The organism is Opitutia bacterium ISCC 52, from assembly GCA_014529675.2.
Lineage (GTDB): Bacteria > Verrucomicrobiota > Verrucomicrobiia > Opitutales > UBA2995 > UBA2995.
In genome coordinates this window covers 807,403-865,073 of sequence record CP076040.1, presented here as the reverse complement: position 1 = coordinate 865,073, position 57,671 = coordinate 807,403, and the positions used below count along the sequence as shown (strand labels likewise).

The 57,671-nt window shown below is 49.1% G+C and carries 57 protein-coding genes (2 of these 57 only partly in view); 30 read left to right on the top strand and 27 right to left on the bottom strand.

Translation table 11 applies throughout. The features are described from left to right. On the bottom strand, positions 1-511 hold the beginning of the coding sequence (locus GA003_03785) for a PQQ-binding-like beta-propeller repeat protein (protein QXD29106.1). Its footprint begins 1,742 nt before the window's first position; only the first 511 of its 2,253 coding nucleotides appear in the window; the start codon lies at positions 509-511; its stop codon lies off the left edge, out of view. Between the two features lie 134 nt (positions 512-645). Further along, the gene (locus GA003_03780; protein ID QXD29105.1) at positions 646-2,742 is read right to left on the bottom strand and encodes a TonB-dependent receptor; all 2,097 of its coding nucleotides are present in this window, start codon (positions 2,740-2,742) and stop codon (positions 646-648) included. A gap of 193 nt (positions 2,743-2,935) precedes the next feature. On the opposite strand from GA003_03780, the gene GA003_03775 reads away from it, so the two are divergent. The 4 genes from GA003_03775 to GA003_03760 all read left to right on the top strand — a co-directional run bounded on the left by GA003_03775 (position 2,936) and on the right by GA003_03760 (position 8,311). Beyond that, on the top strand, positions 2,936-4,210 hold the full coding sequence (locus tag GA003_03775) for a PQQ-binding-like beta-propeller repeat protein (GenBank protein QXD29104.1): 1,275 nt from the start codon (positions 2,936-2,938) through the stop codon (positions 4,208-4,210). A 22-nt stretch (positions 4,211-4,232) separates the two neighbouring features. Beyond that, positions 4,233-5,498 carry a PQQ-like beta-propeller repeat protein gene (locus tag GA003_03770; protein QXD29103.1) on the top strand — a complete coding sequence of 422 codons (1,266 nt, stop codon included), beginning with the start codon at positions 4,233-4,235 and terminating at the stop codon, positions 5,496-5,498. Between the two features lie 60 nt (positions 5,499-5,558). Further along, positions 5,559-6,362: a DUF1080 domain-containing protein gene (locus GA003_03765; protein QXD29102.1), complete on the top strand. Its 804-nt coding sequence runs from the start codon at positions 5,559-5,561 to the stop codon at positions 6,360-6,362. Between the two features lie 245 nt (positions 6,363-6,607). Continuing rightward, on the top strand, positions 6,608-8,311 hold the full coding sequence (locus GA003_03760; GenBank protein QXD29101.1) for a solute:sodium symporter family transporter: 1,704 nt from the start codon (positions 6,608-6,610) through the stop codon (positions 8,309-8,311). Here the strand turns inward: GA003_03760 and GA003_03755 are convergent. Then, the gene (locus tag GA003_03755; GenBank protein QXD29100.1) at positions 8,304-9,008 is read right to left on the bottom strand and encodes a hypothetical protein; all 705 of its coding nucleotides are present in this window, start codon (positions 9,006-9,008) and stop codon (positions 8,304-8,306) included. The two genes, GA003_03760 and GA003_03755, sit on opposite strands and share 8 nt — an antisense overlap. Positions 9,009-9,147: 139 nt before the next feature. On the opposite strand from GA003_03755, the gene GA003_03750 reads away from it, so the two are divergent. The 7 genes from GA003_03750 (at position 9,148) to GA003_03720 (ending at position 12,860) form a co-directional block, all read left to right on the top strand. Beyond that, positions 9,148-9,333 (top strand): hypothetical protein, encoded by a 186-nt coding sequence (locus GA003_03750; GenBank protein QXD29099.1) that lies wholly within the window; start codon positions 9,148-9,150, stop codon positions 9,331-9,333. Then, complete coding sequence (locus GA003_03745) at positions 9,318-9,617, top strand: type II toxin-antitoxin system RelE/ParE family toxin (GenBank protein QXD29098.1); 300 nt, start codon at positions 9,318-9,320, stop codon at positions 9,615-9,617. The genes GA003_03750 and GA003_03745 overlap by 16 nt, the downstream gene beginning before the upstream one ends. A gap of 187 nt (positions 9,618-9,804) precedes the next feature. Further along, positions 9,805-10,071 carry a hypothetical protein gene (locus GA003_03740; protein QXD29097.1) on the top strand — a complete coding sequence of 89 codons (267 nt, stop codon included), beginning with the start codon at positions 9,805-9,807 and terminating at the stop codon, positions 10,069-10,071. A gap of 21 nt (positions 10,072-10,092) precedes the next feature. After that, complete coding sequence (locus tag GA003_03735; protein QXD29096.1) at positions 10,093-10,506, top strand: SMI1/KNR4 family protein; 414 nt, start codon at positions 10,093-10,095, stop codon at positions 10,504-10,506. A gap of 313 nt (positions 10,507-10,819) precedes the next feature. Further along, entirely contained in the window at positions 10,820-11,998 is a 1,179-nt protein-coding gene (locus GA003_03730) for a nitric oxide synthase oxygenase (protein ID QXD29095.1), read from the top strand. Positions 11,999-12,036: 38 nt separating this feature from the next. Continuing rightward, entirely contained in the window at positions 12,037-12,645 is a 609-nt protein-coding gene (locus GA003_03725; GenBank protein QXD29094.1) for an FAD-dependent oxidoreductase, read from the top strand. Continuing rightward, positions 12,621-12,860: a type II toxin-antitoxin system YoeB family toxin gene (locus GA003_03720; GenBank protein QXD29093.1), complete on the top strand. Its 240-nt coding sequence runs from the start codon at positions 12,621-12,623 to the stop codon at positions 12,858-12,860. Before GA003_03725 ends, GA003_03720 begins: the two co-directional genes overlap by 25 nt. A 60-nt stretch (positions 12,861-12,920) precedes the next feature. Here the strand turns inward: GA003_03720 and GA003_03715 are convergent, their stop codons facing one another. Further along, positions 12,921-13,439, bottom strand: a complete 519-nt coding sequence (locus GA003_03715) for an ureidoglycolate lyase (GenBank protein QXD29092.1) — start codon at positions 13,437-13,439, stop codon at positions 12,921-12,923. A 2-nt stretch (positions 13,440-13,441) separates the two neighbouring features. Continuing rightward, positions 13,442-14,434, bottom strand: a complete 993-nt coding sequence (gene alc, locus GA003_03710) for an allantoicase (GenBank protein ID QXD29091.1) — start codon at positions 14,432-14,434, stop codon at positions 13,442-13,444. 289 nt (positions 14,435-14,723) lie between these two features. Between alc and GA003_03705 the strand changes: the two genes are divergently transcribed. Beyond that, a complete protein-coding gene (locus GA003_03705) occupies positions 14,724-16,181 on the top strand; it encodes a PQQ-like beta-propeller repeat protein (protein ID QXD29090.1) in 1,458 nt (485 codons plus the stop codon). A gap of 278 nt (positions 16,182-16,459) precedes the next feature. After that, entirely contained in the window at positions 16,460-17,338 is an 879-nt protein-coding gene (locus GA003_03700) for a sialate O-acetylesterase (GenBank protein QXD30333.1), read from the top strand. A gap of 91 nt (positions 17,339-17,429) precedes the next feature. On the opposite strand, the gene GA003_03695 is transcribed toward GA003_03700, so the two are convergent. Together GA003_03695 and GA003_03690 are read right to left on the bottom strand one after the other, a co-directional pair. Beyond that, the gene (locus GA003_03695; protein ID QXD29089.1) at positions 17,430-18,731 is read right to left on the bottom strand and encodes a hypothetical protein; all 1,302 of its coding nucleotides are present in this window, start codon (positions 18,729-18,731) and stop codon (positions 17,430-17,432) included. Continuing rightward, entirely contained in the window at positions 18,724-20,298 is a 1,575-nt protein-coding gene (locus tag GA003_03690; protein ID QXD29088.1) for a glycosyltransferase family 39 protein, read from the bottom strand. Before GA003_03690 ends, GA003_03695 begins: the two co-directional genes overlap by 8 nt. A 383-nt stretch (positions 20,299-20,681) precedes the next feature. On the opposite strand from GA003_03690, the gene GA003_03685 reads away from it, so the two are divergent. Beyond that, the gene (locus GA003_03685; protein ID QXD29087.1) at positions 20,682-21,119 is read left to right on the top strand and encodes an acyltransferase domain-containing protein; all 438 of its coding nucleotides are present in this window, start codon (positions 20,682-20,684) and stop codon (positions 21,117-21,119) included. Here GA003_03685 and GA003_03680 read toward each other — a convergent pair. From GA003_03680 to GA003_03655, 6 genes are all read right to left on the bottom strand, one after another. Continuing rightward, positions 21,103-22,704, bottom strand: a complete 1,602-nt coding sequence (locus GA003_03680; protein QXD29086.1) for a sulfatase — start codon at positions 22,702-22,704, stop codon at positions 21,103-21,105. The genes GA003_03685 and GA003_03680 overlap by 17 nt on opposite strands. 74 nt (positions 22,705-22,778) lie before the next feature. Continuing rightward, entirely contained in the window at positions 22,779-24,431 is a 1,653-nt protein-coding gene (locus tag GA003_03675) for an alpha/beta hydrolase fold domain-containing protein (GenBank protein ID QXD29085.1), read from the bottom strand. A 162-nt stretch (positions 24,432-24,593) separates the two neighbouring features. Then, complete coding sequence (locus GA003_03670) at positions 24,594-25,172, bottom strand: hypothetical protein (protein ID QXD29084.1); 579 nt, start codon at positions 25,170-25,172, stop codon at positions 24,594-24,596. Positions 25,173-25,226: 54 nt separating this feature from the next. Beyond that, the gene (locus GA003_03665; GenBank protein QXD29083.1) at positions 25,227-26,144 is read right to left on the bottom strand and encodes a hypothetical protein; all 918 of its coding nucleotides are present in this window, start codon (positions 26,142-26,144) and stop codon (positions 25,227-25,229) included. A 606-nt stretch (positions 26,145-26,750) separates the two neighbouring features. Next, positions 26,751-27,242, bottom strand: a complete 492-nt coding sequence (locus GA003_03660) for an FKBP-type peptidyl-prolyl cis-trans isomerase (protein QXD29082.1) — start codon at positions 27,240-27,242, stop codon at positions 26,751-26,753. Between the two features lie 75 nt (positions 27,243-27,317). Then, a complete protein-coding gene (locus GA003_03655; GenBank protein ID QXD29081.1) occupies positions 27,318-28,895 on the bottom strand; it encodes an alkaline phosphatase D family protein in 1,578 nt (525 codons plus the stop codon). 136 nt (positions 28,896-29,031) lie between these two features. On the opposite strand from GA003_03655, the gene pepF reads away from it, so the two are divergent. Next, positions 29,032-30,915: an oligoendopeptidase F gene (gene pepF / locus GA003_03650; GenBank protein ID QXD30332.1), complete on the top strand. Its 1,884-nt coding sequence runs from the start codon at positions 29,032-29,034 to the stop codon at positions 30,913-30,915. Positions 30,916-31,194: 279 nt separating this feature from the next. On the opposite strand, the gene GA003_03645 is transcribed toward pepF, so the two are convergent. After that, positions 31,195-31,632 carry a hypothetical protein gene (locus tag GA003_03645; GenBank protein ID QXD29080.1) on the bottom strand — a complete coding sequence of 146 codons (438 nt, stop codon included), beginning with the start codon at positions 31,630-31,632 and terminating at the stop codon, positions 31,195-31,197. Positions 31,633-31,666: 34 nt separating this feature from the next. Here GA003_03645 and GA003_03640 point away from each other — a divergent pair, with 34 nt between their 5' ends. Further along, a complete protein-coding gene (locus GA003_03640) occupies positions 31,667-31,822 on the top strand; it encodes a DUF2959 domain-containing protein (GenBank protein QXD30331.1) in 156 nt (51 codons plus the stop codon). Positions 31,823-31,962: 140 nt separating this feature from the next. Here GA003_03640 and GA003_03635 read toward each other — a convergent pair whose 3' ends face one another. The 3 genes from GA003_03635 to GA003_03625 all read right to left on the bottom strand — a co-directional run bounded on the left by GA003_03635 (position 31,963) and on the right by GA003_03625 (position 35,884). Beyond that, positions 31,963-33,231 (bottom strand): ABC transporter permease, encoded by a 1,269-nt coding sequence (locus GA003_03635; GenBank protein QXD29079.1) that lies wholly within the window; start codon positions 33,229-33,231, stop codon positions 31,963-31,965. Positions 33,232-33,367: 136 nt separating this feature from the next. Continuing rightward, positions 33,368-34,855 (bottom strand): lysine--tRNA ligase, encoded by a 1,488-nt coding sequence (lysS, locus tag GA003_03630; protein QXD29078.1) that lies wholly within the window; start codon positions 34,853-34,855, stop codon positions 33,368-33,370. 75 nt (positions 34,856-34,930) lie between these two features. Further along, complete coding sequence (locus tag GA003_03625; GenBank protein QXD29077.1) at positions 34,931-35,884, bottom strand: DUF975 family protein; 954 nt, start codon at positions 35,882-35,884, stop codon at positions 34,931-34,933. A gap of 288 nt (positions 35,885-36,172) precedes the next feature. On the opposite strand from GA003_03625, the gene GA003_03620 reads away from it, so the two are divergent. The 11 genes from GA003_03620 (at position 36,173) to lipB (ending at position 44,949) form a co-directional block, all read left to right on the top strand. Next, on the top strand, positions 36,173-36,667 hold the full coding sequence (locus GA003_03620; GenBank protein ID QXD29076.1) for a Na+/H+ antiporter subunit E: 495 nt from the start codon (positions 36,173-36,175) through the stop codon (positions 36,665-36,667). Between the two features lie 2 nt (positions 36,668-36,669). Beyond that, complete coding sequence (locus GA003_03615) at positions 36,670-36,975, top strand: pH regulation protein F (protein ID QXD29075.1); 306 nt, start codon at positions 36,670-36,672, stop codon at positions 36,973-36,975. Further along, complete coding sequence (gene mnhG / locus GA003_03610; GenBank protein ID QXD29074.1) at positions 36,972-37,310, top strand: monovalent cation/H(+) antiporter subunit G; 339 nt, start codon at positions 36,972-36,974, stop codon at positions 37,308-37,310. The genes GA003_03615 and mnhG overlap by 4 nt, the downstream gene beginning before the upstream one ends. Then, positions 37,307-37,552, top strand: coding sequence for a DUF4040 domain-containing protein (locus GA003_03605; GenBank protein QXD29073.1), 246 nt, complete (start codon positions 37,307-37,309; stop codon positions 37,550-37,552). Before mnhG ends, GA003_03605 begins: the two co-directional genes overlap by 4 nt. Further along, positions 37,549-38,304, top strand: a complete 756-nt coding sequence (locus GA003_03600; GenBank protein ID QXD29072.1) for a Na(+)/H(+) antiporter subunit B — start codon at positions 37,549-37,551, stop codon at positions 38,302-38,304. The genes GA003_03605 and GA003_03600 overlap by 4 nt, the downstream gene beginning before the upstream one ends. A gap of 267 nt (positions 38,305-38,571) precedes the next feature. Then, positions 38,572-39,138, top strand: a complete 567-nt coding sequence (locus GA003_03595; GenBank protein QXD29071.1) for a cation:proton antiporter subunit C — start codon at positions 38,572-38,574, stop codon at positions 39,136-39,138. Continuing rightward, positions 39,135-40,652 (top strand): monovalent cation/H+ antiporter subunit D family protein, encoded by a 1,518-nt coding sequence (locus GA003_03590; protein QXD29070.1) that lies wholly within the window; start codon positions 39,135-39,137, stop codon positions 40,650-40,652. The genes GA003_03595 and GA003_03590 overlap by 4 nt, the downstream gene beginning before the upstream one ends. A gap of 1 nt (position 40,653) precedes the next feature. Continuing rightward, positions 40,654-42,147: a monovalent cation/H+ antiporter subunit D family protein gene (locus GA003_03585; GenBank protein QXD29069.1), complete on the top strand. Its 1,494-nt coding sequence runs from the start codon at positions 40,654-40,656 to the stop codon at positions 42,145-42,147. An 8-nt stretch (positions 42,148-42,155) separates the two neighbouring features. Then, positions 42,156-42,455 (top strand): hypothetical protein, encoded by a 300-nt coding sequence (locus GA003_03580; protein ID QXD29068.1) that lies wholly within the window; start codon positions 42,156-42,158, stop codon positions 42,453-42,455. Continuing rightward, positions 42,439-44,217 carry a Na(+)/H(+) antiporter subunit D gene (locus GA003_03575; protein ID QXD29067.1) on the top strand — a complete coding sequence of 593 codons (1,779 nt, stop codon included), beginning with the start codon at positions 42,439-42,441 and terminating at the stop codon, positions 44,215-44,217. Before GA003_03580 ends, GA003_03575 begins: the two co-directional genes overlap by 17 nt. A gap of 60 nt (positions 44,218-44,277) precedes the next feature. Then, complete coding sequence (gene lipB, locus GA003_03570; GenBank protein ID QXD29066.1) at positions 44,278-44,949, top strand: lipoyl(octanoyl) transferase LipB; 672 nt, start codon at positions 44,278-44,280, stop codon at positions 44,947-44,949. Positions 44,950-44,979: 30 nt separating this feature from the next. On the opposite strand, the gene GA003_03565 is transcribed toward lipB, so the two are convergent. Further along, positions 44,980-45,831: a hypothetical protein gene (locus tag GA003_03565; protein QXD29065.1), complete on the bottom strand. Its 852-nt coding sequence runs from the start codon at positions 45,829-45,831 to the stop codon at positions 44,980-44,982. A 358-nt stretch (positions 45,832-46,189) separates the two neighbouring features. Between GA003_03565 and lipA the strand changes: the two genes are divergently transcribed. Further along, complete coding sequence (gene lipA / locus GA003_03560) at positions 46,190-47,065, top strand: lipoyl synthase (GenBank protein ID QXD29064.1); 876 nt, start codon at positions 46,190-46,192, stop codon at positions 47,063-47,065. A 51-nt stretch (positions 47,066-47,116) separates the two neighbouring features. After that, on the top strand, positions 47,117-47,887 hold the full coding sequence (locus GA003_03555) for an AMP nucleosidase (protein ID QXD29063.1): 771 nt from the start codon (positions 47,117-47,119) through the stop codon (positions 47,885-47,887). A gap of 5 nt (positions 47,888-47,892) precedes the next feature. Here the strand turns inward: GA003_03555 and GA003_03550 are convergent, their stop codons facing one another. The 3 genes from GA003_03550 to GA003_03540 all read right to left on the bottom strand — a co-directional run bounded on the left by GA003_03550 (position 47,893) and on the right by GA003_03540 (position 53,047). Next, positions 47,893-49,947 carry a hypothetical protein gene (locus GA003_03550; GenBank protein QXD29062.1) on the bottom strand — a complete coding sequence of 685 codons (2,055 nt, stop codon included), beginning with the start codon at positions 49,945-49,947 and terminating at the stop codon, positions 47,893-47,895. An 18-nt stretch (positions 49,948-49,965) separates the two neighbouring features. Then, positions 49,966-50,346 (bottom strand): diacylglycerol kinase, encoded by a 381-nt coding sequence (locus GA003_03545; protein ID QXD29061.1) that lies wholly within the window; start codon positions 50,344-50,346, stop codon positions 49,966-49,968. Between the two features lie 106 nt (positions 50,347-50,452). Then, positions 50,453-53,047 carry a response regulator gene (locus GA003_03540; GenBank protein QXD29060.1) on the bottom strand — a complete coding sequence of 865 codons (2,595 nt, stop codon included), beginning with the start codon at positions 53,045-53,047 and terminating at the stop codon, positions 50,453-50,455. Between the two features lie 390 nt (positions 53,048-53,437). Here GA003_03540 and GA003_03535 point away from each other — a divergent pair, with 390 nt between their 5' ends. Next, positions 53,438-54,655, top strand: a complete 1,218-nt coding sequence (locus GA003_03535; GenBank protein ID QXD29059.1) for a DUF1015 family protein — start codon at positions 53,438-53,440, stop codon at positions 54,653-54,655. 253 nt (positions 54,656-54,908) lie between these two features. Here GA003_03535 and GA003_03530 read toward each other — a convergent pair whose 3' ends face one another. From GA003_03530 to GA003_03505, 6 genes are all read right to left on the bottom strand, one after another. Beyond that, positions 54,909-55,157, bottom strand: a complete 249-nt coding sequence (locus GA003_03530) for a type B 50S ribosomal protein L31 (GenBank protein QXD29058.1) — start codon at positions 55,155-55,157, stop codon at positions 54,909-54,911. Positions 55,158-55,177: 20 nt separating this feature from the next. Next, complete coding sequence (ykgO, locus tag GA003_03525; GenBank protein QXD29057.1) at positions 55,178-55,303, bottom strand: type B 50S ribosomal protein L36; 126 nt, start codon at positions 55,301-55,303, stop codon at positions 55,178-55,180. Positions 55,304-55,410: 107 nt separating this feature from the next. Then, positions 55,411-55,971, bottom strand: a complete 561-nt coding sequence (locus tag GA003_03520; protein QXD29056.1) for a YqgE/AlgH family protein — start codon at positions 55,969-55,971, stop codon at positions 55,411-55,413. 2 nt (positions 55,972-55,973) lie between these two features. Then, positions 55,974-56,444, bottom strand: a complete 471-nt coding sequence (locus GA003_03515; GenBank protein QXD30330.1) for a cytidine/deoxycytidylate deaminase family protein — start codon at positions 56,442-56,444, stop codon at positions 55,974-55,976. Positions 56,445-56,504: 60 nt separating this feature from the next. Next, complete coding sequence (locus tag GA003_03510) at positions 56,505-57,335, bottom strand: PEGA domain-containing protein (GenBank protein QXD29055.1); 831 nt, start codon at positions 57,333-57,335, stop codon at positions 56,505-56,507. A gap of 82 nt (positions 57,336-57,417) precedes the next feature. Next, positions 57,418-57,671, bottom strand: the 3' portion of a protein-coding gene (locus GA003_03505; GenBank protein ID QXD29054.1) for a hypothetical protein. Its footprint extends 1,162 nt past the window's final position; the window shows 254 of its 1,416 coding nt (coding positions 1,163-1,416); its start codon lies off the right edge, out of view; it ends in the stop codon at positions 57,418-57,420.

Genomic DNA, 57,671 nt, shown 5'->3' with positions numbered 1-57,671 from the left:
CGGTTCTTCCATTCGGAAAGGTTAAGCGTCCGTACTCTTCCATCATGGAGTGCTCCCAGAGCATGTCTCCATCCTTGTTGAAAGCCATGACGTGTCCGTTGGTGGACTCGACGTAGACATTGCCCGTCTCCGGATCGACTGCAGGAGCCCCTACCGCATAACGGTTATATACAATATCAGAAATGTAATCGGCAAAACGATGCTCCCAGATCTTCTCGCCGGTTTCGGCATCTAGGCAGAGTAACGTTTCCTCCACTAAGCCGGTTTCGCCATAAAAGCCAAAGGCGTAGATGCGTCCATCGGCCGCAACCGGTGTTCCAGCTCCGCGCACCGGATAAGTCCAGCGGTGCTCGCTACCTTCAAGATTCAAAGAATCAGGAAGCGAAACTTTGGCAGGGGAATTCCCATTTTGGTCGGGACCACGCCAGTTGAGCCAGCCACTGGCAGCCGATAACTCAGCTACACTAAAGAGGACTGCCAGAAGAAGTGAAAGGGATCGGATCGATTTCATAACTTGGGGATGTGTAACAGAGTTACACAGGCAATTTAAGATTCGTGAAGGATAATAACAGACAGCACCTTACCGCCTCCTTACCAGAAGGGTATAACTGGCAGGACTCTGTCCGCTTACCGCTGTTTAAAGAACTAATAGATAAAGTCGATGCGCAAGCCAAATCTCTCAGGCGCGCCAGGGCTTCCAGCCTGAATTTCAGGGTTGATGAATTGATAGAAAGACTCGTCTGTCAGATTACGCCCGAAGACCGAGATGGTAAAATTATTCTTCCGGAATCCGAGTTGTAAGTCCCAAACACCAAACGCCGATTGGGCAAAGGTGACATCATTTTGCTCATTGTAATAGGTTTTTCCAAAGGCCGTGTAGGAGGTGCTACCGAAGAATCCACTGCCTGATTCGTAGCGAATCCCGGAACGGAGTGTGTATTCAGGGATAAATGGCACGTGATTGCCAGAAACGTCCATGCCGAGGGAGTCGCGGTGTCTGTCGAATTCGGCATTGGAGAATCCACCTTGGAAGTCAAAAAATAGCCCTTCAACAGGGTTGAAAACCAATTTGCCTTCAAGTCCAGTAGCTGAGACCTCGTCCGCATTGACGACGACAAAGTCTGTGGAAAAGGGAACCGTGCGCTCAAACTGGTAATCGTCGGTATCATTGGCAAAAGCAACCAAGGAGCCGCTCACAAGGCCATCGGATGACTCAAAGTTGATTCCAGCCTCCAAGGAGGTCATGTGCTCGGACTCGAAACTGAGGAAATTGGGATTGGCCGTATATCCGCTGTAGCCTTCTGGCTTGGTGGAAATTGAACCGCGGGCAATCAAATCGACATTCTCGTTTACTTCGACGGTGAAGCCGGCCGTGGCAGACCATTCGGTTTCTGACTGGTCCTCATTGACCATCGGTTCTGGTGGGCTTGGGAATCCAAAGTTGTTGGACGCTTCTTTGATTCGGTAGATCGAAGAGTCATTGCTGTCGATACGTGCACCCATATTGAAAACGACAGTCTCGGAAATGGGCATGTCGCCATTCAGGTAGCCAGCAATGTTGGTGTGTTCGGTTTCGAACTGCGTCCGCTCAGTCTGGACGAATCCGGGAGGCACAAAGTCGCCGGGTGGAACGGGAAACTCACGGGTGGCATCTCCATTGGTTGTTGAATCGAGGAAAAAGAGTCCGGTGGTCCAAACAACACCATTGGCGACTGGCTCGGACTCGAAGCGAATCTCCTGGGTCCAAAGCTCTTCATCTTGAATCACTTTTGAAAATCCAAAATCCAATACACTTAGATCAAGATCCGTCAAAGAGGGATCCAAATCCCAGTCCTGGTAGGAGGTGGTTGCAATCAGCAAGCCGGTCTCCATGAGCTTTTTCAGCTGAAAGTTGAGTTGGCGACGGTCGAGCTTTGTCACACCTTCTATGTTAGAAGAGACTTCAAACGGATCTGGGCTCCACAAAGAGCTCAGGCGAGTAGACCCATCATTGACCGACTCCGCAAATACACCGAAACGAATCTGGGTATCCTCGCTTGGATTCATGTAGAAGTTTACTCTTCCTTGGAATGACTCGCGGTCATCCTCGGTTTTTCCAGAGACAATATTATCAATATAACCGTCACGGGCAGAATATCCAAAACTGGCGCTGTAAGCAGCACCATTGCTCATAGGACCATCGAAGAGGACTCGGGCAATTCTTGAATCAAACGAACCATACTCCAATTGCACAGCTCCTCGCTGCTCATCGCCGGGAACACGCGTATGGATATTAATGATGCCCGCCGTAGCATTCCGTCCAAAGCTGGTCGACTGCGGGCCGGACAAGATGCTCACGTAGCCAATATTGAGCAGTTCCCCAGGATAAGATGCCACAGAGCCTTGCGGCACATCATCGACGTAGAGTGCAACCGAAGGAGGGCTGAAAAACAGCGAGTTGGCGCTACCACGCATGCTGATCACATCCCCAAACCCACGGGTGTCACTGTGACTGGTGAAAAGGTTGGGAGCCAGACCTGATAGGTCCTGTAGCTGATTCGAACCGTAAATGCCCAACAGATTCTCGTTTAAGTCTGACCGTGAAAGCTCCACTTCCAGGTCGTTAAATTGGTATTCTGACTTAATCTCCATGAGATCCAGATCGACAATCTCCGAGCTATCGAAGGAGTCCTGGCCCATCAGGAGACCTGTGGACAGTGAGAATGATAGGATGGTCCCTAAGTGAAGGTTCTTTGGTATCATAGTTTATTGGCGTAGATTTAAGTAACGTCTTGTTAGGCCAAAAGGTAACGAGCATCTAGTTTATCAGTGTTATTTTCAGGGTAGTTAAAAAATGAAGGATACACATAAAGTAGGAATTTGTCGGCACTCCAAGATTGAAATCACACAAAATGCACAATAATTCCCTGATGATACAAAATCATATTTATCCATCATGACCCTAAGACACACCCTGATTCTTCTTTGTTTCGCTCTATCTCCACTCTCGGCTGAGTGGAACAACTGGCGAGGCCCCAACTTCAACCTGACGTCGGGAAATCAAAATTTCCCCAACGCATTTTCGGATAGCCAGAATGTCCTGTGGTCCGCAGAGCTCCCCGGTGAGGGAGCCTCCACCCCGGCTATTTGGAAAAACAGCTTATATATCACCAGCATGGACAGAGGCACGAATATGCTCTTCGCCTACAATCTGTCTGGGGAAAAGAAGTGGGAAGTCCAGGTGGGCAAAGGTGAAGGTGGCAGCCACCGCCAAGGCACGGGTGCCAACCCTAGCCCCGTCGTGGACGATAGCGGCGTCTATGTTTATTTCAAATCCGCCATTCTGGCTAAGTTCAGTCATGCGGGCAAAGAGCTCTGGCGAAAAGACCTGCAAAAGGAATACAGCATCACCAGCCAATGGTGGGACCTCGGCACTTCACCCGTAGTGGCCAATGGTAAGGTATTCGTAGCGGTTATGCAGCAGCTCTCACGCCGCAGCGGGGAAAAGGCAGAGACCTACGTCCTCGCATTGGACAAAGATTCCGGGAAAGAGGTCTGGAAGGTCGATCGTAATACTGGCGCCAACACAGAATCGAACGATGCCTACACAACCCCCCTCATCGCTACAGTGGATGGCCAACAGCAATTGATCGTCTGGGGAGCAGATCAACTCAGCGGCCACTCTTTAAAAACCGGGAAAGCCATTTGGACCTGTGGAGATTTTAACCCCACCGATCACAAAAACTGGAGAACCATTGCCTCCCACACCATCGTGGGTGACACCGCGATCGTGCCCTATGGTCGTGGCTATGCCGTTGCTGCCATCAAAATGTCAGGCAAGGGAGATATCACCAGCAAATCCCGCATGTGGGAACATCAACGCATCGGTCCGGACGTCCCAACACCCACCATCTATGGCGACTCGACCATCGTACTTACCGACCGCGGCGTCATTAATGCCATCGATATTGATTCCGGTAAGATCATCTGGGAAAGCGCCCTACCCCGGACTAAAGACAAATATTTCGCCTCCCCTATCATCGCTGGAGATCGCCTGATCTGCTGCCGGGATGATGGGACCGTGTTTGTCTGCGCGCTGGGCAAAGACGGCATCGATGTCCTTTCCGAGAATCACATGGGCGAACCTGTGATCGCCACTCCGGTTCCCTATGGAGACAAACTCTACGTTCGCACGGCAATTACGCTCTACTGCATCGGAAACAAGAGCTAACATCCCTGAACACAGCGGCCCCATGAACCTCGGAACCTTGTGCCTGATTGGCCTACTCATTTTTTCTTTCAGAGGCGTGCACGCAGGCGACTGGCCACAGGTTAACGGCCCTAACCACGATCGTATATCGACTGAGAGCATAGAGATCGGCGAAGACGCGTGGAAACCAAGCACGAACTGGCAAGTAAAGTGCAATGGTGGCTTAAGTTCTTTCGTAGTGGGAGAAGGGAAAGCTGTCACCGTGCTACTTAATAAAATCGAGGGAGAGCTCCGTGAAATCGTAGTAGCACTCGACTCATCTACTGGAAAGCTACTCTGGAACACAGGACTGGGAAAAGCTAGCTACGACCCGGGAGGCGATCGAGGCACCCCCACAAACAAGGGTGGAGACGGCCCCAGAGCAACCGCGGTTGTCAGCAACGGACGCGTCTTTGTCTACGGAAGCCAGTTCGACCTTTACTGCCTGGATAGCAGCAACGGAAAACTCCTATGGAAACAAGACATCCTAAACGACTTCGGCGGCAAAATGATTCGTTGGCAAAATGCGATGTCCCCTCTGGTACACAGAGATCGGGTGTTCGTTTCAGGCGGAGGCGAGGGACAAGCCATACTGGCATTTAGCGTAAGCGATGGATCACTCCTCTGGCAAACAGCTAGCGATGGGGTCAGTCACGCGACTCCAGTTCTGGCTACCATTGATGGCATCGAACAAGCTCTCTTCGTCCTGAAAAAGGAAGTGATATCCGTGGACCCCGAGACGGGCAAAGAGCTTTGGACCTATCCATTTAAGATTGGCGGGTCGATAGCGGCTTCACCAGTTGTATCCGGAAACCTGATTCATGTCACCGCTGGTTATGGCACGGGAGCGGCCGTGATAGAAGTAACCCAAAAAGATAAAGCCTGGGACGCCAAAGAACACTGGCGCATAAGAGGTAATAGCTCGGTCGCAAGCCATTGGAGCACGCCCGTAGCTCACGAAGGACATTTGTATGGCTTGTATAGCTACAAGGAGTTTGGGGATGGCGAATTGAAATGCATCGACATGGTGACCGGAAAGATTGAGTGGGAGAAAAAAGGGTTTGGACAGGGTCAGCTGATCATGGCCGACAAAAAGCTCTTTGTATTAAGTGACTTTGGTCGAATGAGCGTCGTAGAACCCACTCCCGTTAAGTATAAAGAGTTAGCGGAGGCCGACGTCATCGAAGGGAAGTGTTGGGGCACCCCTGTTATCAGTGACGGCCATATGTTTATCCGAAGCACGACCTCAGGAATCTCCTTGGAGCTTTGATTTGCCTTCCAGTACAACCCGCTTCACCGTTCATTCTAGAAAGTTTCTAGCACATCCATCATGACTCCCATTCGTATACTGCTCATTCTATCATCCATACTTCTTGCCGCTTGCTCTCAGTCAGAAAAGTCGGAGCTCTCATCCTCGACTGATTCCAGCAGCCACATCGGTGTTGGTGCAGCCCCCGTCGATGGCGCTGCAGTCCTGCTCGATGGCACCCGTGCGTCACTGGACGCCAACTGGGAATACTGGGAAGGACCCAGATTCAGTTCCGAGATGCCCATCAAGTGGCTCGATACTGAAGATCCGGTTGACGGAGGGCCAGCCATTAGCGCCAACGATGCAGCAGCCGCAGGCGGAAAATATGGAGCGGCCGATATTACCACGAAAAAGAAATACGGCGACAAACGCGTGCACGTAGAGTTTCTCATTACCACCGAAGGTGGAAACAGCGGAGTGTATTTGCAAAATAGGTACGAGATTCAAATCCTCGATGGCGATAAGACCAAGCACGGCATGGCGGCCGTCATCAACGAGTCTGAGTCTCCCTACCATGCCTACAATGGCATCGGGAAGTGGAACGCCTACGACATTCAGTTTCGCGCAGCTCGTTTCAAAGATGGTGTGCTAATTGAAAAACCCCTCGTAACCGTCTACTTCAATGGTGAAAAAGTTCACACCAATGTTCAGATCAACAAAGTATGGGGCGGCCCCAACTCAGGGCTAGACGGTGGCAATGACAACGGCTTCGGTATCACCGACCGCCCAGGAGGGTTGAAACTGCAAGCGGAAGGTCACGACGTCCGTTACCGCAAGGTATGGATTAAAGAAATGAACTTCGAAGAAGCGGATACGGATTTTTAAAGTTCATTCTTCCTCCTACTCGTCCCCTTACTCTTCCTCTTACTCCTACTCTTCCTCCTACTTTAAGCTCGACGCGCTCGGCGATCACGCCCTACCAGTCTTTCTCTGAGACGCCGAAACACAAAATACCTGGGCATCTCTACTTTGGATAAGATTGGCAGCACGCTACATTCACCCGCCAGGCAACAGTTCCATTACTTTTCCCTTTCCCCTGCAGGATTAGCCATCCATCCTCTTCCTTTTCTATGGGTACGCTTCTTTCCTTTCTCTTCTTCACCAGTCTTGTAGGCCTCATCACCTACCTCCGCACGCACAACGACAACCTGCATTCGACTAAAGGTTACTTTCTCGCCGGCAACAGCCTGAATGGCTGGGTCATCGCCGGTTCGCTCATGCTGACGAACCTGAGTGCGGCCAACTTCACCGGGATGACGGCCAATGTCTATAAGGGCAACCTCTCCCCCATTGCCTGGACGGTCACGGTGATTCCGGTGCTGATCTATTTTAGCGCAATCCTGCTGCCCACTTTCCTTAAAGGCGGGTTCACCACGATTCCGGAGTTTCTGGAAAACCGGTTTGGCAAATCGACCCGCAGGCTGGTGGCGGTCATGTTTTTGTTTTCCTATATCATCAGTGCGATGCCCGTGGCCCTGTATGGAGGATCGATCGCACTGAACGAACTCTTCGAAGTCAGCAAGGCGTTCAACCTCGAGCAGCAAACCGTGATCTGGATACTCGTATGGTCCCTTGGAACCATCGGAAGTATTTATGCTTTGTTTGGCGGGCTGAAGGGAGTTGCGATTTCCGACACGCTCAACGGCGTGGGACTGCTCATCGGTGGAGCCATGGTTTTCTTTATCGGAGTCTATAAAGTCGGTCAGGACAATCTGGTGGATGGGTTTCAAACCATCCTGACCAAGAACACCCAAATCCTGGATGCAGTGGGCGATGTCACGGACGGCATTCCCTTCTCTGTGCTCTTTACCGGGATGCTCATTCACAACCTGTTCTTCTGGAGCACCAACCAGTTTATTGTGCAGCGTACCCTAGGTGCCAAGAGCCTCAAAGAAGGACAGAAGGGTGTCATGCTCGCCGCCTTCTTTAAGATCCTGAACGTTTGCTACATCGCCTTCCCGGGCGTGATCGCTTATCACCTCTACGGTCCCAACAACTTTGCCAATCCAGATTGGGTCTACCCCACCCTGATCCGCGATATCATGCCACAAGTCTTTGTTGGCTTTTTCGCGGCCGTTCTTTTCGGCGCCGTATTGAGTACATTCAACTCAGTACTTAACAGCTCGGTTACCATCTTCGCTTTGGACATTTATAAACCCTTGTTCGGTCCTGGCCTCAGCGACAACGAAATCATTAAACGAAGTAAACGATTCGGAGTTGGCATGGCCGTGCTTACGATGATCATCGCTCCCTTCATCATGCACTTCCCGGAGGGCATTTTCACCTTCATGGTCAAAGTCGATAGCTTGTTCGGCGCCCCCATTTTGATGACGATGATCCTGGCCTATTTCTCAAAGACCGTTTCGGCCAAAGTGGCCAACAGCTGTGTCATATTATTCCTGGTCGTCTACGCCACACTCATGTTGGTCATCCAACCAGAGCTTCACTACCTCCACTACATGGCCATTCTCTTTACCTGCTTCCTGGGACTGGCTTTGATCATAGGCAAACTATCTGGTCACCAGAAGGAAGAGATCAAAGAGCGAGACATCGAAGGCGTCGACACGACCCCATGGAAACATTTTAAACCCGTCGCTATTCTCGCAACGGTAGCCATGGTTGTCACCTACGTCGTTCTCTCACCCTGGGGGCTCGTAGAATCCACACGAGAGAAGACCCTCGAACTGGGTATCATCATTGCGGGTGTAATCATGGCATTTGTTCTCTTCGGAGTGCCTTTGCTCAACAAAAAGAAGAACGAAAAAGCTACCTAGCCAACTCTACCCGAATGCGGTAGAACCCGGCCTCCGAACGGGCAAAGGAAATAGCCGTACCTGCTTCACCGATACTCACTGATCGGGAGTCCACAATTTTCCACGGCTGAGCAACCCCGAGATCGGGCGACCACTCCAAGATATAGACACGGCCTCCTATCACATCTGCAGACGAGACTGAGACGCGAGCACTCGAAGCATCCGCTTCTACGCCCGGAAGAAAAACGACGGAGGCTACATCGGGACGCGACCCAAACAGAAACTCCACGCCATTCGCTAACCCATCCTTATCCAAATCACCCGCCGCATCGTTCGAGTCATTGGCATTGAGACCGAAATCGTTTTCAAACGAATCGGGCATCCCATCCAAGTCTGAATCGACCTCTTGTGCTAAGCGAACGAGAGCGAGGTCACTCACCAGATAAACATCGTTGCGATTCTCGTTATCGTCCGTCGCGTCCTGAAACAGCACCCCATTGTCGTCGTGATGAAAAAAGACGCCCAAGTAATTGGAGGAATTGACACCGGCCGCAGCCAACTCCCCAATCGACACCTCGATTTCGAAAATTCCTGTCTGGTCCACGACAGGCGTACTTAGTTCACCAAATACTCCCTCTTTGATTCGCTGCACCAATTGACCGGATTCAGGATCAAACTCCCCGATGCCGGCTATGAACCCCAAAGATCTATTCAGCACGCTCTTGATTCGCCAACTGCCATGATCCTTCAATCATCAATCCAGAAGTCGGAGCGCGCCCTCGGTCAGGCGTAGGATGACTTGGGCGTTCGGCGAAAGAATTGATTGCCTGAATTGGAAGATGTTACATCTTTAAAATATGAGCACAAAAGAATTAGCTTTGGAGACGATTCGAAAGCTCCCCGAAAATGTTTCCTGGGAAGAGATTGAAGAGAGAATCCAGTTCCTCGCCGCGGTAGAACGCGGTCGACAGGATGTCCGAAAAGGAAAAGTCGTTCCACATCAGGAAGTGAAAGAAAACCTGAAGGAATGGATTACCAAGTAGTTTGGACCGAATCAGCGCAGGAAGATCTGAAGCAAATTGTGAACTTCATAGCTACGGACGATCCAGTTGCGGCAGAACGATTTGGTCTTGGACTTGTAGATCATTTCGAGCAGGCGTCCCTACAGCCTTGGAGCGGAAGAAAAGTTCCTGAAGCGAATATCGAGGAACTTCGAGAACTCATCTATTCTCCGTACCGGATCATTTACGAAATTATGGACGGACAGAAATTAGTTTATGTTATCCGTGTTTGGCATGCGGCCCGAGGAGAGCCGAAAATCGACTAGCCGAACAAGGCCCGTCACGAAATCACGGCAAGCGTGATTCGTGCGATTAGCGTTAGGCTAATAAAATTATATGGATAAAAATGATATACAAAATGATCCAAGCTTTAAGGATGAAGTTGAAGACTACATAAGAGAAAAGCTTGCAGAAGGTAATAGTCTAGAACTTTTAATGCCTGGTTGATGAGGGATGGCGAACACAACAGCTATTCTTTATTCAGACGAAAAGAGCATTTCAGAAGAGCTTTACTTAGAGATCAAAAGTTGGTTGACGGGATTACCATTAACTGGGCAAGTTCAACTTGGTGACAGAGAAAACGCAGACAAGATAGACATCATGAGAGAAATCACAGAGTTTACTTTGGATATTGATCAAGCTACAGATGAATCGAAAGAAAAAGCTAAACTTTTCTGGGAAAAGATAAAAAGAAAAAAGCCTAACCTGAGGGCGGACTGAATTCAGGTTAGGCTAATTAAAATGATTGAAGAAAAATTAGAAAAAATTGATTCTCTGTTTAAAGAAAAAAGGCCTGAGTATTATAGCTACTTACAAGATGAAGTAAGTGACGATAAAATTGTAGAACTTGAAAAGATATTACCTGGAAAGTTGCCTCCTGAATTTATCGAACTGTATAAGTGGAAAAACACTCAAGATCCAAGAAAGTTTCATTCTTTTTATGAAAATAGAATGTTCATGCCTATTGAAGAAATCATTGAAATCAAAGAACTAATGGATGGAATGATCGGTTATGACTTTGAAGATCCTAAATATTGGCGAAAAGGTTGGGTTCCATTCTTAAGTAATGGAGGTGGTAGCCACTTATGCTTAAATTTTGTTGCAGAAGACGGAGGAACGAAAAATCAACTTATTGGTTTTGTGGAAAGCAGATGAAGATAGAGATGTTGAGTTCTCAAATATCTCTGATATGGTTGGATGAAGTTATTGATGAACTTGTCAACGATTTATATGATGATGAATAGAAAGCCTAACCAGAAGATTGACTCGAATGAGAACCACTCACTCCGTTCGTTTGATTCTCATTCTCATCGGTCATCTAAGACGTTCGGCGGAGAAACAGCCCGATGGAAACGAAATCTGAACCCCTTTCAACCCCGGGTCGCCGGTGAAGCGATGGCCGCAGGATTCAAAGCAATCTCCTAACAGTACATTCCTTCGCTTATCGCCGGCCCATCCCTGAAGATTCATGTATCCGATCTCCTATAAAGAACCGACCGGCGAAGCGACATCTGGCGGTGCATGCCCTTATGCCGCGAGTGTTTTCGACCATGCGCGTCGCTGGCGGGCTGACGAGGCTTGGAAGCTAGTTCAAGCCTTGTCGGACGGCTCCGGCGAGATGACGCTGGGCGATGCCGCTCGCCTGGCGTGGCGCGAATCAGTGCGTTGCATCGGACGTCTGCATTGGCGCTCTCTGCAGGTCGTCGACGCCCGCTCGCTGGATGATGCCGACGAGGTTTTCGAGGCCTGTGTCGAGCACCTGCGCGTAGCCACCAGCGGTGGTCGCATCATTCCAACGCAGACGGTTTTCGCCCAGTGGCGGGAAGGGCATCCGAGCATTCGGATCTGGAACCACCAGCTGATCCGCTACGCCGGATACCGCCACCCAGACGGCTCGGTGTTGGGCGACCCCATGAACGTGGCCTTCACCGAGCGGGTCCGCTCGCTCGGCTGGGCGCCATCGGCCGAACCCGGACGCTTCGATTTGCTGCCTTTGGTCATTGAGGTGGACGGACGGGTTATCGTCCGCGAATTGCCGCGCGAGGTCGTGCTGGAGGTCGAGCTCGAGCACCCTGAGTATCCTTGGTTCGCGAAACTCGGGCTGCGGTGGCACGCCGTGCCGGCGATCGCAGACATGATACTGGTCACCCTAGACGATGTCTTTCCCTGCGCCCCCTTCAACGGTTGGTACATGGGAACCGAAATCGGTGCCCGCAACCTCGGCGACGCCAACCGCTACAACCTCCTGCCAGAAGTGGCAGAGCGGCTCGGATTGCAGCGTGACAGCGACCTGTGGAAGGACCGTGCCCTGCTCGTGCTCAACGAAGCCGTATTGCATTCCTTCGCCCGTGAAGGTGTGCGCATGGTGGACCACCACCAAGCTTCGCGCGAATTCCTCGCCCACTGTGAGCGCGAGCAATCCCAAGGCCACGAAGTACAGGCCGAGTGGTCATGGATCGTGCCGCCCATTTCTGGCTCGTCCACAGGTGTTTTCCATCGCCTTTATCCGTTGCAACCGCGATTGCCAAACTTGCTGCCCCAAGTGGAGGCATGGAAAGATCACAAAGGGACAGCTCAAACTGCACCCTTAAGCACCCCTGAGAATAAAAACAAGAATGCCGAACAAGGCGGCGCTTCCAACGGCTAACGCCGTGGCAGACCTTCGACGTTGGCAAAGGAAGACATATGAGAAATCGAATACTTTTACTGTTAGTTGGACTGATTAACCTCAGCTTATGCGCCGTGACGCACGCTGGCGGCCCTCATTATTATCGGCCGGTGGAGGCTGGGAAACCCAGAATAATCGCGTGCGATGTCCTCGTCTACGGCGGAACGCCTGCCGGGGTGGCAGCAGCAATTCAAGCCGGAAGCATGGGGAAGAAAGTCGTCATCCTGAGCTTTGACAAGCATGCTGGAGGGGTGACCTCGGGTGGGCTAACAGCCACCGATGTGGGTGAGAATGAGTCCATCGGTGGCTTGGCTCGGGAGTTCTATGACCGGATCGGACGCATCCGCAACTTTTCTCCATCTGCGGCGGAGGCGCTCTATCTCAAAATGCTGGAGGAAGCAGGCGTAAAAGTGCGTTTGCGGCGCTGTCTGGTCTCGGTCGAGCGCGAAGGCACGCGCATTGTATCCGCTAAAATGGATACAGGGGAGACGGTCAAGGCGAAGATCTTTGTTGATGCTACCTACGAGGGAGATCTCCTTGCGGCCGCCGAGGTGGCTTATTGGGAGAGGGTTACCTGTATTGGAAGAAACATGACAAGAGAATGGTCACGCGCTTCCATCTGCTGATAAAGGACATCCTGAGGTCAACACATGAAGGAATTGGAAAGCTGAAGCCACTCAGACATAACCTCAGCGGGAACTGGTCCCAAAGAATCAGCGAAGAACACAGAATCGCCTACAAGCCGTTCTATTCAGGACCTACTTTTGTCCAAATCCGCGACCACTACAAAGGATGCATTCCTGGCCACCAAGGACCAAAGACAAGCAGACCCTTCAGGTAAAAAGGAGTAGATCACTCGCTTTGAGAGTTCGCGGGAAGCGTTGCTCGTGGCTTCCTGGACCTACTCAGCATTTAGTCCAGACGGATCTATAACTGGCTGATCCTCCTCGGCATACCAGTGCTCAACGCAATTACTTCCGGGGTCACTGCGATCGACAACGATAAAGCTGACATCGTCGAACGGTGTAAGGATCACATGGTGCCAGGTATTGCGATGATAGTTGATACCTTGCTGGCCGTTGCTCACGAAGGCTTTGAGTGTTGATTCGTCGATCTCTTCACCGGGTTCGGCAACCACCACCATAAAGCGAACATCGGTAGTAGGAATGAATGCCTGACTGCCATGAGGATGTCGTTCAAGGAAGGTGACGGTTTGTGGCAGGTCGTATTGACGAGCTTCAACCAAACTAAGCTGGGGAAGTTGGTCCTGACCTTCGCAATCCACTACCCCTAAGGCATCGTAGCGATCTGCGCGTCCCTCATTGATAGGAAAACTGGAACGCCCTTCGGTCTCGACGACATCTCCATAAGGCGCAAAGGCGGTCGCGGTCAGGGGTTCGATCTGGATGTTAAGAGGCATGTCTAAGCTTTGATAAACTTCCCAAAGAGTCTTAAGCGACTGATTCCACCATCCGGAAATATATTTAGTCGCACATGAGAAATTTTCCCAACAGCTTCCACTTCCTTGCTAAACTCGTGAATAGCATGTGCACTCAACTTCGACTCCGGCATGAGGACGGCCCAATCCACACTCTCATCGACCACCTGAGCATCAGGTGCGTCGGGCACATAAGCTGCCTGAATAGAACAGCGGTCGGGGTAATTCCCTTTAAAGTGAGCGGTATCGACAACAATGCGGTCAATGATCCCTGGATGGCCCAGCTGTAACACGCACCAGTCATTTCCTGGTTCTCTTCGACGTGCTGTTTCCCAGCCGTCACCCATGTTCACTCCACGCCCTTGACCAAGCATATTAACGGGGTGACCAAAATGGGCGTCATTCCAATCCACGGGTCGGCCACCGTTGGCCAAAGATAGCAGGTCGTACTCAGCATTAGGATCGAGCGTGTCCCAAAGGCAGTGAACCGTTCCAAACACATGGAAACGAGCAATACCACCATCTGGAAAGATATTTAAACGAACGTGCGTATATATATGGTCGTCCGGCACTTCATAGCGCAACTCGGAGTTTCCTTTCAGCCCCGTCTTGGCCAAGACTTTGGTCCATTCAGTGGCTTCATCGGGATCTCCTTCCGGACAGGTGCAGGCATCCACTGAAGCTTCCGGAGGGAAATTACCTGAGAAATGGGCCGTATTGATTAAGAAACCGTCTATATTTCCCGGGAAGGCCAGCCTGACGATGCAGTAGTCATATCCCGGACCACGCTTGCGGCGGGACTCCCAGCCGTCCATCCATTTTCCGTTTTCATCGTATTTATCTTCAATAAAAACGGGTTTGCTGTCCAAGAGCATACGCGACTTGTCGGCAAAGAAATCGTCCGTGGCGTAAATGGCTTCGGCCCCAAATTTGGCGGAGGCCAGGTTGACTCGATTCGATAAAAAGTGGTTTTGCATACTGCCTGAATGAAGTCGTTTCGCTCAAAAGGACCACTCCCCGAGGCAAGCCACGGGGTATTTCAAGGTCCTTTCGCCCCACCCTTCCAACTCCGCCTTTCAGGCTTCGGTGGACACATCGGGCGGGATCGCACAACGACTGATGAAAGTTATTTTTAGAACCCCGAAGCAAGCAACGGGGAAAGTCTAAAGGATTCTATGTCGCAGATTCTTTGCGCAATGAGAGTCTGTCAATGTTTCAACTAAAAAGGCTAGCATCACTGAAAATGGCCAATATAGTAGATCCAGAATGCAAGTTTATCGCCTTACTATTATTTCTCTGCTTGCAGCCTGCATGCCTTTGATGGGGTTTGAGGACCCTGCCCCACCCACTCCACACAAGCTGGAAGCCATCATTCCCCCGACTCCGGAAACTCAAAAAGAGCTAACCTTTTATAAATCGCCGAAGCCACTTTCACCCCAGGCGGTTACCAGTGACTGGCGCGATTTCCTGGGACCCACCCACAATGGTTATTCGCCAGAAACTCACCTGATCACTTCATTTGGCGAGACAGGACCTGCAAAGGTCTGGGAGGTATCGCGTGGCGAAGGTTATGCGGCGGCCGCTGCCATCGACGATAAGGTCGTCATCTTTCACCGCAGTGGTGACCGTGAAGTCATCGAATGCCTGGAATCAGAAACCGGGAAACGCATCTGGATGCATGCCTACCGCTCCAATTACAAGGACCGCTATGGGTTTGGAAATGGTCCGCGATGCCGCCCCATATCAGATGGTGAATACGTCTATACTCTGGGTGTTGAAGCGCAGCTACATTGCCTGGAACTTAGCACCGGCCGGGTGCTCTGGGAACGTGACTTAAAGTCGGAGTTTGATCTGACACTCGATTTCTTTGGGGTCGGAGGCGCCCCGCTGATAGAGGGAGAAAATGTGATCGTCAATGTTGGCGCTCCCGAAGGTCCCTGCGTAGCCGCATTCGATAAACGAACGGGCAAGATGGTCTGGGGAGCAGGCAATGAATGGGGACCGAGTTACTCCTCCCCTGTCCCGGCCAACACACACGCTGGCCGAAAGCTGTTTGTATTTGCCGGAGGAGAAAGCCGACCAGCTACGGGTGGCCTGCTTGTAATCGATCCTGAGAACGGAGAGGTCAACAGCAGTTTTCCCTGGCGAGGTGGTCGCTATGAATCGGTGAACGCTTCTTCTCCTGTAGTCGTCGACAACATGGTATACATTTCTGAATGCTATGGTGCAGGAGGTGTCTGTCTTATGATCCAGGAAGACGGAAGCTGCAAAGAACTGTGGCGTAACGCAATTCTCAATACGCACTTCATGACCGCCATTCACAAAGACGGTTATCTCTATGGCGTAGATGGCCACGGTCCCAGAAACGCGCCCATCGTTTGCATAAAGATGGAAACCGGTGAGCTGATGTGGAAACACGAACCCGAATGGATGGCATCCACGGAATCGCCCAACGGGCCTCAAAGCTATAACCTCATGCCTGCCTTGGCTTCCTTCATCGAAGTCGACGGACGCACCCTGGTGCTTGGACAATATGGTCATCTCGCCTGGCTCGACCTGAATCCTGAAGGTTATAAGGAGCTAGAGCTTACCCACCTCTTTCTGGCCCGCCAAACCTGGGCCATGCCGGCACTCAGCAAAGGACTCTTGTTTGTGGGACAAAACGATGAAGGGCTGGACGGCAGCTCGACGCGTTTCATCTGTTACGATCTCAGGAAACAATAGAGCGTTTGTTCTTATCCAGTGATGGCATTCTGTGCGTGGTAGCAAGAGAACGATTCACTAGAAGCCTCAACTCACCCCCTCATGAAGAACACCCTTCTCTCGCTTGGCATGCTATTCCTGATCACCCTCACAGGATGTAAACACCGGCCCATTTCCAGACTCGCTATGAGGGATGAGGCAACTCTTCCAATCATTTTCCTATCTACCGGGTAGCCGCATTGAAATTTTTCGTCAGTAACCCCTTCACATTCGAAATCCATCTGTGTTAAAAGCAAATGATGAACAACCGACCCCATTTACTTGGCACACTGGTAATCGCATTGATGTCCCTATCGACCTGCCTGAATGCCCAAAGCAGTCCAGTAGAGCTACCCTCCAAAAAGAACTTTCATCTATTCATCCTGGCCGGACAATCCAACATGGCGGGTCGCGGCCATATTGAAGAACAGGATAAAGTAGCCCACCCTCGTATCCTGGCATTGTCTGCAGATCGTGAATGGATTCCGGCTGTTGCGCCCATCCACTTCGACAAGAAGCAAGCCGGGGTTGGTCTAGCCAAGTCCTTCGCCCTTGAAATGGTCGAGGCGGACCCAGAGATTACGATCGGCCTCATACCGGCCGCCTGCGGAGGTTCTCCGATTGAGAGTTGGCAACCGGGAGGCTACCATATCCAGACGCACAGCCCTCCCTATGACGATGCGATCAGCCGGACAAGGACTGCGTTAAAGGACGGCGTCCTGAAAGGCATCCTTTGGCACCAAGGTGAATCCGACAGTCGTAAAGATCGAGCAAGGCACTATGAGAAAAGACTACGGGCATTAGTAAAACGCTTTCGCGGAGAATTTAATAATCCCGAATTGCCCATGGTGATTGGCCAACTGGGCCAGTTTCCGGAAAAGCCATGGGACGAACACCGTAAGCGGGTCGATCGTGCACAGCAGGCAGTCGTTCAGTATTTCCCGCAAATGGACTTCGTGAGCTCTAACGGCCTCACGCCGATGGAGGACAATACTCACTTCGATTCCAAGTCGCTTCGAATATTCGGCCAACGCTATGCAGATGCCTTTCTAGATGCTTCGGTCGTCACCAAGAAGTTCAAAAGTACCGCCCGTCGGACCAGTGGCAGAAGTGCCAAGGGAAGAAAAATTGAAGATTAGAACACAACTTAAGTTTACTCATTTTCTCTGGCAACTCGGTTTGCCTGAGGACCAAAGAGGATATCCGAGCCATTCGATAAGAAGCTCCGGTTTATTTCTTTGCTATAAACCGAATTTGGAGAAGCGCGAACACCAAGACCATCACCACAGCTATCCATTTGACCGGAAGTTCGTTATCTTCGGCATTTACTTCCGGCACGGCTATATAGCGAAAGAGCACCAAGTGCTGCGGCACTCTCTCACCATTTACGATCGCTTGCGGTTCAGCCTCACCTGGCTCGAACCAAATAGTCGGAGAATTCGATCCCTTTCCATTTACGCCGGAGATGCTCAAAGTCGCTTCACCTAAATCGAAGGGAGAAAAGACAAAGATCCGCTCCGTTCCATCGACAATGGATTCGCTGTTAAAAACGACTCGATCGCTTTTGTCTCCCTGCGTAACTTCCAACTCGATCTTTGCTTTATTCTCTCGAAGAAAGGTTCCAAACATGAGCCCAAGACCAAGATCGCTACCGGCCATTTCAGATGTGATTTCGAAAGTCTGCTCTACAACGACTCCCTTACTCAGGGGAGCGATCGGAACACGGTCTTCAGAATACTCATCGTTAAGGGGGAGGAAATTCATCGGAACATCGGCCAGCAGAAATGAAAATAAAACGATTAAACCACCTGCGAGAAGGCTGACTGGCACAGAGATCAACAATCGTCTGTTATTATTGGACGCAAGTAGCGAAGATACTACCGGATTCAGCAGACTGAAGGATTCCTGCTCCACCAATCCTCGATAAATCACAGTCATCAAAACGGCAAAGAATACCAGAGACAGAAAAATTAAGCCTCCCACTCCAACCCGATTTAAAACCTCTTCCCGGTTAATGGTTCTGTTGGCGAACCAGACATCGACCCGACGATCACTCAGTTCACCATCCAAGAGCATGGCAGGCAGCTCAGAACTGTAACGACACCACACGGTTGCACTGTTGTGTTTAGGACCGAACTGACCTTCTATGGTTAAGCGTGCTTTGCCCGGTCGAAGATAGGGAAAGGAAACGTAGACTATCTCATTATCACGCAACTGACCGGAAAGAAGGGTATGTTCACCAACGAATTCCCCCTGCTCCATTTGAATGCGGATTTGGCCCAGATTCTTCCTTGAGTAAGTTGCAAACTGAAAGCCCAGGTGCAAAGAGTCATCCCCTGCATTTCCCGGAACATCAATCACTTGTTCAATCGTCACTCCATCAGACAACGGGCCAGCAACCACTGCGCTACCTTCCTCTACCTGCTTCCCAAGCGCATCTAGTTTAGACCCAATAAAGAGAAGCCCCAGGCATACCACCAAAAGTGTAAATGCCAGGAGAGCAGCGGGAAACAATTTCTTTGTATCAAACATCTCGATTCAAGAAGGGAACTATTTCATCCAACATGAGCCAGAATTCGGCAAGCACCATTAAGGTAGCGATTAAAATGAGAGCGTAATTTCGGTGGCGAAACTGTTGAAGCGCTGGAAGCACCCAGGCCATTAACAGAATGCCTATGGCAGCAAAATAGTATCTCCCATGCGTACCTCGAAGCGCACCCCCTTCGTTGCTGTAGGCGTGCATTTGGCGTATGACCATCATTAGAAAAAAGGCAGCTACCAGAATCGACTCCATTTGAATGCGATGGCGGTCACTTACAATGGGGTGTCGAGTCAACCAAAGACCAGGCACGCCTAAGACGAGGATATAGACCAACGAGAATACGGTTATGTACAACAGCCAGGTGACATAAAATGCCTCGTGAGGAAATAGAGACCCGAAATAAACACAGACCGTAACAAAAGAGGCTGCGATCAATGCCTGAGGCGCCCAATCCATTTTCTCCTTTCGAAAATGAGCATATAGTAAATGCAGGCTCAGTATGGCCAATCCCGCAAGTAGGGCTGCATACAAAAATTGATGCGAGGTTGGTAAATGCAAAGTCGCTAAAATCAAATCCTGCCCAGAACCATGCCAACCCCATATCCCCCAGAACGACCGAAAGCTATGAGTAAAAAATGGATACACACGAAAAAACTCTACCAGGCTGTAGTTGGTCGACAACTCAAACACTAAGTGATCCAAAGCTGTAGGCATTGGCTTGCCGGACAGAGTGATATTCCTGACGATCCAAATGCCCAAGGGCAGCCACCCAAGGGCTACGAATCCAAGGATCGGCTTCAACTGGAATCCTCGCTCTTGAACAAACCGCCAAAGCACCAAGGCCGAGACGGGAGCCATGATAAGCAGCAAGGTATATTTGGTGATTCCACAGAGCCCAATGGCTGCACCTGCCAAAAGAAGATTCTTGGCACTGGTTGTTTCGCTAAAGCACAACCATCGAATGGCGAGGGCCACGGATACCAATACAATCAAGGTATCATTATTGGCCCCGGCCGCGGTTTGGCTGATCAAGGGAATCGAACCCGCCATAACAGTTAGACAAAAGGCGAGGAGATCATTTTCCAGGAATCGTCGGGCCAATTGATTAACCAATACCAGAGCCACCACCATCAGTAGAGCATTACACACGCGAACCGCATACAAAGGGCCCTCAAAGCTATCGCCAAACAGAGACCCCACCCAGTAAGCCGGGACCATGAGTGTGTAGTAGAGAGGTGGGTGCTGGGCGATCCAGTTGAAATCCGCAGGCGGACCTGTTTCCCCCACCATAGAGCGCCACATTTCCTCATCCATTCTCGTCTCCTGAAAGAGTGGCAACCCTTCCCCGGACGCGATGTGCTTCACATAACCAAGATGCCCTATCTCGTCAGAAATATCCCAAGGCAAGGTTACGAATACAGCCAGGTACACCACTTTGAGAAAAAAGAGGATTAAGAAGGCAGGCAGGCACCAGACCACCCACTTATTCTGCTTGGACGAAGACAAGATCCCCCACGCTGTAAGCAAAGCCACGAAACGAAAAGGATTTTTCTTCATCCTTAGCTTCAAAATGCATTTCCCCCTTGGCCCAAGGTGACCCGTTAACTACTCAAACATGTGTAAATTAAGCGCGAGAAAATGACCTAGGAATTGCACTTGAAGTGATCTTCATTGTTTTGTGGATCCTTTCAGATAGGTTATTGAATCCCTTCTGACGAAAACATGTAGCACTAGCACCATGTCCCGACCTCCTATACAGTATTTATTTCCAGGCCATGGGTCAGAACGACCTTATATGGCTCGCGAGCTCTATGAAGGCATAGAGAGTTTTCAAAATGATATGGATCAGTGCTTTGATTGGGTGAAAACTTTCTCGGGTCTCGAGCTAAAACCTCATTTATTTTCCAGAAGGCCTTGAAGAAGCTTAGGCCCGCCACCAATTGTCTCAGACCATCGTGGCACAACCAGCTTTGTTCTCGGTTGAATATGCATTATCACGACTTCTGGCATCAATGGATATAAATCCAACTGCGATGCTCGGACACAGTGTAAGCGAATACGTAGCGGCATGTCTATCAGGCGTCTTTTCTCCAGAAGCTGCCATGCGAACCATCTGTAAACGAGGACAATTGGTTCAAAGCGTTCCTGAAGGATCGATGCTGGCCATCCGTCTTTCAGAGAACGATCTCCAAGCTTACCTGGATAACCAATTGGATCTCGGTTCTACGCTGGCCACGGAACATAGCGTCGCTTCCGGCGAACCTGAGGGCATTGCTCAACTCGAAACCCGGCTGAGGAAAAACGGCGCCGTTACCCAATTGAGCAACGGCGCATTAAATACTGAACAAGTAACTGCAACGTTTATCCGCGGTCCCTGACCTTATACTGCCACTCTTTGGGTTTTACCGAGATATCACTATCGTCCTCGTAATGCTGTTGGAGATCTTTCAGCTGCTTTTTATACGACTTCACACGAGAGGCGTATTCAGGATCATTGTATAAATTGACAAGTTCATCCTCGTCTTCCTTGAGGTCGTAGAACTCCCACTCATCGAACTCATAGAAGTGCATGAGCTTATAACGACCGGTTCGGATACCATAGTGGCGCGGCACCATATGCACACTTGGGTATTCGTAGTAGTGGTAATATATACTCTTCCGCCAATCGGCAGGTTTTTCACCATTGAGCAGTGGAACAATCGATACACCTTGAATATCATCAGGGATAGCTGCTCCAGCCACATCCAGGAAGGTGGGAGCGTAATCAATGTTTTGGATCATTTGGTGACTGCGTGAACCAGGTTTGATCTTTCCAGGCCACTTAATAATAAATGGCATCTTGAGTGATTCCTCATACATCCAACGCTTATCGAACCACCCGTGATCACCGATGTAGAAGCCTTGGTCAGATGAATAAATCACGATGGTGTTATCATCCAGGTCCAAGTCAGCAAGTGTCTGCTGCACACGAGCCACACTCTCATCGACTCCCGCCAGAGAGCGAAGATAGTTCTTGGCATACCGTTGATACTTCCAGCGAACAAGGTCCTTCCCTTTTAAGTTGGCTGCGTGCAAAGCGGCGTCACGAGGAGCATAAGCTGCACGCCAAACTTTCATTTGCTCAGGCGTCATCCGTTGCATGTTTCTCCAGGCAGACCTGTCAGCCGGTTGATTGGGAGTGGGATCTTCAAAGTCAGGAGTCAGGTCAACAAAGAGGTCAAAATTGAGATGCATATGACGATCGATTTCCAGCTCCTGATTGCGAGCAGCCGAAGCATTGTCCGACCAGTTATCGAACAGGGTATCCGGCTCGGGTAGTACCACATTGTCATAGAGATCAAGGTGACGGAGCGCAGGCATCCAATTGCGGTGAGGTGCCTTGTGCTGAACCATCAGCATGAAAGGTTTGTCGTCGTCGCGTTTTTCTTCGAGGAACTCGACAGCCATGTCCGTCACAAGATCCGTGCAATATCCTTCGACCGTGATGTTGCCTTCCGGAGTAATGAAGTCGGGGTTGTAATAAAGCCCTTGTCCCGGCAAGACCGCCCAGGAATCAAATCCCTGCGGTTTTCCTTTCAGATGAGATTTTCCATAAATCGCCGTCTGGTAGCCTGCCTTCTGCAGGAGCTTGGGAAAGGTCTGCTGATCCCAGTCGAAAGAATTCCCATTATTCATAAATCCATTTTTGTGACTGTGCTTACCGGTCTGGATGACGGCGCGACTGGGCCCACAAATGGAATTGGTGCAAAAGCTGTTTACAAACACCATGCCTTCGGCCGCCAACTTATCAATGGTCGGTGTAGCACGCACATCCTTCAACCATCCATCGTAGGCGCTAATGGAATGAGGAGCATGGTCATCGGTGAAGATAAATACTATATTCGGCCGATCATCAGCCGCGTGAAGTGAAACAAATCCAGCCAAGAGGCTGATCAAGGTAATCAGACGTGTGAGTGATTTCATAAGGTTTGTAGTAATAGACACAGAGAAAGAGTAAGACGAAGAGGGAGACAGATAGAAGACAAAACGAAAACGAGCTATCGCTTTTGTTTGAACATCCATTTCCAGAGCGAGGGCTCCCAATAGGCATTGAGCCAGGAGTTGTGCCCCACCCCCGGATACTCGATGTAGTCGACATCGCCTCCGGCGGCTTTAATGGCTGCAAACATATCGCGCGAATATTGCACGTCCACGGCCTGGTCCTCATCTCCGTGATAGACTCGTGTGGGAGTATCTTTAAAGCTGGCACCATCGGCTGGATCCCATCCTCCGCATACCGGTGCGGCGGCAGCCCAAAAGTCTGGCCTGGCTGATACGGCGCTGAATGTTCCCATACCACCCATGGAAAGACCGGTCACATACAAGCGACGCGTATCGATGGAGTTATTCGCAATCGTGTCATCGATCAACTCGTAGAGAATATCCTGAACACTGGGACGAGGAGTCCTTCCGCTTGCTCGTGAACGCTCAAGCAACCAATCTCCCTGCCCCCAGGTGTTTGGGCCAGGACATTGGGGAACCAAGTAGAAAGCATCGTATTTCCCATAGACATCGTCAGAGGCCAATCGAGCTGGAATACTCGCATCAACTACGTTGCGAATATTTGCCGGACCGCGTCCGCCACTGCCATGGAGAAAGACGACTAAGGGATATTTCTTTTTAGGGTTAAAATTCCTGGGTTTGAGGATCTGGTAATTCAAGGAATCACCAGACGAACCAGTGAAGCTGTGAGCCTCATAGTCTTTGTATTGATCTTGGCCGTTTTCCCAGAGGAGGTGGTTAATAAAGAATTCGACTTCGTTTTCGTAGTATCCCTCGAGCTTTTCCAGGGGAGGATAACTGAGTGTGGATTCGACTCCCGCGTTTCTTAGCTTTTCATCCATAGCGACACCGAAATTGACATGGTGAACCTTCCAGCCACCTGCCCGTCGCTCGTCGTCAGGGATTTGATCATCCGGCTTCATTCCATAGCGCATGTAGGTGGGAGGATCGTCCGAGCTGATATGGTTGATGACGGAGATTTCTTTGATCACGGCATCTAACGCGATTCCCGAAAGATCGGTGTATTCGCTTATCTTACGATGAGGTTCTTCATAGCCAGGAATGTTTTCTATCCACCAGTCTAAATCCATGGTCGCCTGTCCATTGAGAGGAGCCACGGCAGCCAAACGGGTGGATTGGCGAGCGATTGGATCCTCACTATCTGGATCTGCCATATCGTCGTGCCAGGCGAGATAGGCTACTAATTGGGCTCCTGCAGAACCCCCAAAGGCCCCGATCTTATTGCGATTTATTTTCCAATCTCTGGCCTTGGAGCGAATAAACTGAATCGCACGGACGGCATCATCATGAGCAGCGGGTAGCTTGGCTACATCCAGTAAGCGGTATTCGACGGATGCCACATGGATACCGTGCTCCAGGTAAGCTTTTACTTTGGCTGCGGCGATGCCGTTCTTGGAACCCCCACGAAACCCACCGCCGTGAATGTAGATGACAAGAGGTCCACTATTCCCCACTTCAGCCTGCCAAAAGTCCAGCACTTGGCTCGGATGATCACCATAGGCGGCATTGGCAAAGGTCGGCGTTGGGACTTGCGGGCGCTGACGCTGAGCCTGAGCCCAGGTTATAGAAAAACAAAGGACGAACAAGAGAGCTCCCAAAAACAGCTTCGGAAAAATATGGAAATTCATAGGGTAGAATGAAGTGAAAATAAGTAGCCTAAATACTGTTCCTCCGTTGAGAAAGGATATTTTAAGGTCTTCCCAGAATACGAAAGGAAACTACACCCGCAGTAGTCACGAAACAGGATCGCAATATTTGAAGGAGCAACTCTTAGCACAGCACTGCCTAAATCAGCCGCTGTGTAACTGGAACAACTTCTGACGATCTTCCCTAGTGTAAGTTTGATCCAATTGAATTTGAGCCCCGCCGAACATAAACTGAATCCTAGGCAGATCGTAGGTTTCTTTAACCGGGATCGGATCAAAAACGAGTCCTTCGTTTTGGAGAGAGCCTATTAGGACCTCTTCTTTAAAGGCCATGTGACTCATCCAAACGTCCTCCGTATCCGGGGAAACCGATCTAAATCCAGTTCCCCGTTCTTTTACGAACTTCAAAAACTCAGCTGGATAAATAACGCCCAATTCCGTATTTAAAAAGTTAAGCCGGTCAGGATGTGCGTCCTGACTCACATCCCAAAAATGTAAGGGATCAAAATGATACTTGTTGATGCCTATCCTTTTCGCGTCAAAACAATGAATCACGGATGGATGCTCCTGATGAGCTGTCATCAAACGGTCTAACCATTCCGATGGATACACCCTGTTATGATTTGCCGTAATCAATGGCTGGGAGGGATCGACCTCTGTTGAATTCAGATAGGCGAAGTAGCTGGTATGGGCTCCGTAGTCCTCACTGAAGATGATCTCCAATCCACGGTCTTGCAATCGCTTGAGTGCAGCAGGAATCTTACAAGTGCCGGCGATCTATAGAATTGCCCTGCCCGGCTTTCGAAGCCCTTGGGCAATGGACTCAATGGCGAGATAGAAATGTGAAATCTGGCTCGCATGAGCAGCTGAGGAAACCACAACTTCATTCGATGCATCACTGATCTTAGTCCGGGAAAATCGGTTGCAGAACCTCAACCTAAGTCGGTTACACCATGCAGACCATTGCCTTGGAAAGTTAATCAACTTAATTTTGATGCGACCGAGTTGAGCACGCAAGCGTTGGGTCATCGACCACCTACGACTGAAAAGGACGGCGCTCCCGGACATCTCTTGGTCCCTTCCTAAACGCATGGCATCCAATTCTTCTTCATCTACATGGGAAGCACATTCCTGGAAACGATTCAGGTCATAAAATTCCAGAACTCCGTGCTGATGAGTAGTCATCAGGATATGTTTGGCCTTATGGACGTGGAGTCCTTTTATTCCACCTTCTCTCGAAGCGAATCTGCCCTTATAAAAAGTATCGCGCTCCATAAGTAAAATTGGCCGGGATTTCAAACGCTGCCCTTTCCATCCATCGGATGGCATTTTAAAGGAATGCAAATAGGGGCTTGCCGCATCCGCGACATAAACATTGCCGTGCGCATCAAAATCCAGGCCATGAGGACACACCACACCTTGAAGCCTCGCCACGGCCGAAGTCGTACGGTTCAGGTCAGGAGTATTTTCAAAGATGAGAACTTCGCCTTCGGTGTTGTTACTCACGGCTATCCATTGGTGGTCAGCGCTAATACTAACGCCATCGGGGATTTGGAGCTCATTTTCTAACAACACCCCTTCATGTTCAATGAGAACAGACGGGCCCAGAGTAATCTTGTGAGCACTGACAAAGTGCCATTGATCGTTCGAAACCAGAATACGGTATTCGTTGCTGGAAACCTCATAGGCTGCCACAGAGCCAGGCGTCCTAACCTTGGTACTGAAAATGCCTCGACTCGAAATAAAAGCAATAGGGGGAATGGGTTCCCCTGAATTAGAAGCCTCCGGAATCCGAAAGACAGAAACATTCTCGGCCCTATTACAAACCACCAAGTGATCGTTGCCTAAACACGCAATACCATTAGGCTCATTCAAATTCTCAGAAACCAATACTCTGACACCTGTGATACGAATTTCGGGTGATGCGAAATCAATATCCAGAATGTATATCTTGTTTTCAAGAAAAGCGGCTAAAGCTATGCGTGCCTGATCAGCGGATAGGATAATGTCCTCCGTCCTACCTATCTGATTAATGGCCTGAAGAACTTCACTGAGGCTTGGTAGCTGAGTAAAGGGCTGTCTTGAAGAGTCGTGGACATGAGGAGCTTAAATTGTGTTCAGGGCGGGGGAAAAATTATCAGAATCCACAGTCAGTGTTTTCGAAAGCCATTAAAACTAGACAGCAGATTGATCGAATACACCGGTTATTGCTACCACAAAAATAATTAACGAAAAAATAATGCCTCCGCGAGCTGCCGATTCGCCAACCAAAAGACAGTCCCCAGACTGAGCGATAAACAGCTACTCAATCACATCGTGTATCTCTATCTCAAATATTAAAGTCGAATTCGGAGGCACAGCGCCTGGTGAACCTTTTTTCCCGTAAGCCATATGGCTGGGGATGTAGATCTTGGCGTGACCACCCATGCGAATTTGTTGAAGGCCTTCTGAAAAACCCTGGACGACTCCAGACACATTGAAGGTACCGGGTTTACCGCGTTTATAGGAACTATCAAAAAGGGTTCCATCGGTGAGCCATCCATTATAATCAATGACAACGGTATCTCGAGGCCCTGGCTTTCTGCCATAACCGACATTGAGCATTTCAATCTGCAGCCCACTCGGCAATTCAACCACCTCTTTCCGCTTTGCATTCTTGATCAGAAAGGGATCGGTGATTTTCGGTGTCTTTTGGACAGGGCGCCGAGCATCGGGATCGAATTGAAAGTTAAGCCCCTGACCATGAACGGACAGAGCGAGGATCAAACTCAATAGGCAAGCAAGACGGGTCATGACAGTTAATAGGCTTTGTGTTTTTTACTTGGGCTACAACTGAAAAATGGAAGGCAAAAGCTGCTACCCTTGCGTCTAAACTTTATTTAAAATCGAGCGCCCCGACTCAACTACAAAGCTGGCGCGTGTATTCAAGGGCGCATTGGGTCTGCTGACAAACGGCACGGTCCGATAATTGGTACGCCATTCCTTTTGGTTCACAGTACAAGAAACATAACCTCGCTCACCGTTGTGGTACTTAAGAAATGGATTCTCCGATAACAACTGATCGATGTTGTCGGGTTGATCGAAGCCATCGCCTGAGGATGAAATGGAAGTTCCGACAAACTCGGTGCCCACACTGCTGGAATCAAGATCGTTAAAATCGCGGAGCAATTCACAGGCATAATTCTTATGAATGTCTCCGGTCAGAACGACTGGGTTGGTAATTTGGGCTTCATTGAACCAATTTAATAAATCACGACGCTCCAATTCATAGGCTGCCCATTTATCCATACTAACCGCTACTCCAGGGCCTACCTGACGATCAAGATTTGCCATCATGACTTGTTGTGCGAGTACGTTCCATTGAGCAGCCGAATGTTCTAGCCCATTCATCAACCAGCTGCGCTGATGGACCCCCAAGATTGAGGTGCCTTCCTCATAGACGCCATCACAGGGAATCTTGTTTCCATCGCCACAGGGCTGGTCGCTGCGATATTGCCTGGTATCCAGGACAAAGAAATCGGCCAGATTTCCATAAGGAACTCGACGGTAGAGTGGCATATCTGGACCGTGAGGTAATTGAGCCGAGCGTAAAGGCATGTGCTCGTAGTAGGCTTTGTAGGCGTTGGCTCTTCTCTGAAGTAAACGAGCCGAACTCACTCCCTTATCCTGTGAAACGTCATCGGCGTAGTTGTTATCGACTTCATGGTCATCCCAGGTGACCAACCAGGGAGCGGCTGCATGAGCAGCCATCAAGGCAGGATCGGATTTGTACTGCGCGTAACGCGTACGGTAGTCATCCACCGTATAAATCTCATCCCCGTGATGTTTTCTGAAACGTCCGTCGGCACCTTTGCCTTCGTAAATATAATCACCCAAATGAATGATCAAATCCAAGTCCTCGCGCACCATGTGATCATAGGCGGTGTAATGTCCGGTCTCGTAATGCTGACAGGAAGCGAAGGCAAATCGGAGTTCGTCGGGGGTGGAATTAATGGGCGGAGCTGTGCGCGTGCGCCCTACCTGACTGGTTTCATTGCCGACTTTGAAGCGGTAGTAGTACCAGCGGCTTGGCTGAAGTCCCTGGAGCTCTACATGCACCGAGTGGCCCCAATCATGAACGGCGATTTTGGTGCCCTTCTGCACTACTTTTCTAAAATTATCATCAGCAGCAATCTCCCAGGATACTTCCACTGGCTCCATCGGCATGCCACCGCCATTCAATGGATCCGTAGCAAGCCGTGTCCATAGCACTACGCCGTCAGGAGACGGATCACCGGATGCGACTCCGAGTTGAAATGGATACGCCGATAATTTGGGGTTCCGCTGAACCGGTTGACCAGAAACCGATGACCAAGCGGCCGCCGCAGCCAACGAACCGGTTAAGCGAAAAAATTTCCGACGGTTAATTAAGGGAGTATCGGGAAGCGAATAATAGGAATAGGACATTCAGCTATTCTCACTTCACCAATGAAACAACTCAACAAGGAAAAGCTGAGACTGATTTTAAAAACCTCACCTACAAAAATGAACAAAGCTCATCTTGGACTTGTCATGCGTGAACAAATCCAAACACATTCAAAGCATGCGTCTGACTCAAATATTTCTAGTGAACACAATTTTCCTGCTCACCCTGTTTCTTGTATCTGACCTTCTGGCTGATAAGCACGAATCCAAAGAGGTAGACCCAGCTTCAGTCTGGGATCTTACCGAACTCTATCCAAACGACGAGACCTGGAATGCAGCGAGGGAGAGTGTGCTGGCTCAGCTGGACGATCTCAAGAGCCGCAAAGGTTCTCTAGCTGATGGCGCCACGAGTTTTTATGAAACACACCAACTGGTTTCTGACCTTTACCGCAAAGCCCTGCGCGTTTATTCCTACGCCAGTCTCAAGGCAGACGAGGACTTGGGGAATGCGCCTAATCAGGAGAAGGACCAACTCGCTCAACAAATGTTTAGCCGTGTAGCCGAGGCAGCATCCTGGATCGACCCAGAGATCCTTAAGCTTGGGGCCGACACCATTGCAGCCTATCAAGAGGAAGAGCCACGCCTTGCGCCCTTTGCTCATTCGCTACGTAATACGCTGAGAAATGCATCCCACACCCTGACCGACGAAGGCGAACAGCTTCTGGCTTCCGCCTCACAACCGCTTCAGGCTGGTTACAAGATCTATGGTCTGCTGGCTAATGCAGAAATTCCCTGGCCGGAAATTGAGCTTTCAACAGGCGACACGGTTACCATCAATAGCCAGGGCTATTCCACCCATCGCCAAAGCGAAGATCGGGACGATCGGAAGCAGGTCTTTGATGCCTATTGGGGAAAATGGGGAGAGTATGAAAACACCATTGGGATGACCCTCAATTCTCACCTGCAGGCCCAAGTCTTTTTATCCAAAGCCCGCAACTATGACAGCGTGCTGCAACGGGAACTGTTTCAGGATAATCTGCCGGAGGACATTTATAGAACCCTGGTGAAGGAGGTGAACAAATCCCTCCCTACCCTGCATCGTTATTTTAAACTACGTAAGCGCATGCTCGGTATCGACCAGATGCATTACTACGATATTTACCCACCTCTCGTGTCACTCGATCAGGAGTTTGATCTGGAACAAGCCAAGACCATGACCCTGGATGCCATGTCGATCTTCGGTGATGGCTGGGTGAACATGCAACGCGAAGCGATGGACAAGCGTTGGATGCACGTTTATCCGCAACCCGGCAAACGCTCGGGAGCCTATCAAAACGGTTCAGCCTATGACGTGCACCCTTACTTGTTGCTTAACTTTAATGGGACCTACGATGCAGTCTCTACCTTTGCTCATGAGTGGGGTCACGGCATGCACACGCTCTATGCCAAATCGGAACAACCCTTTGAAACGGCCGACTACTCAACCTTCATCGCAGAAATCCCGTCCACGTCTCTCGAATTACTCTTGGAGGAAAATACCATCCGGCAGGCCAAGAACGACAAAGAACGTCTCTCCTACCTGGGAAATGGATTGGAAGCCATGCGCGGAACCTTCTTCCGCCAAACCATGTTTGCTGAATTCGAGCTGTCGCTCTACGAAGCTATTGAACGCGGTGAAGCTCTATCGGGTGAGAAGATCACATCCATGTATGCCGAGATTGTTCGCCGCTACCATGGCCACGGTGAAGGCGTAGTTATTATTGACGACGCTTACACCCGCGAGTGGATGTTCATCCCTCACTTTTATTATAATATGTATGTCTACCAGTATGCCACCTCCAAGACAGCTGGGGCTGCTCTTTACGACAACATGTTAACCGAAGGACAACCAGCCATCGATCGATTTATCCGACTACTTAAAGACGGTGGTTCCGACTACCCACACGAATTACTCAAGAAAGCAGGCGTCGATCTCACTCAACCAGCACCCTACCGAGCGCTGGTTAAACGCATGGAGGAGACGATGGATCAGATGGAAGCCATTCTGGATAAGATGAACTGATAATGGCTCCACGTTGTTACCACCGCGACTACTTGAGAAAGGGAAACGAACCGTCATTCAAGAACTGAGGAAAGGTAGGGCCATTGCGTCCTCGCAATGCAGTCCTCTAGTTCAGCTGGGTTCTCCTCGGTGTCACCACCGTGGCTACATTAATAGTCCTCACCAGCTCAGCCAGTCGACGCCCATCTGATCCAACTTCGAGGTGGCAACCAGGAAGTGGGCGGAAATCCAATAAACATTCCAGTTTTCTACGTAGTCGCCACGGACACCGTCAAGGTCCTAATAGTCGTAATGTTGAGCGTAGTTGGTCTGGTGCATTTGTTCGCCCTGACTGCCTGACGGATCGATCAATTGGCCACAGGCAACCAACATGATGCGTGCGAGTCGCTGGTAATCTTTATTTCCAGTCAGCTCACCCAGTTTCCAAAACTCTGGTGTGCACAGCACTCCATACACATCGAGGTGCATGTTCTGGGCGGAAACGGTCGTCCATCCGCGGGTTTTGAAATTGTTATCGGTCAAACGGCCAGGCGGTAATTCAACATCCCACACATACACATAGCTCAGCACCACATCACCGGCGTGAATCGCCGCATCGAGGTAGGCTAGCTCTCCAGTCACATCGTACAAAGCCATAAATCCCTGGAGTGCAGCCCAGGCTCCTTCTTTGTCTTCGCAACGCGCATCGAGTGTGCCGCCCCAGTACGGTTCATCCATGGAGAGGTGACGGTTCCTATTCAGCGATCAGGTAATCTTTCTTAAGCACAATCTCAATGCACGCGCCATTGCGTCGATTCGTAACGAAGTCATCGGTCTGGAGGAAGATGTAGCGAATCTGATTAATGAGATGAACGAAGCCATCGCAGAGGCCGAGTCATTCATTGATCAGCTGCAAGCTGAGGAGTAGGACAGAGTAGTACAGGTATCTTGCCAGTGTATCACCTTGAAAGTTCCATATTCACTGCACCATTAGCGGTGTAGGTGAGGGTTCCTTTCTTGAATAAAACAGGCTGGAAGCCTATTCTACTCTATAAAGATAGTTTGGATCTACTCGCTCCGGAGCGCAGTGGCAGGGCGCATCAGCGAAGCGCGAACGGCGGGAATCAGCCCAGCCAATGTGCTGGCGACTACAGCTGAACCGATAATGATCAAAAAGTCGTCCAGTTGATAATGTGCAGGCAGGTGGGTAAATTGATAGAACCGGATGAGCGTTTCTTCCTTATTGAAGATACCAGCTACGAAGGCGACGATTTGATTTCGAAATGCCAGGCAGACGGTTGCAAATACAACGCCCAATATACTACCCACCGTTCCGATAATAAATCCCTGAGCTGTAAAACAAGCCATCAAAGCGCGAGGCGAGGCACCCATGGCACCCAGAAGTCCGATCTCCTTTGTTTTTCGAACTACCGAGATGAGCAAGGTACTGGTGATGGAAAAGGCCGAGTTCAAGATGACAAACAAGAGCAAAAAAAACATAACTGATTTTTCCAGCTGGAGGACAAAAAGAAAGTCGCGGTTTAGATCGAGCCAGGAAAATGCCTTCACCCCTAAAGGAAGTGTATCGTGAGAAAGGATGGTATCGTTGATGGTCGCCGCGATGAGATCTACGTCTTCCTCATATCCGCGCTTTAAGCGCACGGTCAGCCCATGAATGCCATCCTCAAGCCCATAGAACTCCTGCATCAAGGTGAGTGTACAAAAAAGAGTATTGTTATCGATGACCGTCCAGCCCGTTTCGAAAATACCAACGATGCGGAGTTGGCGCGGCAACATGATCTCATCCTCTTCCAGCTTCTCCATGATCAAAGGCGAAATGACTTCGAGTGTATCTCCCCTGAAGGCTCCAATCTTGCGAGCGAGTCCTGAACTAATAATAACCGAGTCGTCGTCCAGATCGTCAATCGAACCCGACTTCATAAACTTTTCGTAGGAGATAACCTCCTGCTCCAGATTAACATCGATCCCACGTATGGCCGGGAACACTGGCACATTGCGGTTTTGCACCATGACAAATCCGTAGGCATAAGGTGAAACCGCTTCGACCACTTGTTTCCCCTTGTATTCAACACCGGCTACAACCTCCATCAGCTCGTCGTAGTCGTAGATGACAGCCCGATCTTCGACCCTGATATCACCGGATGTTTCGACAATCTTATCACGGATCTCCTTTTGGAAGCCATTCATGACCGTGAGAACGATGATTAATAAACTCACTCCCAGCCCAACTCCAATGACAGACAAAACCAGAAAGAACGAAACTTTCGATCCAGTCGGGAAGAGTTGTTTAAAGGCTAGATAGAGATACCAAGGCATTGTTGATAAAGGATGAAGGTAAAAGGATGAAGGATGAAGGCTAGCATTAAAAAAACCTAACACCTGAAAGCTGACACCTGTTTCCTTAGAACTAAAAAAGTGCCAACACATCCAGTTGTCTGGTTGCTTCTACTTCTTACTCTTCCTCAGCCTCTTCTCGTTTCTCGGGACGCAGCGCTGGGAAAAGGATGGTGTCTCGAATATTAGCCGCACCGGTCAAAAGAATGATCAAGCGGTCAATACCGACACCCATACCACCTGCTGGTGGCATCCCCTGCTCCATCGCAGCCAGGAATTCCGTATCGAGATCCTGAGTCTCTTCACCGATCTGAGCTTCGAACATTTCTTTCTGAATAAAGGGGTCGTTCTGCTCAGAGTAGGCGGGAGCAATCTCCTGCCCATTGATGCAAAGTTCAAATACGTCCAACACGGCCGGATCGTCCTCGTTCAATTTCGCAAGCGGGCACAGTTCCTTTGGAATGTGTGTTACGAAAGTTGGTTGGATCAAAGTAGGCTCGATCAACTTCTCAAAGACGTTGTTGGTGATTTCATAATCCTCGAGTTCCGGATTCACCTGAATCCCCAGCCCCTCAGTCGCAGCCAGCTTCTCTTCCTTGGATCGGCTGAACCACTCGGGATCTTTAGTCGCTTCTAAAATAAGTTCCTTGTAGGAGACTTCACGCCAATCCCCACCGAGCTCGATCTCAACTCCATCCGAATTGGCGATGGTGGTAGTACCCAATACATCCTTACAGATGGTCTGGATCATGCCATGGATGAGTTCCATCATACCGCGAAAATCAGAATAGGCCTGATAAACCTCCAGCATGGTGAACTCCGGGTTGTGTCGACGAGAAAGGCCCTCATTGCGGAATACGCGACCGATCTCAAAGACACGATCAAATCCTCCAACCAGAAGACGTTTCAAGTGCAGCTCCAGCGCAATGCGCAGATAGAAATCGCAATCCAGGGCATTAAAATGCGTCACAAATGGACGAGCGGCAGCTCCACCAGCGATGTGATGAAGTGTGGAGGTTTCCACCTCCATGAAATCCTGAGCTTCCAGGTATCGGCGGATACAGGAAATGATCGCGCTACGCTTTTTAAAGCGATCGCGACTTTCTTCGTTGGTAATCAGGTCGAGGTGACGATTCCGATAAATGGTATCCGCATCGGCAAGACCATGCCACTTTTCAGGTAGAGGTCGCATGGACTTAGAAACGATCGCATAGTCGGTCACCCGAACGGTCACTTCGCCCGTCTTTGTGACAAACATCGGGCCGGAGACACCAATGATGTCACCAATATCGTGCTTCCGGAGCTTGAAATACTTCTCTTCACCCAATTCTTCACGCTTTGCGTAAATCTGGATTTTGCCATCGCGGTCGAGAATTTTGGCAAACATGGCCTTGCCCATCACATTCATATTAGTGATGCGACCGGCAACGGAGACCTCAATTTCGTTGTCTTCCTCCGGTTTATACAACGCCTTTGCTGTGGTCGAGGTATGGCTCTGCACCCAATTCTGTCGAAATGGATCGATTCCCTCGTCGCGCAACTTGTCCAGCTTGCCTTTTCGTACGGCAAACAGGTCGTGGGTATTGTCCGAAGTGTTCTTGCTCATGGTGCTAATTTAAAAAACGCGCAACCTTGAACAGGCGCCTCTAAAAGCGCAATGGAAAATCCAGAGGGTCTTAGACTAAGCCGCAGCAGGATCTTTAAGGTCGTCATAAAATGCGACCAAACTCGTAATACAGTAAGGGCCAACCCACAACATTCCGATAAAAAGGGTGAATACTGTCAGCAAGGACCATCCGAAAAATACGAGGTACATCATAAAGAGTTTACCTTTATGTCCCTTGATCATGGCCGGACTCTTTTTCAAAGCATGCACGGCTCCTAATTCCGGTTCATCGAGGGCAATAAAAAATGAGAGACCAAAATACAGATACAGCATAATAGACATGCCAAACATCATTATGTAGAGGAGGCCAAATCCCAGACCCATGTGAGGAGTAAAGGCCTCCGAGCCTCCTTGACTCGAAGCTACTGCGATTCCTATTAAAATACCGCCAGGAATTATAGCAATGAGGGTCGCACCGACAGAGATAACAAATAACAATAAGTATAGAGCAAGTCCCAGAGGGAAGTTTTTGAATCCATTGAACAGTTGCCCGAACTCAGGACCAGCCCTTCGGTAGACCCGGACAAAAAACTCAACGATTCCCATGATCAGGGGTCCGGAGCATATCACCGTCGCGAGTAGCCCAAGAATGGGAATGAATCCCATCACTATAAATGCCAAATAGCTGACTATTACCAATCCGATGGCCACTCCCCACTGCCCCTTGAGGGCTTCGAGCGCTTGTTTTCTTAAATCGGCGTTGGGGGTTCGTCCGCCCGTACCAAAACCTTCCAGCACTGGCGCGTCCAGAGCCGGACCTTGAGCCCCATGAGACACCGGTGCTGAAGCTTGCCTCGCAGCCTCGGAAGTTGGTGAAACAAATACAAAGTCATAAGAAACCCACTCGCTAAGACCTTCTCTCCAGATCAAGTCATTTTCCTTAAGCTGCCCTGACTCAAACAATTGTTTAAGTTCGTTTTCACTTTTCGGACCTTGTTGTTCGCCGTTGATTGCATAGTGCCAATTCATAGATGCAGAGGTGGTTGAAAGTAATACTAGTATGAGACAAGTCGACTGACCTTGAGCTTCATGATTCCTAATAACCAGAGATACACGCAAGCTGTAAAACATGACCAAAATTCAAGGCTGGAGAATACCATTTGCGAAGATGGGAGGTGATCTTGGAACCGGAAGATCTAAAAATTCACCCGAAAAGACTTGTGCAAGACTAGGCAGATCACTTTTTTTACATATTCGCTCACCTGTTATCCGAAGGTCGAGTCTAAGTCCGCATCCGCAATTTCTCTAACGCTCTATATGTACCGTATTGCCATCTTCTTGCTGTTACTCGGCATCTGGATTGTATTTTCAGGAAAGTTTGACGCCTTTCACCTATTCCTCGGTGCGCTTGCTTCCTTATTCATAACTGCCATCTCAGGGAGTTTCTATTTTAGTAATCGATCCAAAAGTTTTGGATCACGAATGGGAGAAATCATTCGCCTGCCAGGATATGGTCTTTGGCTCCTGTGGCAAATCGTCCTTTCGAATGTTCACATTTTGAAGCTCGCTCTGACTCCAGGAGATATCAAGGAGCTCGATCCGACCTTAGTCCGAATCAAGCCCAAGCTGAAGACTGACTTTGGCAAATATATGCTCGCCAATTCCATTACCCTGACTCCCGGAACTATCACAATTGAGGTGGGAGAAAATGAAATGCTCATTCACTCCATCAGCAAACATACCGCCGATGGCGTAAAGGACGACTCTATGGAAAAGAAAGTGGCTAAGGTTTTTGAAGGAGGGGACAGCTAAATATGGAAACCTTTTTTGTCTTCTCGGGAGTCGCCATATTGATTCTTATGCTCCCGATCATGTATCGCATCGTGGCAGGTCCCACAGCTATCGACCGCATTGTAGCGGTCAATGTGATTGGTACTAAAACAACGGTTCTGCTGGTGATCATCGGCATTCTCTTTGGTCGAGTGGAAATGTTTGTGGACTTCGCTCTGACCTATGCGTTGCTCAACTTTATCGGTTCGTTGGCTGCAGCTCGGTTCCTGGATCGGGTAAATCCGAACAAGCATTACTCAACCATGAAAGCGGAGGAGGCACCCAAATGATACTCAATGCGATCTGCATCTTCCTAGTCTCTACCGGAATCATATTCTTTCTAGGTGGAGCCGTTGGGGTCCTTCGCTTCCCCGACTTTTACACGCGTATGCACGCAGCCGGGAAGGGCGACACCTGTTCCATGCTGCTCATCCTCACCGGGCTATCGCTTTTCCAGCTCAACGACCCCACCCTGGCCAACTTCCTGGTCGTGGGAAAAATCTTTTTCATCACCTTTTTCATCATGATCACAAGCCCGACGAGTACTCACGCTCTGATTAGAGCCGGGTTTGAAGAAGGCATCAAGATGTGGAAACGGGAAGATTCGAAAGGAGAAGGACAATGATCTGGATTTTTGATCTCATCATTTTGGTTTTCCTGGTGATTACCGCGATCATCTCACTGCAGGTCAAAGACCTGTTGAGTGCCGCGATGATCTTCGGCGTCTACAGTTTCCTTATGTGTCTGCTCTGGTCAGGCATGGGTGCGGTGGACGTCGCATTCACTGAAGCAGCCGTGGGAGCTGGCGTGAGCGCTGTATTTCTAATTTCAACCGTGCTCCGCACATCAAGGAGGTCATCAGATTGAAGATACTAGGCATCATCACCGTCATCATCACTGGTTTTCTATTGCTCCAGGCTGAACGCGACTTTCCTGACTGGGGCGATACTGAGTCCCCGGCCAGTGACAACCGCCTATCCCAGCATTACATAACCGAAACGATCAACGAAACGCGCGTGCCCAATATGGTAACCGCGGTGCTGGCTGATTACCGGGGCTACGACACCATGTTTGAAACCGTGGTGATCTTCACCGCTGGAATCGCTATCATCGGCATCCTTCGGGTTTATGGTCCCTCTACCAAACTGGAGCACCCAGAACCCACGCTGGAGACCAAGAAACCGGATCTAATCATCGAAACCACCTGTCGTCTGTTGATCCCAGTTATCCAGGTCTTTGCTCTCTACGTTATTGCCCACGGACACTACAGTCCAGGAGGAGGTTTCCAGGGCGGCGTGATATTCGGAGCGGCATTCATCTTGCTGGCACTAGCACGTGATTTACAGACTGCGCAGAAGTGGGTACCTGAAAATCGGGTACTAAACCTGGCAGCAATCGGTATCTTCATCTACGCCGGTCACGGTGTTCTGTCCCTAATCTTCGGTGAGAATTTTCTCGACTACAGCATTTTGACCAAGGTTCTACCAGGCGACGCGATCGATGCGCGCTACCACAGCATGTTAGGGGTAGAGATCGGAGTAGCATTCACGGTTACGGCAATCATGTTTTCCATCTATTCAAATCTAGCTTCTAACGGCAAAATGGAGGAAGGCATCTAACCTGGGCTCCCCAGCAAATGCGCCCAAAAAATTTAAAGCAATTAACCATTCGTGACCTTAACAGAAAATAGCTCTCATAGAAATGCGGCTTGGACGCATTTTCGGGCGGAGATGCTGAGTATTCCTTCCTCTCGACTCAGTTACGCACCCAGGTGCGCTCCTTCGTCTGTCGGTCGTCAACCTCAACATTGGTCCGATGCGCAATGCGCTCGGTCATGTCATCACTTCGTTCTTCGGAACCACTCCGTGAGAAAGCCAGGTTTGTAAATGGAACTCCTACAATCTATAGCAGATAGTTTTAACTATTGGATCTACATCATCATTATGATGATTGGGCTCTATGCCTTGGTAGCCAAAAATAATTTGGTTAAGAAGCTGATTGGGATGTCGATCTTCCAAACGGCGATCATCCTCTTTTACGTTTCCATTGGTTACAAAGACGGCGCAACGATTCCGATTCTTTACGAACACCAGGCCCATCATGGCCACCATGATGAAGGACATGGTGAAGCGGAAGAAGCACATCACGACGTGGAGCACGCGGTTAAGGAAGCGGCTAAGGAGATACACGCCGCTGCTGAAAACCATGCGGATGGTCACGATTCTCATGCCGATGACCATGATTCTCATGCAGTCAGTCATGATACTCTCAGCAGCTCAGCGTTCGATGCAGAAGAATTTGCCAATCCCCTTGTCCACGTGCTCATGCTCACGGCTATTGTGGTAGGTGTTGCAACACTCGGTGTTGGATTGGCCATCACACAGAAACTTTACGGAGAGTTCGGCTCCATTGAGGAAAGCGAAATCATTGAACAGATTCGAACCGGAAAATGACTGAACAGGCACCCATACTCATTCTGTTATTTCCCTTCCTGACGGCTGTTATTGTAGCCCTGGTTGGACTTCGTTATAAATCGCTTAGTTGGCCACTCGCTTTGGTCAGCTTGGGTGCCTCGGTGTGCGCGAGTCTAACAACGCTCGCTCAAGTCGTAGAACATGGCCCCATCCGCTATAAGCTAGGTGGTTGGTCTCCTCCCTTTGGCATAGAATTCCATATTGACGGACTGAACGCCTTGGTAGCGGTAACCGTTTCAGTGGTTGCACTACTTACAGCCATCTATTCGAAGGATAACGTAGATGCGGAGACTCCAGATAAGTCGTCTCAGTATTACTGCTTGTTTCTACTCTTGGTATCCGGCCTCCTTGGCATCGTGATTACCGGTGATGCCTTCAATTTGTATGTGCTGTTGGAAGTCTCGGCTTTGACCAGTTATGCTTTGATTGCCATGGGTAAAAAACGCGCCACCTTGGCTGCGTTTAAATACCTGATCATGGGAACGATCGGTGCATCCTTCTATCTGTTAGGTGTAGGATACCTCTACATTAAGACGGGTTCACTGAACATGCTGGATATCCGCGATATCCTCGAAACGGCTGAGCTGTTCGACTCACCTACGATTCTGGTGGCCTTCATTATGATCACAGTCGGGGTGTGGATCAAAATGGCTTTCTTCCCACTCCACTCGTGGCTCCCAAACAGTTACGCCTCTGCTCCAACGACGAGTAGTAACATCATGGCCCCACTCGTTACGAAGGTAATGATCTACGTCATGGTGCGCATGGTGCTTACGGTGTTTGGACCGAACTACGCCTTTGAAATTTTGGATTGGGACAACATCGTCGTCTGGCTGGCCGTCATCGCCATCCTCGCCGGATCGATCGGTGCACTGGCCCAGAAAGACCTGCGCAAGATGCTGACCTTCCTCATCATCGCGGAAGTGGGCTACATGGTTGGTGGTTTGTGGTTGGCGGACGAAACCGGAATCACCGGAACGATTTTCCATATCATCAGCGATGCCTTCATGACGCTCTGCGTTTTCCTCTTTGCAGGAATCGTTTTTGCCAAGACTGGAGCGCGCGACATCTACGCCCTTGAGGGTATGTTCAAGAAAATGCCACTGACCATGGTCGGGTTCTTGGTGGGGGCGCTCTCACTCATCGGCATTCCTCCAACAGCTGGATTCTTCAGTAAATGGTATTTGGTCCAAGGCGGCATTAATTCCGGAAACTGGGAATACGTCGTGGCGCTTCTCATTTCCAGTCTGATCAATGCGGTCCTTTTCTTCCGCCTAATCGAAATCGCCTACTTTGGGAAAAAACCAGCAGAAGGACACGGCCATCATCATGGCGATGACCACGCGAAAGTATCCGAGGCATCCTTCACCATGCTGTTTCCGCTACTTAGCACTGCGGCCATTCTCATCCTCATTGGACTTTATAATAAAGAACTGGTTTTCGTGATTCAGGACTTCCTCTCCCAATTCAACCTCGCAACCAGCATTCGTTAACATGAGTTCTACGATTACAAGTATCACTCCCCTTCTGGCCTGCCTGGTTTCGCTCATCGCAGTGTTGCCGATTGTGCTGCTGCGCAAATCACCCAACGCACGGGAAGGCGCTACGTTTGTAGCTGGGATCATAAAATTTGGGCTGGTGCTCTACATGCTTCCCACGGTCTTGGCCGGCACCAAGATCGAATATACCCTGTGGCAAATTTTACCAAACATCGCTATCGAATTTCGGGTGGATGGACTGGGAATGCTATTTGGCCTGGTCGCCTCATCCCTTTGGATTGTGACCTCCCTTTATTCGATTGGATACATGCGGGGGTTGAAGGAACACTCGCAAACCCGGTTCTTTTCATTCTTTGCTGTTTCCTTGTCCGCAACCATCGGTGTGGCCTTCTCTGGTAACTTGTTCACGCTTTACCTCTTCTACGAAATGCTGTCACTGGCGACCTATCCACTGGTGACACACCACCAGGATAAGGAAGCCAGAACAGGTGGAAGAACTTACCTGACCTATCTGCTAACAACGTCCATCGGATTTGTTCTTCCTGCGCTTATATTCGTCTTTGTTAAGACAGGCAGCAGTATGGACTTTAGTCCGGAAGGATTTCTGGCTGGGCACGTCAGCCCCTCGACTGCGTTGGTCCTGTTGTTACTTTTCACCTTCGGTTTTGCCAAGGCGGGGATCATGCCCTTTCACTCCTGGTTGCCAGGAGCGATGGTCGCTCCCACTCCAGTCAGTGCCCTGCTCCACGCGGTGGCGGTAGTGAAAGTGGGTGTATTTTGTATCCTGCGTGTATTCACCGGGGTCTTCGGCATCGATTTCCTAGAGAGTATGGATATCGCAACCGTGATTGCCTGGATCGCTGCCTTTACGGTGATTACTTCGTCACTGATAGCGCTGAGCCAAGACAATCTGAAACGGCGCTTAGCCTTCTCCACGATTGGGCAACTGTCTTACATCATTCTGGGGGTAGCGCTTTTGAGTGACCGAGCCGTTACCGGGTCAATGACCCATATCGCGATGCACGCGGTTGGTAAGATCACTCTGTTCATGTGTGCCGGCGCGGTCTTTGTGGCCACCGGTAAAAAGTACATCAGCCAAATGGACGGCTTGGGCAAGAAGATGCCATTCACCTTTGCCGCCTTCACGATTGGTGCGCTGAGCGTAACCGGACTGCCTCCAACCGGGGGATTGATCAGTAAATTTTACTTGGTGACCGGGACTGTCGACGCAGGCCAGATAGCTCTGCTTGTGATATTCTTGATCAGCACCATCCTAAACGCGGCCTACCTGCTCCCTATTGGCTACCGTGCATTTTTCCCGAAAGACAAGGAGCTATCAAAAACTCCATTCTCCTGGAAGGCCGTGGAAGAAGCTTCTCTGCCCTGCGTTCTGCCCGTTTGCATCACATCCACCTTGGCACTGGTGCTGTTTATTAAACCTCAATTTTTAATCAACCTCGCCGGGCTCATGCTCGGATCAGGCGGATAATCTGAACCATGGAAAATCCCAAAAAAGAATTCGATTGGTTTGACCACAAGTCCTCAAGAAAGCTCCTTTGGTGGCTTTTATGGATCACCTGCGGACTGACCGTGGTCGCGGAACTATTCATCCACCGTCATCCACACTTTGACATCGATGCTGTCTTTTCATTTTACGCGATTACCGGCTTCATTGGCTGTGCGATCATGATAATCGGTGCCAAGGGCCTGGGCTTCATTTTGAAACGCGATGACAACTACTATGGAGAAGTGGAAGAAACCAGCTTACCGGAGGACATAGATGGAGACGCTCAGTAATATTCCTCCCGCATTTCTGCTCTTCGTAGCTGCCTGCCTAACCCCCGTCATCAAGGGTGTGGCTCGTAATGTATTTCTCATTCTGGTTCCAGCTGTTGTCTTTTTCTATATTGCCGCGTTGCCTGTAGGCGATGGACCTTCCTTCTCATTCCTTCCAGGATTCGGGGAAATCGAGCCACTCAGGGTCGATAAACTCAGTAAGGCCTTCGGCTATATTTTTACGCTGAACGCCGCGGCGGCGATGCTCTTTGCCTTCTATGTGAAAAAGGCCTTTCAGCATACCTGGGCACTCGTATACATTGGCTCGGCCTTAGGGGTAATTTTCTCAGGTGACTTAATCACGCTCTACATCAATTGGGAGCTCATGGCGATTTCCTCCACCTTCGTCATTATGGCGCGTAACACGGAGAAAGCCAAAAGTGCCGCCTTCCGCTACGTATTGGTCCATATCTTTGGTGGCCTACTTCTCCTGGCAGGAATAGTCATGACCATCTCAGCCGGAGACGGAATCGCATTCGATGGTTTTCAATTTGAGAATGCAAACACGGCCAGCACCTTAATCCTTTTGGGATTCCTGGTAAACGCAGCAGCTCCCGGGGTGTCTGCCTGGTTGTCCGATGCTTACCCGGAAGCCAGTGTAACGGGCGGGGTCATTCTGAGTGCTTACACAACCAAGACCGCAGTCTACGTACTGCTGCGAGGTTTCGCCGGTTGGGAACCACTGATTTGGGTGGGTTGCGCGATGACGGTCTTTGGGATCATTTACGCCCTGCTGGAAAACGACATGCGTCGTATCCTCGCCTACTCTATCATTAACCAGGTAGGTTTCATGGTGTGTGCCGCAGGCATCGGTACCAAGATGGCGATCAGTGGGGCCGTTGCGCACGCATTCTGTCACATCATTTATAAATCGCTGCTTTGGATGTCAGCGGGTGCGGTGCTCTACCGGACCGGGAAAAGCAAATGTACCGAACTGGGTGGGCTCTATAAAACGATGCCCCTGACGCTCATATTTGGAACGATCGGCGCCTTAGCGATTTCCGCAGTGCCGTTCACTAGCGGCTTTACGTCTAAGACGATTATCATCGCAGCAACGGAGTACTCGCATCTCTTTTGGCCCTGGATAGTCCTGGAGCTAGCCTCAGCAGGCGTATTCCTGCACGCGGGCATCAAGTTTCCCTATTTTGTATTCTTCAATGTAGACCGTGGACTCCGTCCGAAGGAAGCCCCCAAGACCATGCTTCTGGCCATGGCCTTTTTATCCTTCCTCTGTATCTATATGGGGCTACGCCCCAACGAGCTCTACAGTATACTACCGTTTGCAGTTGATTATAAGGCTTACACGGTACCGCACCTGGTAACGCAGATGCAGTTGCTGATGTTTTCTGCCTTAGTGTTCTTCCTTTTCCTGCCGATGCTCAAGCGCACGGCCACCATCAGTTTGGATACTGACTGGCTCTACCGAAAAGGAGGCAAAGCATTTTATGGTCTGATGGATCGTGGACTGAACGGTATCAACGGAATTGCACATCAAACTTTTATTGGCGGATTTACCACCAAACTGGGAGAGCTCGCTGCTACCGGACCCACGCGCGCACTGCTTTTAATTCTGACTCCTTATTGGACTCTGACCGGGAAAAACAAGGAAGACCAACAGACATTAAAAACAACGATCCAAACCCAGGTTGATAAAGGTGCATTCCCTATCGGTATCACGGCTTGGCTTTCGGTTCTATTTCTGGCCTTGCTTTTCCTTTTCTAAAGCAAGTTCCTGGGCTAGTTCCAAGTGACCAGCCCGATCCAGACGCTGGTCTGATTCAGAATGAAAGACAAAGCCGCCAAACCATTTCCTTTCGAGATAGAGGATTGGGGGAATACCGATTATGATAGCGCCCTTGAAAAGCAGCAAGGCTATGTGCGTGAAAGAATAGACGGAAAGCGGAAAGATACGCTCGTATTCACGGAGCACCTACCCGCCTACACAATGGGTTTACGCAAGGGCGCTGAAAACCACCTGATTTGGGATGAAGATACCTTGAACGAAAAAGGCATCACTCTGCACAAAACAAACCGAGGTGGTGACATAACTTATCATGGTCCTGGTCAACTAACTACTTACCCTATCATCAGCCTCGAAAAACTGAGAGACCTTCACGCATACCTTCGTTTAATGGAGGACGTGTTAATAGACATTGTCGGTCGATTTGATCTGAAGGCTAAACGTCGCGATGGATTGACCGGAATCTGGATAGAAAAACGCAAAATTGCCGCCATCGGCGTAGCGGTAAAATCGTGGGTCAGCTACCACGGATTTGCATTAAATGCTAACAATGACCTTAGCCCGTTTACAGGTATTGTTCCTTGTGGCATTGTCGATGGAACAGTCACTTCTCTAAAACAGGAATTGGGGTATGAGGTGGATATGAGTCACCTTCAGTCTGTCGTATCTCAATCCTTCGAATCAGTATTCAGATCCTATTTCGTTGGCATCTGATTTGGGACTTACAACAGACCGGTTGGATGTCTAAGTCTTCTTCCGTATCAACTGGAGAACAGGACTCTCAAACAATTTAAATTTCAGATAGAAAATGGAGATAAACATGCGGAAGCTTTGCTTCAATCCATTCCAGACTGAAATGTTTTGAATAGGCATATCCGTTCCAGCTCCTTGAAGAAAGACTCTGTTCTCTCCTGCATTTTCATTCATCTCTTTGGCAATTCGAAGAATATCGCATCTACCGTGGACGATCTTCGCTTCTCCCCATAGACGGGTTCCAAATAACCTTAACGCGTTGTATTCATCTGGTAAAATGGCCACACGTATGTCGCGGTTGGTCCAAATTAATTTTCGAAGACTCGGTTGATCGTTCGTGAGATACCACTCATCAGGTCCGTATTTCTCAAGCCATCCGGCAGTTTTTAGATATTCCGAATGCCACTGTTTTAACGCATTCATTACTGCCAGGGTATTTCGGAAACAAAGGACTCCTCCATTGATGTCACACAGGCCTCGAGGGATATCCATCTCACCTTCGTACCAATACCCGCGTGCAGACGCAATCGTTCCGGCAAAATCGCAGTATTCTAGAACATCAAAGTATTCATCAAGGCTGCCCGTTATGTAAGTATCAGAATCGATGAAGAGAGTCTGATCATAAGGAGTTTTCCAGATATTGCAGATTTTGTCCAACACCGAGAAATAGGGCTTCTCAATTTGGACAAAGTTATCAAAGAGTGGGTCCACCTCCTCACGATCCGTAAATATCGTTACCGATAAATCTGGATTATGCTGCTTCAGGCTACCGACTGATTTTAGACATTCGTCATAAAACCTGTCGCCAGTAGAAATGTAAACGACACCTCTATTTGCATTCATGAGAGGAAATTAAGAAAGGGATGAGATGAGCGCTCCTGAGAGCTATTTAAACAAAAATGAATAACCAATTTAATTCAAAGTGAATGAATAAAAAGAGCGTTGAATTACCCGGCTCAGAGCTTTTACGCAATTTTGACATTCATTTTTGTATTTTCATGATCCAAGCACCTCAAAATGAAAATGGAAAGCGTTTCCCAACGGACAATTCATACTTTGTTCCTGCACTCAAAACAGGAAATCTTGCAGGCAAAAGTCGATCGTGATCGATAAAGCCTGTTTTCCCATTGAAATGACTTATAGGCCCTCCATAGTCGCCAATGAATTTTGATATTGGTAAGATAGGACCAGAGATTCGCATATGAAAAACAAACCCGAGTGGTTGAGAGCCAAATTGCCTTCCGGACCGGAATACCATGCGGTAAATGAATTGGTAGAGACCAATAAGTTGCATACCGTATGCAAGAGTGCCGCATGCCCTAATATGGGTGAATGTTGGACACGTGGAACAGCCACTTTAATGATCTTGGGAAATGTCTGCACAAGATCATGTGGTTTTTGTGCTATCCAAACAGGAAGACCTCCTGAACTCGATTTAGGGGAGCCAGCCAGAGTAGCAGATGCAGTCGCGAAAATGGGGCTCAAACATGCCGTAATAACATCCGTTGCACGGGATGACCTGAAAGATGGTGGTGCGTCCCTTTGGGCTGCAACCATCCGCGCTATACGCCACAGAAACCCACAAACTGCGGTCGAAGTATTAATTCCAGACTTTCAAGGTAACAATGATCACTTGGATATCGTGCTGGAAGCTAAGCCCGATATACTTAACCACAACGTAGAGACGGTTGAGCGACTGCAAAGATCGGTCAGAAAAACAGCCGATTACCAACAATCTTTGACTGTGCTTCGGCATGCCAAGAAACGCGGGTTTACGACCAAATCCGGCATCATGCTCGGACTGGGAGAGAAAGCAGAAGAGATTGAAGCATGCCTCCGGGATATGAGGGATGCAGAGATCGATATTTTAACTATTGGCCAATACCTGCAACCCACACCGAAGCATCTTCCACTAGAGCGCTGGGTAACACCTGATGAGTTCGAACATTGGAAAACGTTCGGTCTCGATATCGGATTTGGAGTGATTGAATCAGCACCCTTGGTCCGGAGTTCGTACCATGCTGAAGAACAATCGGAAAAGTACGCTCCCAGAGATCATTCAGCCAGATCGGCCTGATCCAAGTAGGTTCATAGTTGATATTTGCCGACTAAGCAGTTCTGCTTAGCCATGGTTACCAAAGAGGGAATTGTTGAAAACTGGCTTCCTAGATACACCGGAGTTGCACTAAAAGATTTCGGGGAGTACATCCTGCTCACCAACTTCAACGACTACTTAAACAAATTTGCTCGTTGGAATCGTGTGAAGGTCCAAGGCAAGGGGAAACCGATGCCAACAGCGACGGCGGATAATATCACCATGATAAACTTTGGAATGGGTAGCGCCAACGCTGCATCCATCATGGATCTATTGACCGCGATCAATCCCAAGGGAGTTCTGTTTTTGGGAAAATGTGGCAGTTTAAAGAGCGATATGCCGATCGGATCCTTTTTATTACCCATTGCAGCCATCCGAGGTGAAGGAACTTCCAACGATTACTTTCCGCCAGAAGTGCCTGCATTGCCCGCATTCGAACTGCAAAGAGCCACATCCGAAGCCATCCGTGATCAGGAACAGGATTACTACACCGGGGTTGCCTACACAACCAACCGCCGAGTCTGGGAACATGATGAGGAGTTTAAGGACTACCTGACTAAGATTCGCTGCAACGCCATCGAAATGGAAACGGCCACTATTTTCTCTGTGGGATTTAACAATCGAATTCCTACCGGAGCACTACTGCTGGTCTCCGATGAACCCATGATTCCTGAGGGCATCAAAACAGAGGAGAGTGATGCAATGGTTAATCAGAATTTTACCTCCACTCATGTAAAGATCGGCATTGAAGCGCTCAAACAACTGGCAGAAAGCAAGGCATCCATCAAACACCTCATCTTTTAGTATCCTCAGCGCCTACGGTAAGGAGCGACATCTTCCAGGATTTCGCGTTGGCTGACACGCCGTCGAGAACGTTTCTTCACGCTGGAAAGCACACTGCTTCCTAAGAAGTAAGATTGCGCAGCAATTACAACTGAAGCAATCACCTGTGCCGAAAGAGCGGCCAGTGGATTCAACCAGCCTAATATAAGCCCGAAACTCACCAAAGTCGTTCCTCCTAGAAAAGCCCATTCGTTAATTTTGGACAGCCGAATAATTCTTCGGCAATAAGGGATTGAGAACGCGATTGTAGAGAGTCTGTTTGAGGCTAGCACAGCTGAAGCTGAAGCAAGTAAAGGATCAGGTGAATGACGCAAGGCAATCGATACATAAGAGGCACTCATAGCACGAAAGTCATTTAATCCGTCCCCGACAAATAATACTCGTTGGTCCGATTCCATTTCAGTCACGACGCGGTCCTGCTTTTGTCGTGATGAAAGATTTTTCTCAAGGTCCAGGCCCTCCAATCTGGCATCATCAAATTCAGAGTCCCCGGTCAGGATCCCTGAGGGAACTCCCAGATATTTCATTTGAGCAAAGAAAGGTTGGGGAGATATGTTCCACGCCTCTTTCAATTTTGCGAGGGCACACAAACGATCATCCAAGCTGAACCATATTCTCTTCCCGGAAGTAAAATCATGCTCTTCGAGTATCGCTCTAAATTTAGATTCTCCATTTTGACCAAGAATGTAGTGCTGTTCGCCAATCCTTAGCTTTCTACGATTTCCCAAACCGTCAGTTAGGTTCACTTCAACACCGGATCCTGGGATAATATTGTATTGAAGGTCTTCCAGAACCGGTTCGCCATCAATCAATCCTCCGACACCACTCAGAGAATTAAGAAGAGGATGATGGACCATTCGCTTGGTTTGATGAATAAGAGAAATTATCCAATCCTCTCGATCTTGAAAAGCAGGCATGACAAATAAGCGCTCTAGCTTGAGGTCGTTACGCGATACCACACCGGTTTTACCAAAAAATGCACAATCCACGTTTGCCATTTGAGTAACAAATTCAGGACCTCGTCCGTACAGCTTGCGTTTGGTCAAATGAACAAGCCCTGTCCAGTAATGGACGGGGATACCCGAAACCCATACAAGAGCACCTCCGGCAATTAGAATGCCTGATGCCTGAACTAAAGCTGGATAAAATCCCGAGCGATCCGCTCCCGCAACAAAACCAATACCGGCAAGCACTCCAAGTATCAGTGACGCATACATGGAACTCACCCTTAAGTTGTTGTCATAACCTTCAGTATTTAACAACGGGTTCGAGATGATTTGAAACTTTCTGGGCAAGTAAGGAGCTAACGTTTTCAGAGTAAAGATTCCATCTTGAGAAACACTCCCTGCAAGGATCGGATCACCAGGTTGTTTAATTACGGGAAATGTAGTTCCTTTGAGTGAAGCTTCCGATACGTATCCCTCACCGCGAACAACCACGCCATCTACGGGAATCACCTGGGAGGTAGATACTTTTATCTCATCGCCCGCTTTCAGGTCGACTAATGGAATGCGCACGACCGATCCGTCAGCCTCCACTCGATTGCACCGCTCAATCCGATTGAAGTGTAACGGGAGAGCCTCCTTGATGAGCCTCATTTTCCGAGTCAGCCAATGACGTCCACCACCGTAAACCATAAGGGCGGTTGAGATAACCTCATAGTAAAACCAAGGCTGGCTTTGCAACGAGGCCGATAAAGAGATGAAAAACATCAGAACCAGCCCGAACAAAAAACAAGCCTCCACCGAAATTCGTCTATCGTTCCAACCCCGAATAGTTTCAAGAATAAGTGGAGGTGCCAGGAGGGCAAAGGAGAGCGTGGTGCCAACGACAAGTCCGCAATGAACAAGGAAATAGAGCAACCCACTCGGAGGAACAAACTCGACCATAACACGCAACGCCCAAGCGTGAACACACAGTGCAATGGCAATACTTCCTTTGACCCAATTAAAATCACTGGAGTGGAACAATGAATAGTCCACCCAGGAAATGAGCTTAGAAGACGAAGACGGTTTTACCATGGGGTAGAAACACTCTACTTAAAGAAAGCGATCCCACAAATAAAATCCCCACACCAAAGTAAGATTTACTAAGCTTAGAAAAACAGCCGCACTGCCAAAGTCTTTGGCCAGTTTCGCCATGGGGTGGATTTCCATCGATTGATAATCAATCGCCGTTTCAATGCCCGTGTTCAGCAGCTCGACGATCATGACGAGTAACAAGCTTCCGACCAATAAGCAAAAGGGCACAAAACCAGGCTGCAGCCAGATTGCTACAGGTATGAGCACAATCGACATCAGTGCTTCCTGGCGAAACGCAGCCTCATTCTTAAAGGCATAGCCGAGTCCCTCCATGGAATACTTTGTGGCCAGTATGACCCGTTTAATACCGGTATTTCTAAATTTCGAACTGTCTTCCATATTTCCTGCTGAGCACATCCGAAACAAAGGATTCAGATATAACCTCAGTAAGGAGCAATTCTATGGAGAGATCAAGTAACCCCTTACTAAATCAACTAATTCAACCTTAGGAGATCTTAGATTGGTTTTTCTTCAACTGATCACAGTAGCGATCAAGTTCTACAAGCAGTGCCTGAAACTCTTGTTCAATTTGCTCGATTTCTCCCTCACGGTTTCCTGAGTGTCCGTCCTTAACCCACAATTCAATTTGCAGTGCCATATTCCCAAGGATCAGAGCGCCTACCGTCTTTGCCGTTCCTTTTAAACTGTGTGCGGCCAATTCAAAACTTTTCCAGTCTTCCGCCTTATAATGAACAGCGAGCGACTCAAAGACTTCCGGAGTTGTTTCAGCAAAAATCTCCATAGCATCGATAGAAAACTCATCCTGCACTTCAGGCGGTGAACTACTCCCCATTAAATTGCGCATGAACTCCGGATCAAAATGCTCGAAAGGTTTCTCATCTTGAGTTTCCGAATCCTCCAAGATCTCACTGTCTAAATCTACAAAATCGTCCTCAGAACTTTCCGTTTCTTCTTCAGTTTCAGAATCTGCTTCAGTCTGACTTAAGCGATTAAGATCCAAATGTTCGATCAGGGTCTTCTCGAGCGTCTCCAACTCCACAGGCTTACTGAGAAAATCATTCATTCCAGCCTCCATGCAGGAGTTGATGTCTTCCTCGGACGAATTAGCGGTGAGTGCAATTATCACCGGTTGTTTGGCGGGAGGCAGAGTCTCGCGAATCGTTTTAGTAGCGGATACGCCATCTAGAATCGGCATCATTAAATCCATAAACACCAAATCAAATTCCCATCGATTCAGCGCATCCACAGCTTCCTTCCCATCCTCGACGAGTACGGCATTGTATCCCAATCGATTGAGCAGCTTTGAAATCACTTGCTGATTCAATGTATTATCCTCAGCTAGAAGGATCTTGGCTTTGGCCCGTTGCTCCATTTTACCAGAGGACATCTGAGTCGATTTAGAATCTTCAATGGACTCTTTGATTTTTTCTATCTGCTGCACCACCTCTTCGGGTGCTTCATCAACGCGGATCGCGAAAGAGAATTCAGTCCCCTTTCCAGGTTCACTGGCTACTTCCAATTTCGAGCCCATTGCCTGCAGAATATTCTGACAAATAGTGAGTCCCAACCCGGAACCGCCAAAGCGTCGAGTCATAGATGAATCTGCTTGAGTAAAAGGTTCAAAGATTGCGGCTAAGCGATCAGCTTCGATACCAATCCCGGCATCTTTCACGACTATACGCAATTTTCCTTTTCCAGGTGCTGATTCAGTCCAGTCGGAGTGCACTTGAATACTTCCACTCTCAGTAAATTTTACAGCGTTACCTACTAGATTCAGAATCACCTGCTGAATCCTTAAAGGATCTGTAATCACACTTACAGGAATCCCGTCACCAGCCACGTATTTCATTTCGATCCCCTTTTTGATTACGGAATCTCCAAACACGTGGAGGATAGTATCGATGGTCCCTTCGATATCGAAAGGTTTCCTTTCGAGATCAAGCTTCCCCGCTTCAATTTTGGAAAAGTCTAAAATGTTATTCACCATGGAAAGAAGAATGCGGCTGCTTGTTTCCAGGTTCACTAGGTAGTCTCCTTGTTCGGAGTCCATCTCAGTGTGCTTCAGCAAAGTGGAAAATCCCATTATCGCGTTTAGCGGTGTACGAATTTCATGACTCATCTTCGCCATAAATTCAGACTTCGACTTACTTCCCTCCTCTGCCAAATCACGAGCCTTACGAAGATCCATTTGGATGGCTTTCAACTGAGTGATGTCAGTGGTGGTTCCCAATACTCGGATCGCCTTGCCATTCTTGTCGTAAACAATCTTACCTCGGGAAAAAGCTTCCACCAAATGACCATTGGTATGCCTGAGGCGATGTTCCAATTCAAAATCCTTTTCCTTATTGATAATACGCTCATTGAGTAGCTCGACCCATTTCGCCTTACCCTCCAGGATAAATACCAATTCCCATTGCTTCAGACTCTCTAAATCTTCCTCCAGAGGATAACCAGCCATGCTTTTGATGGTGGAATCTAAGAAGACTCGCTCGTCATCAATATCCCAGTCCCAGACACCGACTTGGCCTGCTTGAGAAGCCATTTCATAACGCTCCTGAAAAACCCGAAGATTCTGCTCCAGCTTCTGACGACGTATAAATTCCAAGATGCTATCGACCAGTAAGGCGTAGCCCGTAATCTCTTTGGGATGCCAGCTACGATTTTGAGCCACTTGATCAAAACCCATAACTCCCCACCACTTTCCGTCGACGAGAATAGGAATCCACAAAAATGACATCACTCCCTGCTTGGCCAATGTCAGATGCTCGATATCCGGTGCATTATCGAGAGAGCCAAAAATGGGTTCGCCTTGTTTTAGACTAGCCAACCAAGTCGGGAAAAATACTTCAAACGGGAGCGATTGAAAACCGGGAGCAGTAATGTCTGAGTCTTCGCGAACCCAGGTATGAATCTGGTCGATCACTGAACCCTGATGTCCACCCGACACGTTCTTGAGCATATAGATTCGATCAAGGCCTGAGCCACGACCGATAAGAGCCAGTGACTCACTCACTGCCTCTTCGGAATTTCGCGAACCGATCAAGTGACCGACCGCTTTTGCTATCGATTCAAAATCCACAAAAACTTGTTGGTTATTCCTTAGCCGCTGTTCCAGAAGTTGAGTACGCCGTTGGAAGCGTGCTAGCTCACGTTTTGTGCGCTGCAGTTCTTCATGTGTACTCAGTCTGGACGACTTAGGAAACATTGGATGGAGCAGGATGAGAATTGATAGTTTGAGAAGTATCAAAGCTGGTCCAGAAGCCCGGTGAGGCCGCTCTCCATTCAAGCCTGAACTCTTTTTTTACAATTTCTTGACGCGATTTCGAGCGGTTTATCTAGAAAGCGTGCCTTTTCATATCCGCCGCCCTGGGAGATGGATATTGGGAGCAAAAAGCAATCTCCATCAGAAAGGTAAAAATCCCCCAATTAAACTTGCCATGTACATGGAGCTTTGTTCCGGTCCATTTCTATGAAAATTCGCGCCTTCAAAGGTCTCCGCCCTGATCCGCAACATGCTGCCAAAGTAGCCTCTTTACCCTACGATGTAGTCAACACATCTGAAGCCCGAGAGCTCGCCCAAGGAAATCCTCATAGCTTCCTCCATGTTGTTCGAGCTGAGATTGATTTACCGGAAGGAACTGACCTTTACTCAGATCCCGTTTATACCAAAGCGAAGGAGAATCTGGACCAGTTGAAAGCAACAGGTGCAATCGTCCGCGAAGAGGCGCCCAGTCTCTACGTCTATCAACAGGTGATGGATGGGCACAAACAAAAGGGCCTGGTGAGCGTTTGCCACATTGAAGACTACCTCAATGATCTGATTAAGAAGCACGAGAAAACGCGTCCGCAAAAGGAAGACGACCGGACAAAACTGAACGCGACCCTCAATGCACATCCTGGGCCCGTCTTTTTGACCTATCGGGACGAAGCGACAATCAACGAGTCCATAGATCAAATCACCCAAGAAGAGCCACTGATCGACTTCACCGCACCTGACGGAGTTCAACATACCGTGTGGCGCGTGGCGCAAACGGAGGCATTGGTAAGCGCCTTTGCCGATATTCCTTTCTCTTATGTGGCAGATGGGCACCACCGCAGTGCCAGTGCAGCGCGCGTGGGTGCCGAGCGTAAAGCCAACAATCCGAACCACACCGGTGAGGAAGATTACAACTGGTTTCTAGCGGTTAACTTTCCTGCCAGCCAACTGAAGATCCTCCCCTACAACCGCCTCGTATTTGACTTAAATGGCCACAGCGAAGAGGACTTCCTTGAGAGAGTAAAATCCGTAGCTACAGTTACCGAAGACGTCGATCCTTCTCCCAACCAAGTCGGAAAAGTAAGCATGTATTTTAACAACCGCTGGTATGGGTTGGAGTTTGCTCCAGACGAATCGCTCGACCCTGTGAGTCGCCTCGACATCAGTCGATTGCAAGACAGCATCTTAAGTCCAATTCTCGGGATCGAGGATCCACGAACCAGTGATCGTATTGATTTCATTGGTGGAATCAGAGGGACCGAAGAGTTAGAAAAGCGCGTTCATAATGGAGATGGTCCCGTCGCATTTTCAATGTATCCAGTCACGATTGGGCAGCTCATGGACATCGCCGATGCTGGAGCAACCATGCCTCCCAAAAGCACATGGTTCGAACCGAAGCTAAGAAGCGGATTGTTTGTACATACGATTTAGGCATCGAGCCTTAGGCTCACAAGTCGGCCACACAGCGAACCAATTTAAAATTGATTTGGGAACTGCAAGTGGCAAAGAGATCGGATCCCCTTAGCAGGTGCAAAAGCTATGACCGCTGTAAAAATGGTGAAGCAGCAGAATTGGCCGGAATTGTTTCCAGAAATCGGGTTACATTCTTGTCAGGAAAGGCGTCCAAGAAAAAACCCTCCGAGAGGAGGGTTTTTCGAATGTAGTATGTAGTTCTTTATCGCGCTTACTTACGAGTGCGACGAAATTTGTTGTTGAACTTCTCAACACGACCGGCGCTATCAACGAAGCGTTTCTCACCGGTATAGGCTGGATGAGAGTCGGAGGTGACGTCCTGAACGATCACTTGGTACTCAACACCGTCGATGGTTTCCGTCTTCTTGGAAGTAACGGTGGAGCGAGTCAGAAATTTCTTTCCTGAAGATACGTCTACAAAGCAGACAGGATGGGATGCGGGATGGATGTCGGATTTCACGGATCTAAATAGGTCGTTTATTATCCCTGACGCGCTTTAAAGCGGGGATTGGATTTGCAAATTACGTAAACGCGGCCTTTACGGCGGACTACTTGGCAGTCCGGATGCCGGTTCTTCAAGGATTTAATAGATGATGCAACTTTCATGTCTAAAATGGGAAAAAGAGAAGGAAAAAACCGTCCTGGACAGGGCTTGTCAATGGGGAAATTGAGATATCCCACACATGCGAAAACCCCGCTGCCACAGGAATTCCTTAATTCAGTGAAGGATCCTCTGGTGCCTGAGCATCCAGTTGATACTTCGGACCTTGATCGCGAAGGAATTTCTGCCAGAGAGAATCGCCATCCAACCCGTCTACGAACTGATCTTTTACTTGAGAGACAATCCAGGAGTCTTCTTCCATTTCGACTTCCAGCTGCCCACCAGACCACCCAGAATAACCTTGGTATGCACGAACAGTGGCTTGAGAATATTCCATCAACTCAGAGGCACGGTCGGGATCGATACCGAAAAATAGCTTGAATACGGAATCCGATGGAGACCAAGTCCAAGCCACAAGAAGGATCTGATCTGTTGCGACAGGTCCTCCCTCATAAATGGGAACCTGAGCTAAAGGCCCGAAGGTGAACTTCTCTTCAATTTCCCCCAGACACTTTTGAGTCGGACGATTTAAAACCACCCCAAGAGCTCCTTCCTCCTTGGAATGGGCAGACAATAACACCACCGTCCTCTTAAAATTGGGGTCCAGCATTCTGGGATGAGAAATCAAGAGAGTGCCCGAATAATTCTCTGAAAATTGGCTGATATTCTCCATGTCTAAAACTTCTCAATGGATACACCGGCTTCCTTTAGCAAATCTGGGACCATGGGATCATTTTTGTAATCGTTGTGAAATTTGATGACTGAAATGCCTGCTGCAGCGAGGACCTTTGCGCAGTTGATACACGGGAAATGGGTTACGTAGGCCGTTGCTCCGCCCAGGCTAATCCCTCGACGCGCAGCATCGGCGATGGCATTTTGCTCGGCATGGACCGTTCCTTGCTCGTGATTATCCCTCACACGCGATTTATGGGGAGCCCCTGGCAGAAAGCCATTGTAACCGGCGGCAATTAAACGGTTCTTGCCCTTGCCACCTGAAACAATGACACAGCCCACATTAAGACGTTCACAGCTGCTTCGACTCGCAATCAGGAAGGCAGTCGCCATAAAATATTCATCCCAAGACAACCGGTGGTGCCAGGCGTCGATCATCTCCGCGATTGCATCCACAGGACCGAGAGGGATCATTTTATCAGATCTTTCAGGTGTCATTTAAACCTTATTCAATCTCCCTCTGATTAAGAGAAGTCAACTCCCGTCATCGACAAACCAATCGGGCAATTGAAGACGTATTGTCTGCCCCGGTTTGATGTTGAACGATTTTTGTAATTTGAGGCCATCATGTGCTATGACTTGCAGATCGTGCAGGCCTGGGGGGATATACCTTAAGCGTTGCCCGTCTAAGGAAACAGGCACCTCATCGATGAAGATCGAAAGGGTATCGTAGGCGAATCCAGGTTTACTGGTCTCCAACAGGATGGAGCACTCAGTTGAAGCCAGGCTGAAGACCACTTCCTCTTCACTACCTCCACGAACTTCAACATCTCGGAATTGTGGAATATACCCACCCAAAAAGGCTTCAATATAGAGCTTCGTTCCATCACGAATATCCTTCTTCTTATAGGGTGCTTCGCCTACCTCCTCTTCATTCACACGTATCGTGGCTCCTTGGGGGAAGCTTCGGACACTCAGACTCCCAAACATGGGCTTCATCTGCGCCGTGTAATGAATGGTTTCCCCCTTCGGAACCCGCTCAAACAGCTTTTCCTCAGGAAAGTAATAAGGATGGTTCAAATACACGAGGGTGGATGCAATTCCACCCTGTTCAACCAACGTAAACTTTCCATCTCTTCCTATTAAACCCAGCTCACGTTTGTTTCGCTTCTCATCCAGGATATTTACGCTCGTGCCGGAAAGTCCGTAGATAACGATTCGCGACTCCCCATGCTCACGAAATGAAAAGTAGTTTAGGATCTCGTCTTTCTTCCATATACCTACAGAAGTGACCAACGACAGAAAGGCGAAAAACGAGTATCTAAAAACTCGTGCTCCGGTATCCTCAAAGTGCGATTCGTCCATAGATATAAGGTAGTTGTATACGGTATTTCCAGCAAGCCGGATTCTTCAATAATTGGAGGCTCTGCTTTTTAAAGCAAACGGACTAATCAGAAAGATTCTTAGTCATTCTTGCAAAATACGAATAGAACCAACTCGGTGGCGTTGGCGTCCTCAAAACAAGTCGACCGTTTCTCAAGGCTAGAGACTGAACCAATTGATCATCCACATAATGCAGCACCGATTGGTTCTTTTCTTCTTCAAGCAATTTCAATGCAGACTCCTTTAGAGGTCTCCTGGAGTTTAAGGCAAAAACCAGCTCCATCAATGCCGTATCACTTTCGGAAATGGCGACGAAAC

Coding starts and splice junctions, on each gene's coding strand:
- GA003_03780 (QXD29105.1), bottom strand. CDS start 2,742: ATGATACCAAAGAACCTTCACTTAGGGACCATCCTATCATTCTCACTG.
- GA003_03775 (QXD29104.1), top strand. CDS start 2,936: ATGACCCTAAGACACACCCTGATTCTTCTTTGTTTCGCTCTATCTCCA.
- GA003_03770 (QXD29103.1), top strand. CDS start 4,233: ATGAACCTCGGAACCTTGTGCCTGATTGGCCTACTCATTTTTTCTTTC.
- GA003_03765 (QXD29102.1), top strand. CDS start 5,559: ATGACTCCCATTCGTATACTGCTCATTCTATCATCCATACTTCTTGCC.
- GA003_03760 (QXD29101.1), top strand. CDS start 6,608: ATGGGTACGCTTCTTTCCTTTCTCTTCTTCACCAGTCTTGTAGGCCTC.
- GA003_03750 (QXD29099.1), top strand. CDS start 9,148: ATGAGCACAAAAGAATTAGCTTTGGAGACGATTCGAAAGCTCCCCGAA.
- GA003_03745 (QXD29098.1), top strand. CDS start 9,318: ATGGATTACCAAGTAGTTTGGACCGAATCAGCGCAGGAAGATCTGAAG.
- GA003_03740 (QXD29097.1), top strand. CDS start 9,805: ATGGCGAACACAACAGCTATTCTTTATTCAGACGAAAAGAGCATTTCA.
- GA003_03735 (QXD29096.1), top strand. CDS start 10,093: ATGATTGAAGAAAAATTAGAAAAAATTGATTCTCTGTTTAAAGAAAAA.
- GA003_03730 (QXD29095.1), top strand. CDS start 10,820: ATGTATCCGATCTCCTATAAAGAACCGACCGGCGAAGCGACATCTGGC.
- GA003_03725 (QXD29094.1), top strand. CDS start 12,037: ATGAGAAATCGAATACTTTTACTGTTAGTTGGACTGATTAACCTCAGC.
- GA003_03720 (QXD29093.1), top strand. CDS start 12,621: ATGGTCACGCGCTTCCATCTGCTGATAAAGGACATCCTGAGGTCAACA.
- GA003_03715 (QXD29092.1), bottom strand. CDS start 13,439: ATGCCTCTTAACATCCAGATCGAACCCCTGACCGCGACCGCCTTTGCG.
- alc (QXD29091.1), bottom strand. CDS start 14,434: ATGCAAAACCACTTTTTATCGAATCGAGTCAACCTGGCCTCCGCCAAA.
- GA003_03705 (QXD29090.1), top strand. CDS start 14,724: ATGCAAGTTTATCGCCTTACTATTATTTCTCTGCTTGCAGCCTGCATG.
- GA003_03700 (QXD30333.1), top strand. CDS start 16,460: ATGAACAACCGACCCCATTTACTTGGCACACTGGTAATCGCATTGATG.
- GA003_03695 (QXD29089.1), bottom strand. CDS start 18,731: ATGTTTGATACAAAGAAATTGTTTCCCGCTGCTCTCCTGGCATTTACA.
- GA003_03690 (QXD29088.1), bottom strand. CDS start 20,298: ATGAAGAAAAATCCTTTTCGTTTCGTGGCTTTGCTTACAGCGTGGGGG.
- GA003_03680 (QXD29086.1), bottom strand. CDS start 22,704: ATGAAATCACTCACACGTCTGATTACCTTGATCAGCCTCTTGGCTGGA.
- GA003_03675 (QXD29085.1), bottom strand. CDS start 24,431: ATGAATTTCCATATTTTTCCGAAGCTGTTTTTGGGAGCTCTCTTGTTC.
- GA003_03660 (QXD29082.1), bottom strand. CDS start 27,242: ATGACCCGTCTTGCTTGCCTATTGAGTTTGATCCTCGCTCTGTCCGTT.
- GA003_03655 (QXD29081.1), bottom strand. CDS start 28,895: ATGTCCTATTCCTATTATTCGCTTCCCGATACTCCCTTAATTAACCGT.
- pepF (QXD30332.1), top strand. CDS start 29,032: ATGCGTCTGACTCAAATATTTCTAGTGAACACAATTTTCCTGCTCACC.
- GA003_03645 (QXD29080.1), bottom strand. CDS start 31,632: ATGGATGAACCGTACTGGGGCGGCACACTCGATGCGCGTTGCGAAGAC.
- GA003_03635 (QXD29079.1), bottom strand. CDS start 33,231: ATGCCTTGGTATCTCTATCTAGCCTTTAAACAACTCTTCCCGACTGGA.
- lysS (QXD29078.1), bottom strand. CDS start 34,855: ATGAGCAAGAACACTTCGGACAATACCCACGACCTGTTTGCCGTACGA.
- GA003_03625 (QXD29077.1), bottom strand. CDS start 35,884: ATGAATTGGCACTATGCAATCAACGGCGAACAACAAGGTCCGAAAAGT.
- GA003_03620 (QXD29076.1), top strand. CDS start 36,173: ATGTACCGTATTGCCATCTTCTTGCTGTTACTCGGCATCTGGATTGTA.
- GA003_03615 (QXD29075.1), top strand. CDS start 36,670: ATGGAAACCTTTTTTGTCTTCTCGGGAGTCGCCATATTGATTCTTATG.
- mnhG (QXD29074.1), top strand. CDS start 36,972: ATGATACTCAATGCGATCTGCATCTTCCTAGTCTCTACCGGAATCATA.
- GA003_03605 (QXD29073.1), top strand. CDS start 37,307: ATGATCTGGATTTTTGATCTCATCATTTTGGTTTTCCTGGTGATTACC.
- GA003_03595 (QXD29071.1), top strand. CDS start 38,572: ATGGAACTCCTACAATCTATAGCAGATAGTTTTAACTATTGGATCTAC.
- GA003_03590 (QXD29070.1), top strand. CDS start 39,135: ATGACTGAACAGGCACCCATACTCATTCTGTTATTTCCCTTCCTGACG.
- GA003_03585 (QXD29069.1), top strand. CDS start 40,654: ATGAGTTCTACGATTACAAGTATCACTCCCCTTCTGGCCTGCCTGGTT.
- GA003_03580 (QXD29068.1), top strand. CDS start 42,156: ATGGAAAATCCCAAAAAAGAATTCGATTGGTTTGACCACAAGTCCTCA.
- GA003_03575 (QXD29067.1), top strand. CDS start 42,439: ATGGAGACGCTCAGTAATATTCCTCCCGCATTTCTGCTCTTCGTAGCT.
- lipB (QXD29066.1), top strand. CDS start 44,278: ATGAAAGACAAAGCCGCCAAACCATTTCCTTTCGAGATAGAGGATTGG.
- GA003_03565 (QXD29065.1), bottom strand. CDS start 45,831: ATGAATGCAAATAGAGGTGTCGTTTACATTTCTACTGGCGACAGGTTT.
- lipA (QXD29064.1), top strand. CDS start 46,190: ATGAAAAACAAACCCGAGTGGTTGAGAGCCAAATTGCCTTCCGGACCG.
- GA003_03555 (QXD29063.1), top strand. CDS start 47,117: ATGGTTACCAAAGAGGGAATTGTTGAAAACTGGCTTCCTAGATACACC.
- GA003_03550 (QXD29062.1), bottom strand. CDS start 49,947: ATGGTAAAACCGTCTTCGTCTTCTAAGCTCATTTCCTGGGTGGACTAT.
- GA003_03545 (QXD29061.1), bottom strand. CDS start 50,346: ATGGAAGACAGTTCGAAATTTAGAAATACCGGTATTAAACGGGTCATA.
- GA003_03535 (QXD29059.1), top strand. CDS start 53,438: ATGAAAATTCGCGCCTTCAAAGGTCTCCGCCCTGATCCGCAACATGCT.
- ykgO (QXD29057.1), bottom strand. CDS start 55,303: ATGAAAGTTGCATCATCTATTAAATCCTTGAAGAACCGGCATCCGGAC.
- GA003_03520 (QXD29056.1), bottom strand. CDS start 55,971: ATGGAGAATATCAGCCAATTTTCAGAGAATTATTCGGGCACTCTCTTG.
- GA003_03515 (QXD30330.1), bottom strand. CDS start 56,444: ATGATCCCTCTCGGTCCTGTGGATGCAATCGCGGAGATGATCGACGCC.
- GA003_03510 (QXD29055.1), bottom strand. CDS start 57,335: ATGGACGAATCGCACTTTGAGGATACCGGAGCACGAGTTTTTAGATAC.